Raw genomic sequence first — 57,671 nt, 5'->3', positions numbered from 1 at the left:
TGGAGAAGGCCTGCGAGCTCAAGGGTTTCACGGTCACATACACGGACGACGCCCACACCCAGGTCTATTCGATCAACGACCAATCGAATCTCCAGGGAAAGAAATGGGGGATGTATACCCTTCACGGAGGCGACTGGATCCCCTGTGACGATCCCTCCGGCATATCCCTGGGCAAGAACGAGATAATAACCTGGGCGAGAGCGAGCGACTCAGAAGATATAGTTCCGGGCACCGACCAGTCAGGATTCTCGTACTACAGTTACGCAGACAACGGTTATTCCCTCAGGACCGGCGAGAAGCTCCGGGTGGTATCCCTGGCCCCGTCGGTGACCGAGACCATCTGCGCCATCGGCGGACTGGACTACATAGTCGGTACCGACCTGTACAGCAACTATCCCGAGGGAGTGACGCAGGCGAAGAACGACGGGAAGATCAAGAATGTCGGCGGATACTCGGACCCGAACTACGAATGGATAGTGAAACTGGGTCCGGACGTGGTGTTCTGCGAGGGCGGTACCGGAGAGCACGTGGCCATGGCCGACAAACTCAGAAAATCCGGCATCGACTGCGTCGTGACATACGATGTCACGGACGTGGAGAAGCTGTACGACAACATCTGGATGGTTGCATCGGCGATGGGGCTCAGCAGGAACGCGAATTCGGTGATATCGGCATTCAGGGGCACGATGGATACGGTCGCGGGAGTGATCGGATACCAGGCATCCGTCAGAACGTTCGTCGCCCTCTCCGCGGACCCGTCCCCGTGGACCTCCGGATCCAATACCTTCGCATCCGACATAATCTCCAAGGTATCTGGAACTAACGTGTTCGATTCGCAGTCGTCGTCTTGGTTCATGGTATCCAAAGAACAGATCCACTCCAAACAGCCGCAGGTCATAATCATCGTCCATGGCGGCGAGATAACCACACAGGAACAGTACGACCAGGTGATGGGCTGGATAGACCCAGTGTGGCAGGAGACCCCAGCATACCGCAACGGCAACGTGTACCTGTTCACCGGGAAAGCCGCTGATCTCCTGTCCAGGCCGGGGCCCAGATTGTGCGAGGCCGCGGAATTGCTCGGGAAGGCCCTGCACCCCGATGCCTTCCTGCAGAGGGACCCGCTGGATTCCATCCCGAAGTATCTGGGCAACGACTACGATATCTATCTGAAGTATCAGAGGGAGATAGCATGAAGAGGGCCGCCATCATACTGATCGCGTTGCTGACGGCTCTGGCCGTGGTCCCCGTATCCTCTGCGGATTCTGCCGAGGACAGCGTGCTGGTGGATTTCGGGAACGGCTCATACCGTTGGTATCCGAACAGCGGTGGATCCACTTTCGATGCGGTCCTGGATTCGTCGGTGGATTCCGGCACAGCGGATACGATCAGGAACGTGCATACCTCGGACTGCCATTGGAGACTGTTCGTCTGGAACGGCAGCTGGGAGGATAAGGGCATAGACCTTTCCGCAGCATGCTCCGGGACCGTCGCGTTCGGATACTACCCGGAAGGGTTCGCACCCGTCTCCACCCCGGAGTACAGGGATTCCTGGACCACGCTCGGCGGTTCGTCGACCGCGTCCAACATCTCCGTGTCCCACGGTCAGAAGAACCCGAAGGTCCCAGTGGAATGGTACAACACATACACCACAGGATATGTCGACTCCGGATTGGTCGTAGCAGGGGATATGCTGTACCACACCACGGGCGGCGTCTACGAGGGAGCAGGAGAGGATGCGGATGCCTGGGTCTACGGCCTGGACAGGTTTTCAGGTTCGGCAGTATGGAAGTACCACGGGACCAAGGGTGCAGGATACGAGGTCACGACTCCGCTCATCATCGGGGATTATCTCATCGTCACATTCACCTGCGGCGACGTCATCTGCTTCGACCGCCACACCGGGGCGGTAAAGGATAAGATCACCGTGGACAACACCCCGCCGCTGGACGGGGACGGGAACGTCGTATGGAACGGCAGGACCTTCTACACAGGAGGCACCACACCGGTATATGACTCCGGACGCATCTACTTCGGAACATCGTCTGGAACCGTCAGATGCCTGGCACTTTCTTCCTCGGGGACATTCTCCGATGACTGGGAGTACGTGCCGCCATCGACAGTCGACGGCAGCCAATACACGGGCACCCGCGGATGCTTCTACTTCCATGCCCCGACAATCTATACCGTAAACGGACAGAGGATGCTGTTCATCGGGAACTACGACGGCTACGTACATGCCGTGAACGCGGATACGGGTAATCCCGTATGGGTGAAGAGGGTCATCGATATGACCGCCAACAACCGTGCCGCCCCTGGAACCCCTGGTTCTGCCGCATCGGTCTCGATGTCGCCCGACGGATCGCACCTGCTGGTAGGGTGCACCGACGGTGCGCTATTCTCGCTTGAAGGATACCTTCTGGCACTTGATCCGCTCACGGGTAACGGACTCACCCATTCGGACAGTTCTGAATGGAAACTGGACGGACTGTTCACATCCCCGGTGATTACCGCAGGCGGTTTCTACTCCTATGTGTCCCCGCTGTCCGCGGGTTCGGACACCTTCCCGAAGGCCGGCGGCGGAGACGATACCGTCACCAATTCCGTCTATTTCTTCGACTGGGACGGGGAGGTCGTCTGGAAGACGGGAGAGTATCAGATGATCAAAGGTGCACTGACGATGGATGCCGACGGCATCCTGTACGGCACTGATTACTCCGCCGGGAGCTTCTGGCCCACCGGCGGCGCTCTGACCGCATGGGATTCCAGCGACGGTTCGGAGTTATGGAGGGTCCTGCTCTCACCCTATACCCAGGACTCGTATTCCATGGTGCAGCCGACCGTCATCGACGGCAAGATCTACACCGGCAACGACTTCGGTGCGGTGTACTGCCTGAGCGACGTGAAGGGCGAAGGCACCGAAGAGGAGAGGGTGCAGGCGCTGCAGTCGGTGGGATTCGCCCACTGGTCGTGGTATCTCACCGTGGCTGTGGCCGCCGTAACGATAGCGGGATTCGCCATATTGTACTGGAGGGGCTGAATGGCTGAAAAGGGAAGACTGTTCACTTCGCTGAAGAAGGGATACAAGGGACTGAAGGAGGACCTGGGTTCGCAGGACGACTCCGAGATTGCAAGGAAGAAGAAGAGGTTCACTCTGATAGTGATATTCGGACTGGTCATGTCGGTGATCGCGTTCCTGATATCCATCTCGATATCATCCGGAGGCGTAATCCCGGTATCCGAGGCGGTCTCGGCGCTGTTCTCCTCCATAGGTAAGGCCTTCAGCGGCGACAGGAACCTGGATATGATCGAGCTGTACATCTACAACGCCAGACTCCCCAGGACTATCGCCGCCATCGCGGTGGGTGCCGGACTTGCCGTTGCGGGATGCATGTATCAGGCGATCATCCGCAACCCCCTTGTCGACCCCTACATCACGGGAGTGTCCTCGGGTGCAGGGTGTCTCGCCATGGCCGCCACCGCACTTGGGTTCAGCATACCCTTCCTTGCTGACAACACCCTGTACATCATCCCCGTGGTAGCGATCATCGGAGGTATCGTGGCATTCTTCATCACCATGACCGTCGCGGAGGGATCTGGCGGATCCTCCATCAACTACATCCTTGCAGGAACCATCGTCGGTTTCGCGTTCTCCTCCGTGCAGACCATCTTCATGAGCATGGGGAAGGACAATCTGACGGACGTGATGTGGTGGCTGTACGGAAGCTTCGCCAACATCACCTGGGAGAACGCATGGATCATATTCATCCCCGCGATGGGCATTGCCATCGTGGCCATGATCTGGGCGAGGGAGTTCAACCTGTACTCCATGGGCGAGGATCAGGCCGCCCAGCTCGGTCTCAATGTGAAGAGATTCAAGAGACTGACCATGATCACCGCATCCATCCTCACCGCACTCTGCGTTGCGTTCGTCGGCATCATCGGATTCGTCGGACTCGTGGTGCCCCACGCATGCCGTATGGCACTGGGAAGCGACCACAGGCTGATAATGCCAGCTTCCGTGGTCATAGGGGCGATGCTCATGCTGTTCGCTGATCTGGTGGCGAGGACCGTGATGTCCCCTGCAGAACTGCCCGTGGGTGCCATCACGGCGATCATCGGTACCCCGGTATTCGCTTACATGCTCATGAAGAGGGGGCGCAACTATGACGGATGAAACTCCTCTCCTGAAGATTCAGGGACTTATCAAGGACTTCGGGGATTTCAGAGCCCTGAAGGGTATCGACCTGGAGTTCGGAAAGGGCCTCCTGGTAGGGCTCATCGGCCCCAACGGATGCGGCAAATCCACCATGATGAAGTGCATCAGCCGCCTGCATCCTCAGACATCGGGTACAATCGAAGTGGACGGGAAGAACGTCTCCGAGATGAAGCCTGCGGAGGTCGCCAAGATGGTGGCCACCGTTCCCGCTGAAGCGGGACAGACCTTCGGCATAAGCGTCATGGACATGGTGATGCTCGGGAGGTATCCTTTCGTCGAGAAGATATGGTGGGAGAACCCCGAAGACGAAAGGGTCACCATCGAGGCGATGAAGACGTTCGGCATAGATCACCTCAGACGGAAACAGGTGGCACTCTGCTCCTCGGGAGAGAGACAGCGCGCACTGATCGCTAAAGCATACGTGCAGCAGCCCAAGCTCATGCTGGTCGACGAACCCACGTCGCACCTCGATATGAAATACAAACTCCAGGTCATGGAATACCTGCAGAAGATGGCCAGATCAGACATGACCGTCATAGTGGCCGAACACGACATCTCACTGATGGCAAGGTACTGCGACGTCTGTGTCATCATGAAGAAGGGCGAGATCGTGGCCGTGGGCGACCCCAAGGAGATCATCACCGAGGACCTGATACGCGACGTATACGACGTGGAGGCACGCGTCGGATTGGATGTGGATGGGGAGATATACGTACTGCCCAAGAGGTACGTCGAGGGCAGCCTTTGACTGCTCCTCGACAGCCCTCATTTCTTCCCCTTCCCCGCATAGAAGTACATATGCTTGTGTCCTTCTTTGGAGGATTCTTTCACATACCCCTTACCAATCAACAAGTTTACGTCATTGCGTATCGTCTGAGGAGAGACCCCTGACTTCGAGGCCAACTCGTAAACACTCTGTGGACCGTCCGAATTCATCAAAGATGCCAATATATCCGTCTGTCTCTGGGTTATATCTCCCGCATCAGTCAGATCCCTTACATGCCTACGCTCATCGATCTTCTCTCTGAGATAATTCGTGAATATCTCGATGGACAGCATTACCATCCTGATGTTATAGTCAATGAAGTAGGTCACGTCATTACCGTCGGTCTCGCACAGCTGATATGCTTCCTCGTAACCCCCTTTGTGCTCCTTTATCGCCTTAGATATCGAAAGGTATTCCATCACCGAATATCCCTCTCTCATCGTATACCAATAGAAAAGCGATCTGGAGACACGTCCGTTACCGTCCATGAATGGATGAATGTAAGCAACGATGAAATGAAGCAGTATCCCCTTGATTATCGGATGGATGTAATCACTCTCATCGTTGACAAATCTGCAGAGGCCGTCTATCATCGGGTCGATGAGTTCGTACGAAACAGGTTCGTGGTAGGTCTCCCCTGTGAGTATGTCTCGAACCGTGATAGAATTATCCTTGCGGAAATTCCCCTCATATCCGGGGTCTTCCAGCGTATCATGCGTGACTATGCCGTGCAGCTCCCTGATGAATTCTGGAGAAAGATCCCTGTCCAGATTGGATCTTATGAACTCCATGGCACGATAGTTGTCCAGGATCATCCTTTCCGATCTATTCTTAGGATCTATCTTATCACGTAGCATCCTCTTAGCAACTTTTGTTGTTGTAGCGGCACCCTCCATCTGACTGGATGCTATGGACTCTTCCATCATGGAACTGATGGACAGCATCATCTTCCTCTTGTCATCGAAACCGTTAATCGGCAACAGGCCTGTGGACAATGCCATATCTATCTGGTGCAGGGGCTTCTGGAATCTGTCCAATAGGTTATATGATATAGAGAGATCCCCAATGTTTACCCTCTTGCAAGTGTTCAATCTCATGATCTTCATGAGATACCAGAGACTTTCACGACCATAATGACCGCAATCACAATATTGGAGTTTATCCCAGTGAATATACTTTTCATTGTAGTTCCTTGCCAGATCCATGGAATTGGGATCGAACAGTATCTCTGGACTTGGCTTGATCTGCGACAGATCTAGAGCATTTTTTGGTCTCTTCATGTTTCTTCAAATAACGTCTAAATATTAAAAAATTATTTTTTTGAAATTTGAAGTTGTTTGAAGTTTCGTCTCTAACAACCCATATAACATGTGGATGTATACTCCAAAATATTCGGGTGCTCAAATGAATGAGAACGAATCCTGGAACGGAAGGAAACTGTACTGCTACATGTGCGGACACTTCTGGACCGTACGCAACGACAAGCCTCCGAGGACCTGTCCCAGATGCCGTTCCTCACGCTATAATACGCCGATAAAGAGGGAGCACAAATGTACCTACTGCGGGAACGTCTGGACTCTCGGATCGATCACAGACAAGTGCCCCAAATGCGGACATGCCTTCAGCATGTTCTCCGATTCCAAGGTATGCCACTGCAACCAATGCGATCATGAATGGCTTCCGCGTACCGACAAGGTCCCCGAGAGATGTCCCAAATGCGATTCCCACAACTGGAACGACAAGAAACTGAACCAAATCATGTGCAGGAGGTGCGGTTTCGTCTGGAGAAACAAGGTGGACAACCCCAAGAAATGCCCCAATTGCTTCTCCACAAAATGGAACGAGATGACGTTCAAACTCCAATGCAAGAGGTGTGGGCACAAATGGATGTCCACCAATCCTGATGGATCAAAAGGGGTAAAGGTATGCCCTGTCTGCAAATCGCCGAATTGGAATGAACCTCCGAAGACTCTGAGATGCTCCAACTGCGGGACTGTCTATATCCATCAGAAGAAGGGGAGCCAATGCCCAAACTGTTCGGAGAAGCACAAGGGTCTGGCCGTGAAGAACTACCACTGCGAATTCTGCCATGCGGAATGGACCTCACTCTCCACTAACTCCCCGATATGCCCCAATTGCGGCATACCGCTGAATCTCTTGCCGACCTTCGCCCTGGAAGGTTCGGCAACGCTCTGGATGAATGACACCGTCAAGCTGAGCTATACCGACCTGTACGATTACGGATGCATATACCTCTGGCATGGCGATTACCCCGTGGCGTCAATCGGATTGGAGACCTTCCTCAAAGGGACCAGGCTCACCGTCTCAGACATCACGATCAGGGCTCTGTCCATCGAATACGATGAGTTCTGGGGAGAGGTTGCGGACTACATATACAAACACCGCGACGAATACCGTGAGAACATACCCTATTTCATGAAACGCCTGGGGCTCTGCGAAGAGGACGCAGAGGTACTGGCACTCCACTTCATGGGATTCTGCCCCGAGGTCATAGCCATCCGTCTCCAGAGACCTATAAAGGACATAAGGGAGGTATTCGACAGGATAATGAAGGCGTATTCCGACAACGGGATAGTGGTCAACGATTCCATCTTCACAGAGGACCCCATCGCACTCTACGAATCCACGGACGGATGCCTCTGACGGTTCCGGCGTAATGAGAGCATTATCCTTTTGTCACCTACTGATTGTCAATATCTTACATAATATGACGATTTACAGGGCCATTACCTACCGATTATCAAGAAATTCCAAATAAGATAGTTAAACCCGTCGGGCCTATATGGATGTATACTCCAATTAGAGGTGGGCACTTGGACGAGAGCACTTTCCAGGAAGGCATGGCACGCCTGATACGGATCACCAACAAGAATCGACAGACCAACGGCGCCAATGCCGTCTCTCCGGAAGCTGTCGGTGGGTATCACATATGCAAGATGTGCAATCATGTTTGGAAAATTCGCAAATCTAACCCCAATCCCAAATCGTGTCCGAGCTGCCATTCCACCATATGGAACAGTGCTCTGGCAAGGAAACTGAGATGCTACAGATGCGGTCACGAATGGGTCACCAACATAGAACATCCGACGATGTGTCCACATTGCAAATCCAGAACCTACGACTCCGAGACACTGACTGTATCCTGCAAAAGATGCGGCAGCCGTTGGGAGGATGACATGAACAGGACCGAGGTTAACTGTCCGAAATGCGGAACGATCTCCCGCGATGATATCAAGATCGTACCCCGGGCCAATAACCCTGAACCCGATGATGATCGGAAACCGACAGGCAACCCTCCGCCCATAGGCTGGACGGACGTGGAGAGACTGTCCGAACAGCCCGATGATTACTCCAGACTGGTCTACCTGAACAAGATCGGATTCGGACCGACGGAAGCGGATATCCTCGTCCGCTACATGAACGAACAGAAACCTGTGGACATAGCGTTGGAACTCGGCATCCCCCTGGGTGTCGTGTTCGAGACCATAGTGCCATACATAGACGCAGCTGGAACGGAAGCACATTGACATGAAGTGGACCACGGAGAACAATAACGGCCCGGCGGTAAGGCACTCGGATGCGCACCTCTTCGCCGCCTTAAGCATCATATCCGAAAAGGAATGCATCAGCCGCAGCGATCTGTCGGAGGAACTGGGACTCGGCGAAGGGAGCACACGCAACCTCATCAAGACCATGCGTACCTGGAAACAGATAGATGTCCGCCAGACAGGAATCAGGTTATCGGCACTCGGCAGGGAAACGCTCGATACCCTCCCAATCAGATTCGTCAGCATCTCCAATCACGAATACGTGAGGGGCGAATACCAACAGGGAATCATCATCAAGGGCAGGTCCGAAGATATCCAGAACGGAATGAAACAAAGGGACATAGGCATCAAGTACGGATCCGACGGAGCTTCGGTATTCATTATGAGGAACGGCTCCATTATATTCCCGAAAGACGTAAACGTGGATGAAAGCGATCCGGAGTTCGCGAAGGAGATCCGCTCCACCGGGATATCCGAAGGAGATGTGCTCATAATCGTCGGTTCGGACAGTCTCCCGACGTCCAGGATCGCCGCGGCAGGGATCGGGCTGGAAACCATATGAGATCCCTCACCTTGGCCGTCGTAATGCTTGTTGCATTGTCATATGCATTCATATGCATCCAGGAGGACGTATCGGATGCGACATCGTCCGAGACCGTTCCGGACGGCTCCGTATATTCATACGACACCTACGGCTCCGGGCATCCGAACTACTACTGCGAGATAACGTCTGCGGATGTGAAGAGCGAAACGGTCCACATACCGACCGTTCTCGAAGGATACGATGTGCGCAACATCCTCTCCGGAGCGTTCGACGGATGCTCGGCGACAAGCGTCATAATCCCCGTAAACGTGAAAAGCATCTCAGCAGGTGCATTCACCGGCTGTACGCATCTCACGGACGTATACTTCATGGGAGACAGGCCTGCAATGGACGACGCGTTCCCGACGGGGGTGAACATCCACCGCTTTGAAGGAACTGAGGGATGGGGCTCGGAAACTACCATAACAACAGTGGTCTCCGAAGGCATAACCTACGCTCAGTTCCCCGATGGATGGATGGCCATCGGAGGAACACCGACGGACGGCACCATCACGATCAGATCAGAAATCAGCGGAGGAAAGGTCATATCGATCGGTCCGTATGCGTTCTCCGGCACCATGCAGTCCAGCGGCGAGGTGGAGAGACGTACCGATATCGTTTCAGTCCATATAGAATCGGGAATAACGGACATCCGCGAACGTGCATTCTACTACTGCGACGTCCGGGACATAGTGATGCCAGATTCGGTATCTGGCATACACGATGAGGCCTTCCGTTCGGCACAGAAGCTTTCGGATGCGTCGATCGCACAATCCGTGAAATACATCGGATTCGAATGCTATCGCGACTGCCATGCATTGACCTCGATAACCGTGCCGGACAGCGTGAAATACCTGGGAGACGGCTGTTTCTACATCTGCAGTTTCGCCGAAACACTCAGGATCGGTTCCGGCATACAATCGATCCCCGTCAGAGGGTTCGGATACTGCACCTCTCTAACCAAAGTGGTGTTCGATTGCAGCCCGTCCGAGTTCAGAGCTTCCGCATTCTACAACTGCCCCTCCCTCAAATCGGTCAGCATACCGGATTCCGTGAGGACAATAGGTCCAGAAGCATTCTGGAACTGCACATCGCTCACAAATCTGGATCTGGGAAAGGTGGTCTCGATAGACCATGGCGCGTTCAGGAACTGCACCTCCGTGAAATCGTTCGATCTCCCCTCCACGGTGGAATCTTTGGGAAAATACTGTTTCGCGGACTGCACCAAACTGTCGGACATCGACGCATACGGTCCCTGTCCGGCTCTGGATGATACTGTGTTCCTCAATGATCCGGTGACAATCCACTGTTCCAAGGATAATTACGACTCGTGGAACGATTCCGAGGCGGACGCCAATATCAAAGACGATCTTGACAAGAAAGAATTCAATATCCATCTTGTTGTGATACCGATTGTTATTATTATTGCCGGAATCGTTCTTTTTGCAATTGTTTACAAAAGACATGGTTGATTGTTTTGAGATGATGAAATCGTCACATATTGTATAACAACGGGCGACTGGCAATCTCCGGTTTTTGGTAGACAGACCATCAAAGACCGTTTATGTCTGAAACCATTGACTGAGCACTGGTGAATGCGACTTCCATTTCTTCAATGGAAGGGATCCTTCTCTCATACCTGAATGCCGTAGCGTAATCGGACAGATTGGCTGCGTTTTCAATATGTTTGTCCAATATCTCTTTGTTGCCAAACAACTCCAGTAAACTTACCAAATCGTGTTTCCTTAGTATTGGATTCCTTTTTCCAATAGTTTTGCCTTCAACATCTTCTCCGCGTATTGTTGCAAATGAAAACAGATCATACACGTTTTCTCATCATCCTTGTCTTTGACAAGATTCGCAGTTCAAAGATCCTCTTCAGCAGAGGCCCTTAACGACTCCACAGACTCATGCGAATTACCCGCCCTTCCGGGCGGGCTTTGATTAACACGTTTACTGCTTCCTTCCGACCACCTGCGGCAGCAGGATACCAAGACAGATCAGGACGATGATCGCAGTCATGACGAGCACGGCCACGGGGAGCCCCTCGCCTGCGGGCGATTCGTCCACGATGGTGTAGAGCGAGAAGTGGTCGAGGATCATGGTCATCTCCCCCTTTTCCGCGTCGTAACTCTGTTCCGCGACCTTCGTCCTATTGCCGTTCTCGTCGACATAGTATGCCACAGGCGTTTTCCCGTCAACGGCGACATGCTTCACGGTGACAATGACTTTCCCGCCGAGATCTTTGCCGACGCTCTGTCCAGCGGAGGTGGCGGTAAGATTCACCACGGTGGAACCCACCTCGATAACCTCGCGCTGGGCGGAGGTCATGGAAGACCTGTCGGCGATGGCGAAGGATAATGTTACATCGTCCTTATCGGACATTGAAGACAGGACGTCCTTCCCGAAGGTCATGGAACCCTGGGTGGAGGTCATCTTGAGAATGACGTCGTTCTCAGACATGTCGCCAAGAGATTCTTTCTCCAAAGAAGCGGAGACCTCCTGTACAGTCGATGTGACCTCGATGATCTTGGTCGTATCGACGGTGTCGCCGAACGCATCGGATATCGTGTTCTGCTGACCGATCGCCTTCTGCACTGAATCGTTGGATATCGTACAGCTGCCGTCGTCACCGTCGGCCTTGACCTTGGTTATGACCTCGGTGGTCTCGGTAGCGGATGTGTCGGCCACTGTGTGCACCTTCCCGTCGGCGGAGATCGCTCCGGCACTCATCTCGGTGGTCGTCTTGCCGTCGGCAGTGGTCTCGGTGGTCCTGATCACCACACTGGAACCGTCCGACTGCTTGACGGCGGTCTCGGTGGTGCTGACCTGGGTGACGTTGCCCGAAGCGTCGGTGACCTTGGAGTCGGATTCGGTGACGGTGGTCCTGACGCCGTCCGCGACGGTGTCGCTGACGGTCACCAAGGACTCTACGGTCTGGGTGACGTTACCAGAGGCATCCTTGGTCGTTTCAGTACTGGTGGTAACCGTACCGTTGGCGGTCTGTTCGACGGTGGACGTGGTTTCGGATGACGTCCCGTCAGAGTTCGTTGTATTGCTGGTGGTTGTGGCGACACCTTCGGAGACGGTCGTCTCGGATGTTATCGTGGATGTCGATCCATCGGAGTTGGTCACGGTAGCCGTGGTGGTCTGGGTACCGTCGTCGGAGACGACGGTCTCGGAAACTGTGACGGATGATGAACCGTCAGGGTTGGTGACGGTGGTCTTCTCGGTGACGGTAGTGGTACCGTCTCCGTTATCCTTGGTGGTTATCTCCGCCGTGGTCTGGGTACCGTCGATGACGTATGTAGAGTCTGCAATAACGGTAGTAGAACCGTCATCGTTAGTGATGACGTCGACGATGGATGTCTGGGAACCGGAGTTGTCGTACTGTTCGGGAATCTCCGGTTCTTCATCACTGGGATGTACAGCCTGGCCACTCTCCTCGGTTATGCCATATGTGAGATGGAACTCGCCCCCGCCATTGTAGAATCCGAGTGACCATTGGTTGTATGATTCCTGCCCATCGACAATCTGGTATTGAATCCAGTATTTCCACAGACCGCCATCCATCTTGACGTCACCGAGGCCGAAGATGTCGTCCACCCAGTATCTTATGGTGTTATCTTCTTTGGTCCAGAAATTGCATGGGACCTTGGCATTGGTGAGTGCAGTCTCGAGTGCTTCACCTGCATTACTGCCGGTGGCCGTAAGGGTGATCCCGTTCCTGAGATCCGATGCGCTGTAACCGGATTCTCCGTAATCCGCCTTGTCCGCATCCTCCACCATACGCAACGTAAAGACGTATACCTTAGGGCCGAGGTCCTCGGTGACGGATACAGTGAACTGCGACTGCCCGAAGTACATATCACCGGAAAGATACACATTGATTGTTGTAGAACCGATACTGAGTGCGGTGACGGTGACGGTACGTGAATCGCTGGAAACCAATATTGAAACGACATCATCATCGAGCGCTTCCCAGGTGAATATTACCCCATCGGGGATATTACCAGAAACCGTGACGGTTCCAACCTTACCGCTGGTGTTTATGACAAGATCGAGAACAACGGGATTGACATCGAATGCCACCTCCTCCTTGACCGGTGCATCCGACCTCAGATAAATCCTGTAGATGTGGTGCATGTCATTGGATTTGGATGCTATCGAAATGACGGAATTCCACTTGCCATCGTAATATGAATCAATGGCCCAATTACCTTCGGTGCCAGCGATCTCGATGATGTTCCCGGATGACGATACAGTGTTCTGTATACGGGATTTGTTCAGTGCATCGCGGAATGCATCCAATGCGGTCTTTCCGTTGCCGGCAATCGTATACGATTCGTCACCGACAGTTATCTGGAAACTGTAAGGATTGGCTTCGGGCGTTCCATAGCAATAGACCGTTCCCGAATCCAGATACCACACGAGGTTTCCTTTCAGCGTCACCCTGACTGCCTGAGAACTGTACTGGCTTCCGGTCTTTGAGGTTACGAAATACCCGGTTGGTTCGGTCTTACCCTCATAATCCTCGAAGATGTATACTGCGTTAGGGGGATTATAGGGCAGGATGTACACATAGATCTTGCCCGTAGTGCTGTAGTATCCAGAAGAGACGACGATGGAACCGTGAGTCGATACTGACGGATCCTTGTAAATCAGGTATTCTGATTCAAGAGAGGTCGCATTCACTGACGTCACACCTGAACTGCAGTTCAATACCATGGTCTCGAGTTTGTTCATATCCAGAACATGAAGATGTGTACCGTTCACGTATCCTCTTCCGTTGAATATCACCAATTTGGAAAGAGTGGATGAATTGAACTCGATATCCACGATAGGACATTGGTCGCTCAATGTTCCGTCGGAATTCACAACGACCGCAGTGATCGTGGCATTCCTGAATGTTCCGTTATCGAACAGCCCCTGGGAATATGCTGTCATGAACAGTATGGCCCTTCCGTCTTTCGTATCACAGGAGAGCCAGCCGTCATCGAGGAGCCTGCCGCTCTGCGAGGTCAGTTCTATGGTCGTCTTGGAACCTGTTGTCAGATCCACCGATGCAAGGCCCCTATAATCCGAATTGGTCAGGGCTTCGATGAAGAACATGTGGCCGTCAGCGAATACGGGTGCCGATGTGGTACCGTACATTCCGAACCAAGTACAACCCACACCGTTCGCCCACTGTCCGTTGGATACGAGGGAACCGGTAGATGCTTCCATCTTGTAGATCTTTCCTCCTGAAAGACCGTAGAAATAACCGGAATCATAGAATACGGCAGTGAACTCCTTCGGGGAATCATACTGCTTGACGAGATCCGCATCGTATACGATGTGCGTGGCATAATCGTAGACCATGCCTCCGCCCACACCTAAGTAGAGATAATAGCTGACCAGCATCCTGGATTCGGCAGTGGCCAACAGCTCCCCTGTATCCGCATCGTATTTGTAGAGAGTTGTTCCTGCACGCACATACACTGCATTATCCATGATTACAGGGGTACTCGGGAATCCGGACCAGACACTCATCGACGCGTCTATCTTGTATTGCTTGCTCCATTGAAGAACGACATCCTGCCCGTATTCGGGAGTCTTCACATCGACGACATCCGTAAGGACATTGGAAGGAGAGGTATAGCGGAGAACCGGTTCGATGTAATAGTCCCTGTCCATGGTCAGCTGGATGCTGACGCTTCCGCTGTCGACACCGTTGATTCTCCATCCGATGCATTCCCAGGATAGGTTATCACAGTAACTGACATTTACAGTCGAACCGCTATCGACAAGCTCACCGGAAGTTATAGACTGGTATTCCTTTATGAGTTGAACAGCTTCGGAATGGGAAAGGACATTAACCAGATACTTTCCATCGTTGTACGTCCACTTTGCATAAAGCTGAGTATCGGAAAGGATCTTGTCAGTAAGGCTGAAACTCCTTGTGAAAGATGAATCTGAATACCAACCGTCGAAGGTGTAACCGGATTTGGTCGGAATACTCAACTGCAAAGCTTTCAGCGTTCCGCCGTGCTGGACCTTCACGGTTCCGGTTCCCTCTCCGCCCCCGAGATCGAATGATACATTATGTAATGTGTCTGAAGACAGCAACTGGATGGAGATGTGGATCTTTCTTACACCATCGGCAAGAGGACAGACGAACGACCCCTCTGCACCCACATCTATCAGGTTGCCATCGACATATACTGCGACATCTCCGACCACAGACTCAACATTATTCAATCTGAATGATACCGTACCTGAAATGATACCGACATCGGAAACGGCAACCGAATCCAGCGAGTTGTCGACAAAGATGGAGGTATCCTGAACATAACTGAATGGTGTTGTGATGCTGTATGTCGTACCATCATACTCGAACACACCGCCGTATTTGCCATTGTCACACTCCATCGTTTCACTGGGAAGATAGAGGACGGAGTACCTGGTAAGGGAATTGTATTTTTGGATATACGTGTCATATGCAACTCCGTCGCCTGGGCAGATGCATAATTTATCCGTGGTGATGGATGTGCTGCCTTCCACGGTAGCATCCGTCGAATTGAGATACACCACATCCGCACCTCTGATCGAAAAAGTTCCAAGGGTGATGTTTCCATCTGCAATGAGCAACACCTGGCTCGAATCTTTTATCGCGAACATTCCCAGTGTAATAGTTCCGCTTGAAACGAACACAACCTTGTCTGCAAATAAGTTCGAGTTCTGAACGAGTTCAATTGAAGGTGCCTCCCAATAGAACAACTCGATCTCCTTGGAATTGGAAAATACAGAACCGTTCAATTGTGTTATTGTATTGGGGATCCTGACTTCCTTGATTGCTGAGGGTATTGCAACAATCCTGCTGCATTCTTTATCGAACAAGATACCGCCGTAACTTGCATAGTTCGCATTACCTGCGCATACAATTTCAGTCAGATCGACAGCTATATCGAATGCATCGCTTTCAATCGAACTTACCATTGACGGAAGAGAATATGACCTGACTGTGGGGAGAACAAATACCAGTCTGTCACCCCGGTAAACCGCATTCCCGTCAAACTGATATGAAGAACCTTGTCCGAATAAGATATTGCTCAAATTGGGACAGGATCCGAAAGATATTGGACTTATTTCCTGCACGCTACCCGGGATCTCGATGGCTCTCAAGCCAGTCTCATAGAATGCTCTACTGCCGATGCTCTCCAGGGAATTACCGTTGAACAATACCTCAACAAGACTTAAACAACCCTCAAAACAACTGTCCCCGATACTCTTTAGATTGGCGGGCAGAACAACCGACATCAACGAAGTCCCCGAAAAGGCACTGTTCCCCAATGACAGGAGTAAACTGCTGTCCGCAATACTGACCTCTGAAAGATTGCTACATCCCTTGAATGCATCGTTTCCGATGGCTCCAACTGAGTCGGGGATGTTGATTGCAACAAGTGATGTGCATCCTTCGAACGCACCACCGGGTATCGTTGTCAGTGTGGAATTAACAGGGAATGTGACCTGTACTAAATTTGTATGTCCTTTGAACGCATCCGCATACAGACCTGATATCGGTACCGTGAATACGGCATTCTTCAGCTTGGATGGAACGACGTATACCATCCCGTCCTCCAGGATCACCCCACTATCTGAAGAGTAATCAGTATCATTGCCCTGAATGACAAATGCTTCAATATTGTCTGAACCAGTGAATGCCTTTTGATTGATATTCATAATTCCGGACATCGTTACAGTCCTTAGGGCACTCATCGATCCGATGGATCTTTCTCCGAGTTTAAAGGGTCCGATTATTGATAACTCGGTCACTTCTGAACCACTGAATACTTTTGAATTTAGCGTAACCGAAGAATTGCCGTTACAACCGATTGATGTAACGGGTGACCCAGAAAATGCCTCTTGATAAATGACAGCCGTACTGTCATTAAAGGCTACTTCCCTCAGATTGGGGTTGTTACTAAATGCACCCTTTGATAGCTCCGTGACACCGGTTAACGTGATTGTTTCTAAATTGTTCCCTCTGAATGCATTTTGACCAATTACTCCCACTGGCCCACTGATTGTGATTGATGTCAAACCTGTACCGTCAAATGCCTCAGAATCAATGTTTAATGTTCCTTCATTTTGGATGATTACAGTACGCAAATTCTTACAGGCCATGAATGCCCTTGGAGATATCTCTGTCACATAGCTAGGCACGGTATAGGTGTCCGAAGATGCAACTGCAATGACCAGTGTATTCACGCAATAAACCTGGTTATCTGTGACCCTTAAAGTTCCATTACCATTGACGGATGATATCTGCTCCAATTCTTCGCTATTGTAAAATGGATTTCCGGAAAGTTCGGTCAATGTAGCGAATGGCAATGCGACACTCCTGAGATTGGTGCAGCCCATAAACGCAAACCCGTCTATGGTGCGCAAACAATATCCCTCTGAATTGGCTCTCTCATTCTCAGCCGTCGTTATTGACTGAAGAGATTCACAGCCGCTGAAGGCATATCTCGCGATTGATTGTAATGTGGCCGGTATCGAAATCGACTCCAAACCGGTCCTGCTGAATGAATAAACACCGATTGTCTTGAGACCTTCGCTCAACGCTATCTCTTTCAGATTGGAAACTCCGTCAAATGCCCTGTCTGCAACAGCATCCACTGTGTTTATCGCCCCATTGACCATTACCAGATTAGGCACGAATAGGTGGGCTTTCCCGGAAACAGTTGCCCCTGCCAAGTCCATATGGTTGTTTGTAGCGGTGAATCTTAGAGAATATCCGTACAGCAGCACATCATTCTCATATACGGAATACGGAACAGTCACCGAGGATCCGCTCTTTGTAGACATCCCCTGGATTGCTGTTTTATCTCCGAAAAAGGTAGCTACCCCTTCGAAGGCCTGTCCTTCTTCTTCGTATAGCACATCATCTGGCGATTGTTCAGTACCGTTTTTGAATTCCACATGGAAGTTCACTGTAGGATGATCATCGTCTCCCGATAATTTGAAATGCAGAAATACCAAAGGTTCTCCGCCAATGATGTCTGTATAGTCCGAGAATGCGATGACACCGCAATTGTCCGCCGGAATAACTCTGTACAACGCCGCAGAATCGACGAGTTTCGGGTTCCACTCTGCAGATTCCAATTCCAGATCGGTCTGAGAATAGTTTATCTCGAAATAGACGGACTTTACGTTTTCATAATCTCTTACAGTGATGGAATAATCCAGATAATTATCGCCCGAAGCATCCGCTTCATTCGTAAAAATAGCGAGAAGAGACAATGACGCTATTACGACAATCAACAATGCGACAATAGTTAATGCTCTCTTCATCGTCCCCCCTCTGATAATAAAAGGGACCCCCAATCGAGGATTGGGGGATATGGTTTCAGGCACCTCCGAGAGGGTATTGTGTGGGGTTGACAACATAATTCTTCAGATAGATCGCATCGTCCGAATTGATCACACCGTCGTTGTTATAGTCCACATTCTGCCCCTCGGGGATCGGATGAGTCGAGGCACGGAAGGTGTATAGTAGCAAATACACTGCATCATCCTCATCCACATCTCCATCCGAATCAAGATCGCCTAACAGGTTTCCTATAGTCAGAGTAGACGTTTCGGAATATGTGTCTCTTGGGGTGTTGGAGTTTCCGCTGGCCGTACCATTGATCTCAACAGTACAACCAATCGTGCAAGCCCCTACGGCAGCATCATCCTTGGCCTCCAACTGGAAAGTCAGGAGGTCCCCAGAGATATTCTGTGCAGACGCGAATGCCACAACATATTCTCCTTTGGTCAGATCGCCTTTGAGGGCTGCCGAATCCAAAAGATTCGAATATGCAGGAGATTTGAGATTGAATTTCGCTTCATCGTATGTTATCGTGATATACAATGAACTCACATTCTTCAATCCGACAGCGGAAACGGTTACTGTGGTGGATGCCCCCTTTGCGACGGTATCGCTGACAGGCGTAATGGCCACCGCAGGTATGTCTTCGAATATAGCGGAAACAGTGACATCCGACGCAGGCATGGTGAATGTGTACACATTGGGATTCTGAGCGTCGACTGTTGTTTGTACGACCCCATTATCCTCTTTCACCACAGATACTGCTTCGACCTGCTTTCCCTGACCCGGGGTCAGGGTTATGGTCACAACATCACCCTCCGAGGCATTCTCAGCATTAACAGAGACACCGGTCTGATTCTGAGCAATCGATACGCTGTATAATGCAGGCTGAGACGATCCGTAAAAATAGATTGTGGTGGCAGACCCTGGAGTTACGTTAGTTGCTAATTCGCTTGCTGTAACATTGCTGTCCCAATACGCTGAATCCAACAGGACCGTTGTTACATTTGTGAAATTCAAGAAACTGGCCTTAACCGATCCAGGCAAAAGTTTCACATTTATCGGTACTGAAGTCCCGTTCATCTTTGGGAAGTTTGTATTACCAGTTGCTTTGAACGAGACATTAATGCCTGTCACTGATGAATCAAGTGTACCTATGTTCCAGAAATTGTTGGTAGTATTGCCAACAATACCCATTTCCCTGATGTAGACGTCAGAAAGTTTGGGACATCCATTAATAAAATTCGATCCACCATGTGTCAATACAGAATCCACAACAAGCGTTTCCAAGGCACTCATACTTCTAATTACATTTGAATTGCCATCAGTTGATAAGCCAGCTCCGTTTGTCGATATGATTAGTGTTTTTGTTTCAGAGAATGAATTGCTTGAAAGGGCGCCTTCCAGCTTACCCAGCGAGTACTCCTCATTCTCAGAAACTACAACCTTTGGGGGGATGATGAGTACCTCTAAGGCACTTTCTCCTACTTTGGCAATCTTACCACCGTTACTATCGAAGCTTTTATCGTAAACCTTCGTGCTTAATACCCCATCTTGGGTTATCCCGTATGTAATGTCATATGAGCAATTTACATTATTTCCCTCTAACGAATATCTTACAGTGAGTAAAGAACCGTTTTTGGACACATCATCCTGCGTTACGGTATAATCCCCGTATGTGAATGAATATGAAGCAGGCGTAGCAACAGCCGTCTCATTTCCCAATAGAATAACCGTTGAAGAAATGACAACCAAAACTGCTGCGCAAACAGCAAGTATTTTCCGCATGAACACCTCCTGGAGAAGGTATTACGACCATCATACTGTCATATAACAGTATGAACCCATTGTTGCAATTAACACAACGCCAGGTATCATATTACTTCTCCTTGAATTCGAAATGAAAGTTTCGCATTCAATCCCGTTAATGAATCGAAATCGTCTGCGAATACTACATCTTGAATGACTATCGTTCAACCTTACTCAAATTGAAGGGATTACCATTCGGATAACTCAGCATCTCCCATATGATTTGCTAAATTCGTCCCGAATGTTAATCCCTATTGAGTTAAGGTGTGGGGGAGATCCCCACTTTCAGATTCACATACCTCCTATTGCGAAGTACATCGCGTAGGAATAGGTCGTAAGGGGAGCATCATCGATCGTACTGTAGAGCCCAAGTGCGAAATCGGACGTGCTGCCAATAACGTTACCACTTGAGTCCACTGAGAACGTTGCATACTCCTGCCACCATGCCCAGGTATCATCCGTGTAATCCGACGGAGTCAACTTTCCGCCAACCTGTACTGAGTATAGATTGAGGAATGAGGATATCCAACTGTAAACAGTATCATAAGAACCATTGTTGTAGCAGGGCACCACTTCCTGACCAACAACGAGATTGGGGAAAGCATTCTTAAGAGCCAGATACAAATCGGATCCGTATCCAGTCACGTATACTCCTCTATTGATCAGGGCAGGGGTGATATTTCCGTATCCTGAGACGGACATGCCCTCATCGCTGAGTGCTGACTGAACATCGGGCGCCTGACTCACCTTGACATAGAAGGTCGCCTTGAAGTACTCGTTTCCGACGATATCAGAAACAGGTACAATAGTGGAAGTAACAGTGGGGTTGAACGCATTGATCTTAGTCTGAGCCTCTGAAGGGGTTCCGTAAATCACTGCGATGTTCGCAGTCCTGTGGTTGACGTCGTAGTCTCCGAAGGGCTTGTACCATCCGAGCGTGTCGGTGGCGCTGACCCAAGAACCTGACGCGTTGAGGATGTAAACATTCCAGACATCATCGCCGGATGCGGCAATGTTGTTAATGGAAGTGATCTCACCGTACTGGTAGTTAATGGAAATATACTGTCCGGACTGGGTGTAGAGGTTCATGTCGATGACATGAGTAGTAGCAGTTCCAAGCGCTCTGTCGAGTGCTATCGCACCGTTGTAAGCATCGACGGTCTTGGGAAGCTCCCATCCGCCGCCGTAGCTGATATTCACAGTCATCTTTCCGTTCGTCACGGGATCGTTGATTACGTCCGCATCACTCTGTGATGTGTAGACGATGACTCCCGCAACGGCGATAAGAGCTGCGACCATGATTGCGTATACTTTCGCTTTCATCTTATCACGTTCTTATACCGTTCTTCTTCTCGTTCTTCCGTAACCGCCGTCTTTCGGACGCAGCTACTTGCCCTCCCCTTCGAGGAATCGGGCCGCTAGGGTTCGCCCCGAGCGCTCTGCTCAGAGACGGGGGGGGGGGACCTCCGAACCCGGGGGCTGCTCTCCCCTATCCCCCACGGAATACTATTCCGGGATAGACCTCCGTCGGGAAGTCCATCAGGAGAGTTGATACCATATGCTTTCAACCAATATTTATTAAAACTCGCGATAGGTCAGCGACCCTCCCATCCAATACCAAAAATGACGTTTTGCGGAGGATTGAGGGGGGTGGAGGATTTATCCATCCAATGTCGAAATGACATGGGGACGTTGTCTTTACCGGAGGAAACGTCCCGGGTATCGAGCGGTCTAGGACTCCGAAGCAAAGCTCAAACGAACAGGGAGATGCCGGCAACGAGGATCGGTAATACCGCCCTAAGTTGGAGCGGAAATCCCTGTGAGTCTCAATCGACCTTCATCGAATAGCACAAAACATTCAACGAACCATGTCCGATTAACGACGATGTCGGCCGTCGATACAATAATACTAACCACTATCCGTCAACGGCTCGGAAGGAACTGGGAACTGTAAACTAAACGATTCTTTTAGACATCATTCATTCAGATAGTTTCATAGCCAATAATCATAATTACGAAGGGATAACATGGATGCGAACGTATTCAAACAGATCAATTTCGGTGCTATTGCGGCCGAGACTGAAAAGGAATATTATCCCAAACTGTTACTAAACGGATACATCGATAACCAAGGTTATATCAACAAGATTGTCAAAGGGCCCCATTTCCTCGTTTACGGACAGAAAGGTTCCGGAAAATCCGCTATCGGAGCCAGACTCTTGCTTAAATCCAAAGAAATGGGACATAGTTCAAAACTTTACACACTCGAGAGACTCAATTACAATTCCTTCGGTAAAATCTCCACCAGCAAAGAAGCCCCCGAAGTCAGCAATACCCGTAATTGGGAGATAGTCCTGCATATCGCCATCCTGAATTTCATCTCATCGGATGAGAAGGTAATGAAGTCCAACAAGAAGATAAAAGAACTTATCGACGGACTGATACAGATAGGCGCCATCCCATCCAAAGATATTTTTGAAATCGTGAGCAAGGTGGAGAAGAAGCAGATCGGTGCAAATATAAAGCTGGCCAGCGGAGAAACTTCCACAGAAACCTCATTCCAATACTCTTACGAAAACATGTACAACAATCTAAGAGAAGCGGTCAATTCCATCGAATTACCGAATGACCATTTCATAATCATCGACGGTCTGGATAGTGTTATCACCCACCGTGATAACCAACGCAAAGTATTGTCAGGGTTGCTTCATGCCGCCAATCTCATCAATGATGAATTGCACAGCTACAGGATTCCCCTGAAGATAATAGTGCTGTGTAGGACGGATGTGCTGGATAAACTGAATGATCCCAACAAACAGAAGATTGTGAGTGACCGTGGCATAGAACTTAACTGGTACCAGCACGGCATACCGCTGGCTGAAAATGATCTCATACAGATGATTAACCTCAGGGCAAAAATTGACCTGGAACAGGAAATCGACGTTTTCAAGGAATTCTTCCCCGCAAAAATCGAAAACAAGGATGTCCGTAAATTCCTCCTTGACTACACCAGACACATCCCCAGAGATATGATCGATCTGATGACAAAGATCAGAGATTGCTGCACTGGACCTATCAGTAAAAATACCATAATTGCGGGCATCAACAGATACTCTGCCGATTACTTTTACGGTGAAATCAGAGATGAATTAGTTGGCATCCTGGACGATAAGGTGGTTGACGATTTGTTCTCTATTCTCCAATCCATGAAAACATACAGATTCACATTTAAAGACATGAAGGCGACCATGGATGAGATGGGCATCAAAATGGATCTGGAACAGGCATTGAGCCAGTTATATGATATCGGGGGTATCGGGACGGTCACTAAGAAAGAGAGTAATGATGAATACTCTTTCAAATTCAGGGACAGGTATTCCAAATATTGCTCTACTGATGAGATTGTTATTCACCTTGCATTGCAGAATGCTTTGAAAGCGAGGGGCAAACTGGAGCGTGTTGGCAAAGCCCTCCCCTAATCCTGCAATGGTAAGGTGGTCCGGTATCAGACAAATACGCATTCAAACTTATGAACATGATACAAAAATTGGTAAAAACAGGCCCTCGAAGAAATATGGTGTTTGTTCCTAATCTCCCTGGTCACAATCCTACGTGGCAATAGAGGAAGAAGTTGCCAAACAAAATGCACTCATTCATCAGATTATTATATCTTTTTGGCATATCGGAAACCATGGATGATTCGAACATTATCTCTAACGCTGTCGCCTCCTTGGAGATGGAGAATCTTCATCCTTCCGCATTCGACAGGGAAATTGCGGTCAAATTGATCAAGGGCGAGATCGGGATAAATACTGCCATAGATACGCTGATTAACAGGTACAAGGTCGAATCATGAGTGACGACCCCTACTATGACTTCAATGATCCCACATACTGTTACGAAGGAACTGACGTTCTCCGTAACAGACTGAACATACGTGATGCGGAGAGGCTCTCGGAAGCAGAGACCAGTTTCACGTTCATGAGGATGATGGAACTCGACAAGAACCCTGTAAATGGGAAATTCGATATCGATCATCTCAAAGAAATCCACAGAAGACTGTTCTCGGACATTTATGACTGGGCCGGAGAGTTCCGCACGGTGGAAATCTCGAAGGGCATCCCGTTCTGCATGTGCGCCAACATCCAGGGGTGTCTCGAGAAGCTTCTGTCAGAACTAAGGGCCGAAAATTACCTCCGGGATATCGATGACAGGGAAACCATGGTCAAAAGACTTGCATACTACCTGGCGGAACTCAACGTAATCCATCCGTTCAGAGAGGGCAACGGCCGCGCACAGCGCAAATTCATAGAACAGATTGCCAGAGAAGCAGGATTCGAACTCAATCTCGATGGTATCAATTCCGAAGAAATGGCATATGCCGGAAAAAAATCCATGATATGCGATTACGAACCCATGGAAGCCATAATCAGGAAATCCCTGAGCTACACCATGATGGACGTCATGGACTACGCTTACGGAAAAAAGACCTCGGGCGCAGTGTCCTGGGAAGGGCATGCTAGGGCCATCATGGGCGAACAAATCGAAAGACAATCCAAAAGCGTGTTCAATATCCCACTGGAAAATATTCGGGAACAAAGGGGCTTCAAAACACCGGATTTCATCAATGTAGATTGCGGGGTATGCGTAGAGGTCTTCTCAGGCACATCTAGAGGGCGTGTGACCGATGTTATATCAGGGATCCCCATGGTCACCGTACGCAAAAACACGGCCCTCAACCATCTTATTACAGCCTTGCGTCATGCCAAGGGGAAGTTCAACGATGAATCAGAAAAGTATTTGCGTTCAGCGTATCATGTAAATGGAAGATTGTACAAAATAGCCATGTGCTCCATGGACTTCACAGATTACATACAGGTCTCCCGCGAGGCTATTGTAGGCAAAATGAAGACCGTTAACATATCCGATTATGGTGTCGATGCATTTGTGGTGTATTTCCTCCCTGCCGGCCTATCAGATCATATTTACGGCGGAGACGTATTCGTGTTCTATGAGAACGATATAGATACTACTGTTTTCAAAAACGGGACGGAATTCATTCGGAATCATTGATGTGCCAGGGCGATAGTTTGACTGATGATCAGCCTCTGTATCTCCTTTTGTACCGAAGATATTTGTCAAACGTGCGGTAGTATCTAAACTGAAATTATTAAACATCCAAGAGCTGCAGTCGCTGCCCCTATCATTTTTTTACACAACAAGATGATTGGAATAATTTAATTTCATAACTATTTTTGTAAAATTTTTACAAAATTATGTATGTAATCGATAGTTTTATTTATGCACACCCTTATTTTTGCTTAACAATGAAATGGTGATCGAATGCTTGTTGATTTTTCTGTTGAAAACTTCGGTCCGTTCCGCGACCGCGTGACGCTCAGCTTACAGGCAACCAGCCGCAAGGAACATTTAGACAATGTCATAAAGTGCGAACCGATCAACATCAACCTGCTGTCCTCCGCATTGGTGTTCGGTCCTAACGCCTCGGGAAAATCCCACCTGTTCAAAGCGATCAGAGTACTGCAGCAAATGGTGAAGGATGCTTTCACCGACGATACGATCTACCCCTGGTATGAACCGTTCAAACTGGATCAAAAAAGCATTCATTCCCCCGTCTTCATACAGGTGCGCTTTTACGAAGATGAAGTCCTGTATGATTATTCGATATCATTCTTATCTGACAGGATCGTTTCGGAAAAACTCGTATACTATCCTATGAAACGTGCCAAGACCGTGTTCGAAAGGAAAAACACGACAGAGGATTTCAAAGGAAAGAACAAAAAACTGCTTGCTCTGCTCAATGCCACCACCCCGTTCCTTGTACTCGGCGCGAAATACAATGATGAACTCTGCTCCAAGGTACGCAGGATGATCAACAACATCATAGCACTCGAGTCGCAGAACATAGGTTCCCTTCAGATCCGTTCCTGCAGATTCGTCGAAGATGATGATGCCAAAACGGGCATGATGATCAACGGTCTTCAGAAGGCAGACTTCGGCATCATCGATTATGAGCTCGTAGATTATGCCGTGGATAAAGAAGATGCCAAAAAACACCTGCCTTTGGAAGCATATGAAAAACTGTTCTCGGACAGCGGGAACTCGATAAAGAGTTTCAGAATCGCAGTCAAACACAGGTATGGCAGTGCCTCCGAAGATGCCCCTCTAGAGGCCGTATTCGATATGGATACAGAAGAGTCCGTGGGAACCAGATACATGTTCGGCATCATGGGGCCGCTCGTGGACAGTTTGGTGAACGGCAAGACGCTTCTCATCGATGAATTCGGCTCTCATCTGCACCCCCTTCTCACACGCTGGCTGGTCAAACAGTTCTCGAAAAGGAACAATCCCAACAACGCACAGCTGATAGTGATAACCCACGATGTGGGACTTATCGACACCAGGGACCTTATCAGAAGGGATCAGATATTCTTTACCGATAAAGACAGGAAAGACGGGTCCACCACACTGTATTGTCTTTCGGATTTCAAAGGAACACGCAAGGACGATCAGGTACTGAAAGCTTATCTGATTGGACGTTACGATGCCATCCCGCTAGTCTCGTCGAGGGGGGTCATGGATGTCAAGGACAACTAAATACCGTTCCTCGAAGACCCGCGAAGAAACACCATTGCTCTTCGTAATGGGTGACGGGGAATCCGAATGCAAGTACTTTGACGACCTCAACGGCATGGTGAAAAGGATCAGGATCAGACCGAGAGAGTTGGGCGTGACCGGGTGGCAGAAGATAATCGAAAAATGCGACGGCCATGGCGGGTATTCAAAAGAAGAAGCGCATAAAGGAGTTCGAGCAGGCCGGAATCATGATGAAGACCATCCGCACGATGCAGAACGGGAAGCCCAAGGAGAGCATGTCCTTCAGGTACATCCGTTTCGAGGAGATGGTGGATCAGACCTGGGAGGAGAGCGATTTCTACGATGACCTTGATCATGAGTTCTTCTCTCCTGTGTTCGGTTTCACAGCGGATCCGAGTAAACAATCAAGAAAGGAGCTCAAATTCAGAGGTGCGTTCTTCTGGACCGTACCTGACGAGGATTTCGAGGTCATCAAGAGCGTATGGGAAGACACCAGGCAGGAGGTCGAAAATGATGATTTCGATCATTTCATCGGGATGAAGGATAATCCCATATCTCACATTAGGCCTCATGCCAGGAACAGTCTCGATGTGACTGATTATTACGGGAGAAAAGTCAAGAAGGTATCTTTCTGGCTGAAGGAGACCTATATCGAGGGGATCATAGATAAACATCTCAAATGAGGTCATCAAGGTAGAGGACAACATCCTCTACCGCCTCTTTTCCACCTTTCTTGATGCGGCACTCCCAAATCATGAACACTTTCCAGCCTGCATCCTCCAGCTCTTTCGTCTTTCTCTGATCACGTTCCACATTCCTTTCAAATTTCTGTTGCCAGAATTCTGAATGTGTTTTGGGAGTCGATAGATTGCAGTATGGGCACCAATGCCAGAAACATCCGTTAATGAATATCGCGACCTTCTTTCCCGGGTATGCAATATCAGGTCTTCCCGGAGCCTTCTTCCAATTGAGACGATAACCTGGATGCCCTGCCTCGCGTAGCATTTGTCTGACTGCGAGTTCTGGTTTTGTATTCTTTCCCTTATTCGCCTTCATGACCTTAGTGGTCATTTCACTCGAAGGGGTCTGGATTACGTTTATCCTTAGTGACCATTGATCTCAATTCTTCTTAGTTTTGGCGAAGGCCTCTCTTTCAGCTTTGTCACGAAGGTACTCTTCACGGGCCATCCTTTCAAGTTCTGCAGGATCGTACTGCTCATCCGGGTCGATGTTCTCGAAATATTGATTCTCATAAGTGAGCAGATTGTCGCGTATCTCCTCCTGCTCGAAATCGAATCCATGGTAGGCCTTGGTGACTTTCTTCAGAACAACCTCCCCATCACCTACGATCCAACATACCTCGTCATGACCCTTTATCAGATTCATGAGCTCGGCCAGCTGCGATGGTATCGTGACCCTTCCGTAATCATCATATTTGACATTCTTTCCAATTTGGACCATCCTATCTCCAATAATGTCAAAGATGCCAAAAATATTTAATATATATTTGGCAGTCTTGCCAATAATGAATCAAATTGGCAAAATAGACAATTTTACCGGAGCAGGAGGTTCGCTCCGGCAATCCGGGTCCCTCGGGAATGCGGATCCATCAAAGATACCTCAGATCGAACGCCTGGTGAATATTAGCATACTCGCTACCTTCCTCCGCAACTTCCCTTTGGGGAATCTTACCGAGGAGGAGAAGCACCAGTTCCTGGAATTCCAGGGTTTCTTTATTGGTGTCGAGGCCAAGTGCTTCGATGCTGCAGGGTTCTATTGACAGGAGTGGCAAAGATGGCAAATGGTAATTTCTCAGGTCTGACGTGCATCAAGGAGCACCTCGATGTGACGTACAGGAAGAACAAGAAGGAGACCAAGGACAAGTATGCTGCAGTCCTCTACAACATCAATACCCTGGTCAGAGAGAACGGTTACAGCGACAATCCTCGCGAGTATGATGAGGAGACGATCCAGTTCATCGTCGACTATTGGAACTCCCAGCAACTCGCAGTATCCACGAAGGATTGGATTTTGAAATTGTTAACAAGATGGAATCTAATCCTAAAATCACCCGCACAGAATTAGCTTCTGATCTCGGTGTGGATGAAAGCACCATCTCGAACCACATATCTTCGTTGATAGCAGATGGCTACATCGCTCGTGAAGGGAGTAAGAAGACTGGGGTTTGGGTTATTCTTCGTAAATAACGCCAAAGTTTATTGTCCGATTTATTGTCCGATTTATTGTCCGATTGCATTGCCCTTGTGGCTTACTGTGATCCTTTCGTTTCGCCACAAAAAGCTCGAAACCCTAGCAAAAACGAGGAAGTTGAGATATATCTATATCCGCACGCGAGGTGTGTTTTGGTGGTGGAATTTTTCATTCCACCGTTTTAACACGTTTGTAACGGTCTATGTTCTTCTCTGATTTGTCGACAGACCAGGACAACCCATACTCCTCCACTTTCCTTCTGAGAGTGGTAACGGGGATGCCGAACACTCTTGAGATCGATTCACGATCAGCCCCTTGACTTTATCCTCGAAGCTGCGAACAGAAGAGTTTCCTCGATCCCACGGATTTTTCCTTCTCTGTATCTTTCATATCGCGATAGAAGCTCCGATGGCATCGACCATCTCGAAGCTGGAGACGTCACTGGTAGCAGAGATAAAGACCTTGAAGTCGAATCCGTCACCTACCGAGAACTCCGCCGAGGCCTTGTGGTCGTAACAATACTCTCCTTCCTTCAGCTTCTCCGGCGGAGACTTGTTTAAAATTTTCCACAAAAATTTGACGTGTACCACTTTACGCGCACACGAAGCAAGCATTTCCAACCATGAAAATAGAGCTAATTACGGACCGCATTTCGGACAGCATGTTCCTGAGAGGAACGGAAAGAAACCGCTGATCAGAAACCCCGTCAAAGGAGGTGTTCCGGTATGAATTCCTCCGAAGCAACTGTACTACTGATAGCCTTCGGCACGGCATAAACCTTTCAAAATAAGTGGAGACAAAAATTTACTGCGTCATTTACTATATCAAGTATTGTCCGTTTTATTGTCCAATGATTCGAGCACCATCCATATTTAAAGCGATATACTGCCGCCTATGACAATCGTACTTTCAGACGAATTACGATTCGATGGCCTCTTCAAAAATCAACATCGGGCAGTATACGAAGAGACTCTCTATGAGATATTCTGGTTGAAACGGAATGCCTTCATTTTCCATCAGCATCATTTGGATTGTTATCCGATCGCCTCATTTGCAGGTTTCATTCTAATCACCAACAACTGAACCCATCCTCTCCTTGAACGGGATCAACTGCTAACGCATCACCCTTACAATCATTTCCTGCCAAGGAAACCAGTCATGTATATGGGGATGTTCAGGATACCGTCGACCATTCCGATGTTCTTGGTCGATATCATCATCGGGACATCGATGTCTCTGCCATGCTTCTCGATGAACTTGTCCATGGATCTGTGTGGTTTGATCTTGGAGGATTTCACCTCTATCGGGATTATCTTCTTGCCGGACGGGATGATGAAATCTATCTCATAGTAATGTTTGCCGTCCTCTTTCGGGAATGTGTGATAGAACGCTTTGTATCCTGCGGCGACTAGTGCTTGTGCAACTGCGTTCTCGAACACATATCCCAGATTTGCAGGCAGTTTTCCCGATACCAGGTGCTCGTAGATGATGTTGTCCGATGTCCCTTTGTCCATGAAGCACAAAGTGACGAACAATCCTGTGTCCTCCAGATACATTTTGAAGAAGTCTGGATCCAAGGTCATGCTCATGCCGACACGTGGGTCGTTAACATGATAACTTACTACGACGGTCTTCGAATCCTCCAGTTCGGCGAACAACTCTTTTTCCCTGTTAGAGCCCACATCTTCGTCGATATATGTGGTCCTGTAACGCATCGTTTCCCTGGACAGTTCAGAGGGTATATTGGCGAAGTACCTCCCCATCATGCCACTGCTGTCGATCTTCCTGAAATCATCCATATACAGCTTTATTATGTTCCTCTTGACCTTGTCTATCTCCTGATAACTCTTCCTGTTTACGAAGGCCTCCACCGCCTGCGGCATTCCGCCGACCGCAATGTATTCCATATAACGCTTCATCATCACGGAATGAGTAAAACCATCGAGACCTTTCCTGTTCCTGAATACGTCCTCCAGCAGCTCAAATGTATTGTCCCCATTCGCCCAGAGGAATTCTTCGAAGTCCATCGGGTGCAGAGTAAACGACTCCTCTTCGCTCGGGATGACTATGTTCTCCACGTTCCTCTTGATGGATATCAGCGAACCGGTCTCAATGTAATCGTATCTACCGTCCTGGACCAGGGCCTTGATGGATTCCCTTGCACGGGGAAATCTCTGGACCTCGTCGAAGATCACCAATGTATCTCTTTCCTTGAACGTCCTCTTGGTATGGAGCTGTAATCCCCTTACGAGCGCATCGATGTCTTCCAGATCATCGAACAGAGCTTTCACTCTCTGCGATGCCTTGGAAAAATCGATCATTACACACACAGAATACTCACTATCACCGAAGCTCTTCGCCAAGGTGGATTTGCCGACCCTTCTCGAACCCTCGATTAGCATTGCAGTAGAACCTTTGGACCTCTCCTTCCATTCCCTAAGAGTATCGTATGCTTTGCGCCTGAAGATATTAACTACGTCGGCCATATTATCCAGATGGTCTTGTGTGATTTAGGTCTTTCTATTTTCCCGTTTTTCAAAATGGTCTAAATTGGCATTTTCCCGTTTTCAAAAATAGCTTAAAACGAGATTTTCCCGTTTTTTAAAATGGTCTAGAACCCTCTTGCAGATTAAGGGTGGAAGACGAAATACCAAATTCTTAGTTGGGAAGTGAATCCTGCAACGATTTTGACCTTTGAGAGGTACAACAAGACCGCTGAAAAAATAAAGAAGTGCGAGCCAAATCTCAGTTTGCTACAGGAAAATGGCCGCATGGCTGTAAACAGAATGAGAGTAGTTAACGGTAGTACTGAACATGAACACATAAGGACGTGTCTGGACGGGATTCCTGCATCCGCATGGTCCGAACTTGAAAACGTATTCCTGGTCAGTATGCTGGATTCTACCGTGACAAGCTCATCTGGTATCTGTCTTCACTGATAATCTGTTCCGCAATCATCTGGTTCCTGCTGAGGAGATTCGATTCCAACTTCTCCAAGTATGCGGCACCGATCATAACGGTCGTGATGCTGATAGTCATATTCGTCGAGTCGAATACCATCAGCACGCCCAACCACTTCGTCTACGGGGTAGTGAAGAAGGGATTGCTCAGGGACTCGAATAACTCCGAATGGAGACTCAGGCAACTGACTTCCGAACAGGAGAAAGTGTTCATCGAACTTGGATTGATAGAACGTCCTGTAGTCGAGAAGAAACGCAAAGGAAGGCCTCAAGGCAACAAAAACAGGCCTAAAGTGCAATGAATTCGGAAATCGTTATTGTATATAATTTGATATTCATGAACTAAGGGATTGTCATTTTTCTATGAAAAAGAAACTAAGGGATTGTATAAATAAGCCGTCTCCAAGTACGTAGAGGCGCACGACATAGCAGACGTTGAAACGGTCAAGAAGGTCATTCTGGATCTATATAGAGACGACATGTCCAAGATCGTTGATTCTGCGGGAATGAAAGCCAAAACGACATTCGAGGAGATGCCGTCGATGCTGTCCGCCCATAGGAAGAACTTCCGTCCTAGGATGATAAAGAAGAACAGCCGTCAGACTTATTTTGCATCCGGTGTCGAGTGGCTCGTTTCGGCAAGGATCTGTGAGAGATGCAAAGCAACGACGGACCCGTATATAACGAGCAATTTGAACAACGATGAACCGTTCAGATGTCTAATCTGATAAGGGAAGCAAAATCCAAAAACCTGATTAAAACAATTGATGAGAACACCTCAACGCGTATGTTCAGATATGTTCCGTTTTGGGCTTGATTTGGAGTGCTTAATGGGTGCTTAATCCCTAATTTTCGGGTTTGTATGGCTACACCATGGCAGGATGATCTTCCATGACCGTCTTAGAGGGTGAAATGAGGCGGGAATATCCGGGACTCACTATGATCATGAGGGTTCAAGTGTTCTCATCATACCGGAAACGGTCAATCCGAAGACATTTCTACCTTTGCAACGAGCTACCCACTGTTTTTCAGAAAGAGACAAAAATGTTGGGAATAAAAAAAACAATCTATTTTTGAAGGATCGACAGTCTTTCTTCAATTCTTGTCTAACAGCCAATCGACCAGGTTGACGATCTTGATACCATCATCGCTACCCAATCCAAACTTGTCCAATGTGAGTATGGTCTTCGGACAGTTGTCCTTAATCGCCTTGAACGGGCGTGACTCTCTTTTGTAAGTGTCGTCAGACAGCATGGTCTCGCAAATCTGATAGTATTCCACACCATCCGGACCTATCGCGGTGAAGTCAACCTCCCAGTCACGGTAGCTCCCTATCCTCACTTCGTATCCTCTGCGGAGGAGCTCCATGAACACGACGTTCTCCAGCGGTTTGCTGATGTCCCTGGCCAGACCGAGGCCGATGATCACATTCCTCATTCCCAGATCGGATGCATAGAACTTGCCGTTGGTCTTCAGGATCTTCTTCCCGACGATATCGTATTTCTCCGCATAGTAGAACAGGAAGGCCTTTGACATCTCTTCGACATATTTCGATACCGTGGGGTTGCTTATCCCCGTTTCAGTGGCGATGTTGTCGATGTTCGTGATATTGCCTATGTTGGAGTAGAGGAATTTCGCTATGGCAGTTATCTTGGAAACGTCATCCGTCTTGAGTCTGTATAGTACATCCTTCACAAGTACGGTATTGAATATCCCCTCAAGCAACCCCTCGATGAATGTCCTATCTGAATCGGGATTCACGACGGGCAGCCCCCCGTACCTAAGATAATCCCTGAAACGACTGTCCTTGTCATCGCTAGGATGCAGCTCCAGGTATTCGCTGAAGGACAGAGGCAGAACCTTCACCTCAGTGTATCTTCCGGAGATATGAGTGGACAGTTCCGAAGACAGCATCTTCGAATTGGAACCAGTTATGTACACGTCACAGTTGGGCATGATCTGAAGTGCAGATACGGACATTTCCCAGTCATTCACATTCTGTATCTCATCCAGGAATACGTAGCACTGCCCTTCTTTGGGGATGTTGTCAAGGATCCATTTGTTGAGGATGGTCCTGTCATTAATGTATTGATATTCCGCCATCTCGAAATTGATCAAGAATATCCTGTCATCAGAGACCCCAGCAGCTTTCAGCTTTTCGATGAACTGGTTCATGAGAGTCGATTTACCGGAACGCCTCATTCCAGTGATGACTTTGACAACAGTGTTCTCATCCTTTCCCGCTTCCAGAAGGGAGAGATAGTCTTTTCTCAGGACCTGCATAGATGAACAATGTTGTTGTGATATTTATTAATTGCACTTTAAAAATTTTCATTTTATTAAAAAAATTTAATTACGTTTAATTTTTCATACAAATTATATTGCCATATGGGCGAGAGCATGCGCGTAGCGCCATCATAAGACCCAAAAATGGTGCGAATCTCGTAAATCCTCTACGAAACCCCTTAGCAATATTGTGAGAAGCCGTGACAGAGGGTACATCTTTCACAGGAGATATCAGAAGGCCGCCCGATTAAAACAAGAGCTCGTGCATACAGATGTTGCAAAACCAATCCGAATCGCACGAGCGATAACAACAACTGAAATCAAGGATATAATCCTGTTCGATATCGGATCCGTGCTCTTCGGACTATTTTTGCAGAGAAAGGAGAGCACGAGATGAAAATAGCTATCGGAATGGATCTACACAAATCCAAAGCAGTATGTTTCGCCAGTTATGCTGGCGATGGTGAACCGAATGAGAAGAACGTCGTATTCCTTGAGAGATTCAATGAGGGATTCCATTCTCAGGCGTCCACACCTGAGGCAATGGCAACATTGGCCACGGCCCTCCGTGGCCATGAGGCGTGGTTCCTGATCGAGAATTCCACGAAGACGTTCGAAACATATTGGGTGTTGACGAACATGGGATGTAACGTCGTCGTTGCTCAGGCACAGGACCTGTACATCTAACTTTGACAGGATAACTCGATTTTGTGGTTTGATGCAAAATCCATATTAAGTACATCGGAACGGTAACCACAGTGCCATTGATGCCATAATCTTTGCTGGAGATCACTATCGCCCTGGCAGGAGAGTATCTATCTATGTACTCCTTGAGACTAGTCGCACGATACTTCTCCTTACTCTTAACCTCGACGGGAATTATGCCCGAATCGGTCGTGAGGAGAAAATCTACCTCTGCCTGATTGCCCGAACCCCAGTATCCCTCTCCCGCATGGCCGTAAGCTGTGAGTTCACACATGATATAATTCTCCATCATTCCGCCCTTGAAGAGTGGATCCAATCTATCTTCCATGATATGAGCCGCAGAGACACCTGCCTTATACCTCAGAATACCGACGTCCATCATATAAATCTTGAACAAATTATTCGACAGGAATGATGATAAGGGAATACCTATCCTCTCCGCCTTCGACACCTTGTACACCATTCCAGCATCGGAGAGCCATTGGAGGGAATCCTCCAGGTCCTTGGATCTCGCCCCCTTGACCGCATGTCCGAAAAAGAATCTTTTGTTCTCCGTCGCCAGCTGCGACGGAATAGAATCCCATATCAGGTTCACCTTCTTGATATCCTTATCTGGTACGTGCTTCAGAAAATCCAATTTGTACGATTCAGATATCTCCTTCAGTATCCTGTCCACCTCAGCCATGCTACGCGTTCCCACCCATTTGGATACCGCTTCTGGCATACCTCCGACAGCCAGATATTCCAGGTTGAGGGTCTTCAGCATCCCGCTGGAGATGTCATCCGGCTCACCAGGCCCCATGATGTGTTCATAGAGCCTTCTGTTGGATGCCTTTACGAATTCCCTGAAGCTCATCGGATAGAGGTTCTTGAATGATACTTTCCCTACAGGGAAGGATCCTTTTCCTTGCAATCCGAGGAGCGAGCCTGCACAAATGATATGATACTCGGGTGCTAACTCCGCGAATGACTTCAAGGATGTTATCGCACGTTCACATTCTTGGATCTCGTCAAATATGAGAAGAGTGTCTGTTTCAACATCCATATCCAAATGGATAGATATGGCTGTAATGAGCCTCTTCGGGTCTAAATCCCCATCGAAAAGCCTGCACAAACTCTCATTCCCTTCGAATTTAAGATAAGCCACTGCGGAATAGTTCTCCTCTCCAAATTTTTTCATCAGATAGGTCTTCCCGCATTGTCTCACCCCACGGATGATCAGGGGTTTGCGATCATCAGAATCCTTCCATTCCAAAAGTTCAGTATAAAGATCCCTATCCATGGGAAGTAGATTAATTACATAGGTAAAATAGTTTTTTATCTGCAAAATATACACGTAATATTTGTATAAATTTCGCATTTTGGATACCATAATTATAATCTAAACTCCAACATCTTCTCTTAGATTAACTTTAAAACGACCTGAATAACGTCGATCACTTCTAATCGGGTGGAAGTGCTGAAGGCATCAACGTCATATTGAATACTAATGCGTATTTACGCACTAGTGTTCAAATCAATTCCTTGTCCATCATGAAATCGATCACATTGATGTGTAAGACACCATTCCCATCGAACCATCTGTTGCCAACATCGTTCCTGACCACGATCTTCCTGAACGAGTCTCCAGTGTGTTTGAACTGATCCACCTCGGAATGCAACTTCACATCATCTGGAATTGCGAATGCAGATTGGATGTAGACCTTTTCTTCATATCTGTTCGCTATGAAGTCGATCTCCTTCGGTATACGGATCGATCTCCCCTCAGAATCCTTAGCGTTCAATGTGACTACACCGACATCAACCGAATAACCGCGTATGCGCAATTCATTGTATATCGCATTCTCCATCAGATGAGTCAGCTCCTGCTGTCTAAAATTAAGGCGAGCGTTACGAAGGCCTAAGTCCTCACAGTAATATTTCTGCGGATATGAGAAGTACCTCTTCCCTTTGACATCATAACGCTGTGATTCGGAAAAAAGGAATGCATCCTTCAGATAATCGATGTATGTCCTCACTGTCCCTTCGCTGACATTCTTGAAATGAGATGCGATCTGCCTAGGATTGGATAATGAACCGATGTTAGAACTGATGAAATCAATTATTCCTTCAAGCACTTCAGGATGTTCGATGTTGTGCCTTTCTCTGATATCTCTTATGTAGGTCTCAGTGAACAGTCTTTTGAGATAATCCGCTTTTTCCCTATCTGAATTCAAGGACAGGATGCGAGGCATACCACCAAATGTGAGGAAATCACGATATGCGATTTGCTTATCCCCGCCTTTGGCTGAAAAATACTCGAAGAATGATAGCGGATGTATGCGAACCTCATCGCCACGATCACGGAATTGGGTGAGGACATCGGAGCTAAGCATTTTGGAATTACTTCCAGTAACATACAGGTCCAGATATCCAGTATTGAGGAGGCTATTGAGAGTTTCGTAAAAAGTTATGTCCTCTCCGCCTTCGATGTGCGGATTCTTGATCTTAGACACCATCTGTATCTCGTCGATGAATACGTATCTTCTCCTTCCATCTAAGGTGCGTGATCTCACATATTCATACAATGATATTGGATCCCTTAGAGAAACAGCATCTATCTCATCGAGCCTTATCTCTATTATATCTCCAGGATCGATCCCTTCTGACAAAAGACGATCCTTGAATAGATTAAACAGGAGGTATGATTTTCCGCATCTTCTGATGCCAGTGATGATCTTTACCATCCCATTCCATCTGCGTGAATCCAATTCATTCAGGTATTGATCCCTTGCTATCTCCATATCGATATGATGGAAGAATTGAAAAGATATAATTGTATTGAATACTAATGCGTATTTACGCACTAGTGTTCAATATACCTATAGAAGATCGAATGCCGCGTGATCAAACAGTTGAATACATTCGATGATCCGTTTAGAATCATTAAATTTGAAATGAAACGTAAATCCGGCCCCAAATGGGGCCAAGATGTCATCGAATGTGTTTGAACGGATTCAATGTCTATTCTCGTCTTCAGAGACTGTATACTTCTTATCCATGGTGAATGAGATCACCAAAGCAACAATGTAGATCAGTCCTCCGAACAGGAATGCGGCACATACTGAAGTCCCGAAGATCTCAACGATCGTCTCGGCAAGAGTGGCCTGTCCCGGAATGTCGAATCCGGGGACATACCTCAAAGCGATGAGTCCTGTACCATTGAAATTGAATATATCGTTCACAAAGGAATAGGTGCTGTCAGCGAATTTGGAATTCATCTGACTTGCGATGATCAGTGAATAACACGCAGTTCCAACGGTCGACCCCACGTTCCTCATAAGACTAACGGCCGATGTCGTCATCCCCATGTTCTCGATCGATGTGTGATTCTGGACCGAGATCATCACGGTGGAGTTTACACAACCGAGTCCTAATCCGAATATGAACAGATATACGAACAAGAGCATCTTGTTCGGATCTGAACCCATGGTGTACATCAACAGGAGGGCAGCCATAATGAGTGTCGAACCTGCTACGATCCATCCTCTGTATCCGGTCTTATTGACCAACATCCCGCTCCCCATGGATGTGATCATCATTCCAACGACCATTGGCAGAAGATAGAATCCGCATTCCATCGTTCCGATGTCGAACATCTGCTGCATGTACATCGCGATGAATGTCAGTGTACCGATCATGGCAAGTCCCATGATGAACATGTAGGTCGATGCTTTCACGAACGTCGGACTATGGACCAACTTAGGTGCAAGAACGGGGTCCTCGACCCTCCTCTCAATCGAAACGAACAATATCGATAGGATGATTCCAATGATGATCATTCCGATGGATCTTGCGCTGATGAATTCCATCTCTCCGCTGATCCACTGGAAGTACAACAGAACATCAAGGATTATCAGTGTGAGGACGGTGATTCCAGCATAATCGATCTTCTTTGAAGTATCTGCTTTACGCTCAGGGAATTTCTTGACTGTGAATAGGATGCACACCAAGATTATCGGGATGTTGATGAAGAACACCCAATGCCAATTGATGTACTCGCACAAGGCACCTCCCACAAGAGGTCCGATACCGCTTCCGACCCCGAACACGGCACCAAGAGCACCTTGGACCTTTCCGCGATCCTCGGGTGAATAGAAATCCGCTACAGAGGCCATCGCAACAGGCATGAGGATTCCTCCTCCGAGTCCCTGCACCCCACGGCATATGATGAACATCAGCATCGAATTCGATAGTCCCGCGAATATTGAACCTGCAGCGAAAAGAATGAGTCCGATCAAGAACAATGGTTTCCTTCCATAACGATCGGACATCTTACCTGCGATGGGGACCATTGCCGATTCACATAGCAGATATGTCGTGATCATCCACGAATAGAGTTCTTCGCCACCAAGGTCTTTGCTGATAACATTCGCACACGTTCCGACGATGGTTCCGTCCATGCATGCCACAAGCATACCTAGGGCTAGTCCGACCATCGCTAACTTCCTGACCTGGGGGCTTATGTTCTCATAGGTCAGTCTATCCGTCATATGAATGAGCGGTTACAATATTCTTGGTATATGCTACTTATCTGGTAACTGATGTATTATTGTGAATGCTTGCATCCTTCTGTCAAAACAAACTATCAGAATTCATCATATTTCCTGTTGGAACTCTTGCTCTTATCGATCGGATACCTCTTGCGATTCTTATCTATCTTCTGAGAGAGTGCTTCATAGAGATCGATCCCATTCATCTGAGCGAATCTCAGTACGAAATAGAACACGTCAGCAAGTTCGTCCTTGATGTCCTCTGATCTTGAAGGATCTGACATCATCTCCATACACTGCTCATTGGTCCTGAATCTGAATAGTTCAAGCAATTCGACCGATTCTGTGGCCATGCCTATCGCAAGATCCTTCGGATTATGGAATTGATCCCAATCCCTCTCCTCACAGAACTCTTTCACGAGCTCCATAGCATCATTGATCGTGCGTGCATCATTCGTCATTTCTTTGCTCATCATCATCCCCGATACATCATTTCCCTTTTGTGAATGAGAAATCACCGCATTCCTCAATAAAACGTTGTTCTGCATCCCTGCGCACATCCTCGAAAGGATCGTTGTATCTGAACCTCATCCCTTTCGTGCGACCCTCTTTCGTCAAGAGACCTAATTCTGTCAATCTTGACAATTTACTCCTGATGGATTGATCCTCGAGACCGTTCGTCCATGACGATGCGTCCTGTACCGTGAATGAACCTCTGCATGAACGTGAGTTCCTGATGAATGACAATTCATTCCCGTCCAAGTCCTTGGAGATGTCCATGTCGCGATAGGCATCGATAGCTTCCTTGTATGATTCATGGATCGCTGTCGTCACATCCCTGATGATCGATTGACGATCCCTCTCCCCTTGGACCTTACCGCTGGTGACATCGTACCCTTCGATGATCTTGTCATATATCTTGCATGAGCCTATGTTCTCTAATCCTGTATTGTACAGGAGCGCGCGGAACAATGACCATGCTGTCATGCGATCCAAACCTTCGAGTTCTTCCGATTCTGACAGGAACACTGATGCCGTCACGAATTGATCATAAGGTGATGTGTTGACCCAATCCAAGAGATCCTCTATCCCATCTGGTATATCTGGTACATCTCCTCCTGTTATGTATGAATCCAGCTCACACACCTCCTCCGGATCCCACGGAAGGACGAATAGGCCTGCGACATGATATGCATCCCTAAGACCAGGCGGTTCATCGTATCCGCCCTTCTCATACGCTTGTATCTCTGTATCTATGACCTCATCGACCCATGTCACCATCTCGCCTGACGTCAATATGATCTCTCCGATCTCATTGTCCATCCTGCGTATCTCGCACATCATCTCCATCAGATCGCGATCCAATCTCAGATCCTCATAATCCGGCAACATCCGATCGCCCCACAGTGATCCTTATCGGCACTCTTCTTACCAGATAACCGATCCCATCCGATGAGATATTATGCGTACCCCTCAAACGATCATCAGAACCCAACATCATCTCTTTGAAGAGAGGATCCAACATCAGGATCTCCTCCTCTACATCCCATTCTCTCTCGCAAGATGTGTGGAGATTGATATCGAATTCCTCCATCGCCGTAAGATATTCTGACCCCATGTCACGTACTAGAGGATAAATTATATTTAATGATTTCTAGATTAAGATATGTTTATATCGTAATGTAGATCCATAGCCCCCTTAAAAAGGGGGCGAAATGGATCATTCGAAGAAGATCTGCATGCGTTCCTTGTCCCTCTTGGATTCGATGAAGTCCTCGCGTTCGTCCTTGTAAGAACCGTATTCCTTGGGTACCTTCAAAAGACGGAGGACGATCGCCACGATCAACGCACCAGTGAACATCATGCCTATGTTCAATGTCACGGACTGCCCGTTCAACGTCAACATGAGAGTCATCAGATCCGAGAGATCGCCGTAGTTCATGATTATGATGTATCTTATGACACCATACACCGCGACGATTATCGAGAAGAACAGACGGCCATAGTTACCTTTCCTGTAGAATCCTTTGAAGAAACACAATGGTACAAGGAGGATACCGGTGATCCATGCCCTGTTGAACACGCCTATGAGTCCGCCCATATCGGATCTCGTAAGGAAATCCTCCACTGACGTGAGATCGACTTCTACCCCGAACAACGCTACGAACGATCTTATTGATGTGGGTTCGGTGAGCATATCCGCCAACATCTTCGGTATGATGACCGATATCAGCAATGCGAATAGGGCCGCTATGATGCCTCTTATGACACTACCATAGACGCACACGGCCTTGAACTCCTGTGCTTTGCTCACATCATTCATGCGACCACTCCCTCCAGATGTTCGAGGAGTTTGATTATCTCCTTCGCCTGATCGCTCTCGACGGTAAACGTACTTCCATCATAATCGAACGTTATCTTCCCATCCCTGTCAAGCATATCCTTGAGGGCTGATGAGAGATTGTTGAAATTTTTAAGGTCGAAGGATATGGTCGCGTTATCTCCGACGATCTTCGACGATATCTTCACTCCGTTGATCTCGGAACCGTCAATGCCCTTTATGGCATCCCTCACAGTCGATGATACATCTCCCATGGATACTGTCACCGTCTCGACACCTGCACCGATGCTGATCGTTGCATCCGTACCGGTCATGTTACCGAGATCGCCTGTCATGCTGTATGACATCAAGAAAAGATACTCTATGTTGAAGCACATCACGACATTGCACCCCATGGCCTGCATCACAAGGAATGATGCCATCGGTATTGAGATCGTCATTTTGATCGTACCTTTGTTCACATCGACCCTCGAATCGGTCATCGATGTGAACTCGCCTTTCTCGAAGTACAATTTAAGCTCGGGGATCGTGTATTTGGCTGCTAGTTCAGAAGTGCGGATGGTCATAGTGATGATCTTATCATCGTCCGTGGACTCATCCACCATGTACACCCTCACGATGTTTCCGTCGACATCCTTCACTGTTATGGGCGTCTCTCCGCTTGCTAGTGCACGATCGGCGATGTCCGAAGCATCGCTCGAATCGACCATCTCTTCGGATTTGGTGCCGTACTCGACGAACCTCCCTCCTCCATCATACGAATTCGATAGGTTGGTCACCAATGAATCCTTGGGAGTGTTCCCATCGACCTCGAAGATCGCTTCCTCGCCTAACTCTATGTCCGCCGTGAGATGTATTCCGTTATCGATCTTGACGAACACCGATAGTACAGGCGCCATCATGGCCAATACTATCACGAGCGTTATCAGACTCACGATGATATTCGCCTTTGTCCTGCTTTTCATGAATGGTGCATCCAGAACTCAAAATATAAGATTGATGACACGCGACATACGTGATCCGTATCGATCCGATGTGTTGGAAGACATATGGGGAGTTCTCGATAAATGTGAGCGAATGATGAATTTGTTAGGCAAATTTTGCTATGAAAATGATCATTTGCTGGCATATTGATTTGCAGGGTAAATTGCAGGGTAAATTGCAGGGTAAATCCAGATTAGATGAGCGTTTCAAAGTTCAGAATCCACAATATGTGATTTAACCATAAGTAGTGATAAATGTCGATTTGATCACCGTTAGTATTTTTAACCTGCAAATTCTGCTATGAAAAAATTACTTACCGGCATTAATTGCAGGTTAATTTGAGAATTATTTTTCAATCAATATCCACTTTCCAGATTTAGCACTACCCTTTCTATCGATAATACCATCTTCACGGAGATTTTTCAGACGTGAACGAACTGTCCTTTCGGAGATGCCCAATAGTTTTGCAATAGAATTCGCTGATAATTTTGGATCTTCACAAATCAATCTCAACAAAGAAACAGTTATTGAATCTGAATACTTTTCATTCATGTGAGATAATTCAGCCTCTAAGATATTAGGAAACATGACAACGGACAGCCCACCTTGGTCTTCAAGGAATATTGGAATCTTGTTACCATTGCTCTCACAAGATTCAATAATCTTTGCAATTCCTTGACCCCATGCCTCTACAAATCCCGCAACATGGAACATTCTGGCTAAAGCCTCATTACGCCTTACTGAATGATGTTTTTTGAACAACTTGTCTACAGTCATGCTACCAGGCAGACCCCCCAGACAAAATACCTCCAATTCATCTGGACGAATCGATATCGTCACTGGTTGAGATTTCTTATAATCCATGTGCATGAGTGCATTAAGGATTACTTCCCTCAACGCATCTTTTGGATAATCATAGTGGTTATATCTTGATACGCTAGGCCCATCATACATGTACATAGGCGGCACATATGAAGCCAGTAACTTATCCATCGCCCTGTCGGGAATCATAATTAATGGCCCCTCGACGTAGGTCTCACGGATAAGCGATCCTTTCCCATCGAAAAGACCTATCTTCAGATAGGCTCCACGCGAATATGCCTGAGGATTGTCCGAAAAAAGGATTGCAGCAGTAAGATTTGGGACACCTGATGTCATAAGATTGAATCTATTGAGCACCCCGCTGACATCATTTTCATCAACAGATATCGGGATTCTGCCTGACTCCTTTCCCTTAGATATGAAAAATGAAATTGCTTCTTTGGAAAGATCGCCTATGTCGATTTCACAAGGAGCATCCAACCATTGTAAGCCTTTTTCATTCAAAAGAACCTCTCTTAAATCTTCCCCTTCGAGAGCTTGTACCGTATTACCCACACGAACATAGAACTTGCCATCAAGATCGACCATCCTATTTCCTGGCGGGACATCTACAATAATGCAGTCCTTTCCTTCGATATTATCTATATTGACAAAGACTTGGAAATGCATCTTATTCATTACTGTATCAGAAATTGATTTGGCAATGCCTTTTGGATCTTTAACGCCCACGTACTCTCCATCATCTGTTCTTCCAACAAGTAATCTACCTCCGCCAGTATTATGAAATGCTGCAATGGGTCTGAGATACTCAATCTTCCAGACTTCTTTCCATTCAAAACGATCATTTTCAAAATCTACAACTGCCATGGCAACGAATAAAAAAAGGCGCCAATTTAGCAATGATTTGTACATGTACTGTATTACTACAGGACATAGGATCTGAAGATATAGATTTGCCTTTTTTGATTACTCACTTTGTTATAGAGGTTTCATTCAACGATACAGATCTTCAAAATACATCACATAACGAACATGCTGTGATTGTACTGACGCATCCCCTCATCGACATCTACAAAAAAAGATGGTTCCTAGCCGATATATCTTACAAATGAACGTTACTAATAAAAACGATGATTGAATGATAGGTCCGAAACGATGAGGCTAGAGATGTTCTATTGTCCGAAATCCTGCAACGGAAAATACCGTGAGGATATGGCTGAGATCGTAAAGACCGTCGAAGAGGCTGGCCTAGATTTCAACTACTACGAATTGACTGACGAGAGTTTAGAGGCCATAACCGCACTCTCCACCGATGCTGATATAATCGTCGTGGCAGGAGGGGACGGTACGGTCAATCGTGTGTTCAACGCAACATATCGCCTTGATAAACCGTACATTATACTGCCATTCGGTTCCGGGAATGATTTCGCAAAGACGTTCGATTGTCCGAAGACGGGAAAAGAACTCCTGAGAACGATCGAAGGCATGAAGACGAGTACGACCGATCTTTGGGAATTGAATGAGAAGTACGTGTTCGTACAGAGTATTTTCGTAGGATTGTCCATAAAGACGATAGAGATCAAGGAAGAGCTCGGTTGCAACGGATATCTCAAACCGATCATCGAAGCGCTCAAAGTGTATGTTCCCGAATATATGCGCGTCTGCACTGAGAATGCCATCGTCGAAGGGAATTATCTCATCGCTGCGCTCCAGAACGTAAGGACCACGTGCAACGGACTGAAGATGACATGTGAGTCCAAAGTGGACGATGGTTGTCTCGAGATACTGTTGTGCCCCTATCTCGGGAAGTTCCGTCTTTTCATGAATCTTCTCGCAACGAAGTTATCATGGGTGTGCAAACAACCCAATGCCACCACTCTGAAGACGAAGGATATGTACATAAGTGGCAACTCCGACATAACCTACACCGTAGATGGAGAGATAAGGAGATCGAAGGACCTCAAGATCAGGTTATCTGACAAGAAAGCCACGATAATCCACCTCTGAGACACATATTTTTGTATCGAAAGGTCCATAACGATGACATATGACCACAAGCACTAATGAGTGGAACAGACTTGGTCTTGCCGTATTCATCCTGATCGTAGGATTCGCCCTCTTGGCATGGTCCATCGATATGAGTGTCGTCACCATATTGGGTGTCGCACTGATGATCTTCGGTGTGTATCTTCTGTTGTCATCCTTGTTCAAGAACAAGAAGGTGGATCAGATGGGCACATCCGAATCGGGTTCAGCGATATGGTTAGGTTCAATTACCGTCGCTGTCGGACTTGCTATCTTCTTGTATGACATATCCGAGGATTGGAAGATAAGCGTAGCCGCATTGCTCTTCGCTATCGCGATATACCTCATATTCACTGTCGGTATGAAGAAGATGTGAAACCTTTACCCGGCTGGTATCAGCCGGGCCCACTCAATGCTTATTAACATGTTGGATATGCGAGACCTATGGGTCCCATATCACTGATCCTGATAGCCGTTGGATTGGCTATGGATGCCTTCGCCGTCTCCATATGCAAAGGGCTGGCGATGAAGAGACCATCGTTCAGATCCATGATCATCATCGGGCTATGGTTCGGAGGATTCCAGGCTATCATGCCCGCGATAGGATATCTCCTCGGTTCGTCATTCCATGGATATATCGAGGATATCGACCATTGGATCGCGTTTGCACTCCTTGCGGCGATCGGTATCAACATGATCAGGGAATCATTCGATGAGAACGATAGTGTTAACGACGATATCGGTTTCAAAGTGATGTTGTTATTGGCCATAGCTACGAGCATAGATGCATTGGCCGTTGGGATATCGCTTGCGATGGATGGATCGGACATATTGATATCCGTAACTGTAATAGGCGTCATCACGATGATCATCTCCATGATCGGTGTAAGGATCGGTGGCATCTTCGGGAACAGATATAGCAACAAAGCGGAGTTCGCTGGAGGGTGTATCCTGATCGTCATCGGATTGAAGGTATTGCTCGAACATCTCTGCATCCTGTGAAACCCCGTATATATGGGAACGTTCTATGGATGGATGATACTCATGCCGATGAGCAAGAAACAACTCGAGAAGAACAAGCAGAAACAGAAGGCAGAGGCGGCAGAACTTGAGAAGGCTGCAGCCAACGGCGACAGCGAAGCTAAGAGGAAACTCGAGAAACTCCAGAAAAAGATGGCCAAGAAATAAGGCCTTTGAAACCGAAGGTCACTTGGGGGAGATCCCCCTGGTGATCATCATTAATTCATCTCTTCTTACCCTGATTCGCAACAGATGTCATCTTAGCGTTGACGGCATCCTGATCGCCGAGATATCCTTTGGAGATTAGTTTGAGATTGTCATCGAACTCGTACACCAACGGTACTCCAGTAGGTATGTTCACTCCGACGATATCATCGTCGGATATTCCTTCGATGTATTTCACCAACGCACGGAGAGAATTCCCGTGCGCAGCTATCAATATCCTCTTACCATCCTTCATCTTCGGGACTATCTCCGAGAGATAGAACGGTACGACACGACCCACGGTATCCGCAAGGCATTCCGTCAAAGGTAAAAGATCCTTATCCACATCCCTGAACATAGGGCTGAAGGCAGGATTGCGCTCATCCTTCTCATCCAATGCAGGAGGTCTGATGCTGTATGATCTCCTCCATTGCCTGACCTGTTCCTCGCCGTACTTCTCCGCAGTCTCGGATTTATTGAATCCCTGCAACGCACCATAGTGTCTCTCGTTGAGCTTCCATGTCTTGAATACAGGTAGCCACTCCCTATCCATATTCTCCAACACGAGATTCAACGTGTGTATGGCCCTCTTCAGGTATGATGTGTAACAGATATCGAAATCGAACCCTTCCGCCTTCAGTATCCTTCCGGCCTCAGCGGCCTCCTTCCTACCGGTATCGGACAGGTCCACATCGGTCCAACCTGTGAAAAGGTTCTCTTTATTCCATACGCTCTCTCCGTGCCTGATAAGTACCAACTTCATGCGAACACCGGTATGGGAGGATATGCAACAGATTGATAAAACGATTGCATCAAACGCCTATGAGCATACGCTTGCGTTTGTACTTGCGGAACTCGTATGCCGCCATCGCCATCATGGTCATCCCGCCTAACACCTCGGTGGCGAACAGTTGCCAATAGAAGTCATCCATAGTATGGGCGAATAACATCAGAACGACGAGGAACCCGTTCCTGATGAAGGCCATGACCATGGACATCTGCGCCATACGGAGTGATTGCAGTATCGACGACCCTATATCGACCATGCCCATGAAGGGGAAGAACAATGCATATATCCTCAATCCGTGGGCGAATTCCTCTCTGTATTGTACCATCGAATCGGAGAATGCGAACGGTAACACGAGATAATCTGCAAAAATGAATACGAAAACAGCCATGATGGTCATGACCGCCACGGTTATGCGGAAGGAATATCTGTATCCGGCCTCAGCCTTCACGTTATCGTTCTGCCCTAATGCCGCAGAACATACGGGTATCAATGCGGAACCTGCGGCTTGGGAGATCACCATCGCTATGGACACGTATCTCCACGGTACGTTGTAGAATGCGATACCCATCATCCCTGCCACAGGAACGATGAGGAAACGCTGTATCAAGGACATGATGCTTATCAACGTTGATTCCGTGACACGCGGTATACCGACGAAGAGGACATCCTTCATCTGCTCTATGTTCACGCGGAAACCCTTGAACGATATGTCGATGTACATCATCTTCCTGCGATACCAATACAATCCTATCGCAGTGGAGATAGCTGTGGAGATTGCTGTTGCACAGCCTGCTCCCAGAAGGCCCATATCAAAGCCGTATATCAATATAGGATCCAATATAATATTCAATATAGCGGCCGAAAGCAGGATCACCATGGATTTCTTCGCAGCTCCCTCGGCTCTGACGACACCTGCGATGGCACCGTTGACGATCAATATGACGCTGCTCCAGACCATCGGTATGATGTAATCGGTACATTCCTTCCTGATGTCACCGATACCAATCCATGTTATCATCGGATCCATCGCCAACAGGAGGATCGGTGTCACCACTACTCCGAATAATATGGCGAGGACCATCGTCTGTGTCGCTACACTGTCCGCTGATGCTTTGTCATCCCTGCCTAGATATCTTGCTATGGATGTGGATGCACCCACACCTATGCCTATGCCGAATCCTGAGATTATCCAATAGATCGGGAATATGGATGATACGGCGGAACTCGCATTCGAGCCTAATCCGCTGCACCATGACATGTCGGCGAATATGTTCAATTGGACCACGAGATATGAAACGATGAGAGGGACCATCATCGACTTGATGGCCTTCTTAGGGTCCCCCAACATCACCTCCAGATCCTTCGTGACATCCAATTCGATCGCCTTCAGTATCTTCCTGACCTTCTCGGCCTCTGGAATCTATCGCGTGGGTTTGAGTCGCGTGACCTGCCATCCCTCAATCCGCGTGAATCGTCCCTCTGGGAGCCGTATGATCTGCGGGAATCCCTGTTACCATCATCGTTACGTCTACGTTCACCGTATGAACGGTCGGATTGTCTCCTAGGTCCGTCCCTGCGGTCACCGTATCTCGGACGCACCCTCCTCTGTGGATCATCACTACGGGATTTATGGTAATCTCTTTTACGATCCCCATCATCCCTAGGAGAACGCCTTGTGTGCTCCCTTCTGTCGCCACGAGTGTCTTCACGGCGTCCACCCCTGTGTCCGCCATGTGTCCCTCTGTCATCCTTGCGAACCTTATCATGACCATCTCCCTTCGGTGATGGTTCATCCTCCAGTGTGTGTTTGAGCTCCAATCCCTCGATCTCGGATATCTTCCAGAGTTTGATGGATTTCCCGTTCACGTCACATTTGGACAATCCGTCCTCGGTCTTCGAGAGATATCTCTTCTCTATCTGTAAAGTGCTTGTCCTATCGCTAATGTATATGTCGCCGATGGATTTCTTGGGAACCGTCGTGTGATCCTTGATCATCTGCGCCAAGGATGATCTCGTGATACCGTCCTCTTTACCGATATTTATCTCAGCAACGACGAACACCTTCTCCTTGACAGGGACATCATTCTTCCTGGAGTTCTTCTTGGCCATGACAGGACGAGGAAGTTCTGTGATGTTCGAGAATACTTTATCCATCTCACCTTTCGTCGGTGCAGGTATCTCCTCCATCGGGATGAGTGTGAGGTTCTCGATCTCCTTCATGAGTTTCCTGTCCTCCCTCATCACGAATGATAGTGCGGTTCCGCGTTTGCCTGCCCTTCCCGTCCTTCCGATGCGGTGGACGTAAGTCTCCGCCTCAGGAGGCATATCGAAGTTTATCACACGCTCCACATCATCTATATCCAATCCCCTAGCAGCGATGTCCGATGCTACAAGGACCTCGATGGCTCCCTCCTTGAATTTGCGAAGGGTCTCCTCCCTTCTGTTCTGTGAGTACTCGCCATGTATCCCGGCGAGTTTGAATGACATCTTGAGCTTTCTGACGACCTTGTCCACCCTGTATTTGGTGAAGCAGAACACCATCGTCTTCTTCGGATCCTTCGCAAGGATGTAACGCAATGTGTCGACCTTGTCCTCTTTGTCGACCATCATGTATTGTTGATCGATCAGATCCAATACGACCTCATCTTTGGAGACGCATATCTCTTTGGGATCATTGAGGCAATCCAACGCGAGTTTTCTGATATCCTTGGACATCGTCGCAGAGAACAGCATCGTCTGCCTACCTTCCTCCGGGATCCTTCCCAATATGAATTCAAGATCCTTTCTGAATCCCATGTCGAGCATCCTATCGGATTCATCCAATATCACTATGGATACATCTTCTAAAAGACGCTCATCGCTCTTGAGATGGTCGCATAACCTTCCTGGAGTGGCAACGATCACATCGACGCCCCTGTCCATGTCCTGCGTCTGCCTGACCATGCTCACCCCTCCGTAGATGGGGATGATCCTGTGCCCTGTGTACTTGGATAGTCTCTTGAGTTCCTCGGACACCTGCAATGCCAACTCCCTGGTGGGTGTGAGGATCAATGCCTGGGGCCAACCGCCTTTGGTGGCCTCTATCCTATCGAGTATGATGGAACCATACGTACCTGTCTTCCCGGTACCTGTCTGTGCCTGTGCAAGGATGTCCCTCCCACCGATGCCGACAGGGACCGCTTCAATCTGAATGGGTGTCGGTTCCGTCCAACCCATCTCATCTATCGCCTTGACGATGTCGTCCTTCAGGCCCAGTTTAGAGAAATCTGATGTCATAAAATAACAGTTCTCTGATTTTGAGCCCATATTTAAACCTATTATAAAGGCCAATGGGATGTTTATCGTGATTTCAAAAAAAAAGCCTGTGAAAGTGGCCCGTATGGGAAGACGCTTTGTTCACAGCCGTTGTCTTGATTGTAAGGCGATGATGAAGTTTTGTCACCACATACTAACAGCCGTTTTATCGCTGCATATTTGCTGAAACGTGAAACATTTGGAGATGATACGGATGTCATGGACCTAATGCGGTTATCGGCACCACGAATATCCCATCGGATCTGCGATATGCAGCATTGGACATACCGCAAATGATGCACATGAATTCAGGCATCCTATCGATGCCTTTACTCTTCCAGATATCCCTTATCTTGATGAGATTCTCGACTGCGGATTCTATCTCCCTTGTACCCAATTTTATCTCGAACAGTGCATACCTGCCATCAGGCAATTCCGCTACTGCGTCCACTTCTCTATTGTTATGATCCCTATAGTGGAACAACTTCCCTCCGATACTTTCGATGTAGATGCTGAGATCTCTCTCACACATAGCTTCGAAGTACAATCCATACAACTTGAGATCGGAATACAGCATGTCTACATTCAATCCCAATGCAGCTATCGCCAAGGATGGATCTGTAAGGTGCCTTTTAGGCATCTTGCCCACTCTCAGTCCGGATTTCGGATTCAAACTGAAAGCAAACTGATTCTCGATGAGGAATAATCTGTTGAAGACATCGACATATTCTCTCATCGTTTTGTCTGTGATCGATAAACTCTTATTGAATTCGGTACTCCCATCGTTCTCGGAATCTAGGATGTCTGCAGTTATCTTGCTAGCATGGGCCAATGTACTCTCGTGCCTTGAAAGTGATCTGAATGCCATCAAGAGTTTGTTCCTATCGCGCGTGATGTCATCCAATCTTGCTGCATCATCGATCATACGGTCGACATATCCGCGAACGGCAAGAGCAGATGCTTCTATGGGCTTGTCGATCAATTGCGGCCAACCCCCGCGTACAGTCAATTCGATCAGTTTCTTGAGGGAGATCTCTCCTGTCATCGTTGTATCGAACTCATCATCGAACATCCCCTTCAGAGAGATCTTTCCTGAAGAATCGCCGGATTCATACAATGACATCGTACGTAATTTGAGAACACCGATCCTCCCTGCTCCACTATGTCTGATGCCTTTGATATTCGGTGTCGATGAACCTGTGAGTATGAATTGCCCACTACCGTCAGAATCGTCGACCATGCTTTTCGTAGCATCCCATATCTCAGGAATGTCTTGCCATTCATCGATCAGATGTGGCCTCTCGCCTTCGAAAATGATGTTGATATCGACTTCGGCCAATCTTCTATTCATGAAGTTATTCTTGGGATCGGTAATCATGAATGCGCTCTTGGAATTATTCAAAGAGAACCATGTTTTTCCGCAACCTCTGGGGCCTTCTACACAAACAGCACCGAATGCTTCGAGATATGTCTTGAACTCATCATCCATTATGCGCTTGAGATAGTTTTCCCTTGAAAACTTCATGTTATGGAGTCTGAAAACGATGATAAAAAGATTTCCATTATCGTGATTTCAAGGAAGTCATTACCGTGATTTCGACATATTTGTTGATGTGCGCATGCAACAATTTCATAATAGCCAGAGACTAATGTTGAAGATAGAATATTGTTCAACGAAGTCAAATAACATGACTTGTATTTTCAGCGAGGATTTGTAGAGGAAAATCTCGAAATATTTTGACCCATGGTTGTAACTTCAAATGAACGGAACATCCGCAAAATTACAGCATCATGCCCTGAATCTTTTCAACCTCAACGCATTCGCTACGACACATAGCGATGACATCGACATCGCTGCGGCTGAGAACATGGGCATCTGATGCATCAATGACATTCCGAATACATATGGGAGGCCTGCAGCTATCGGGATGCAGACCACATTATAACAGAAAGCCCAGAACAGATTCTCCTTGATATTCTTCAATGTTGCACGTCCGATCCTAATGGTCGTGACCACATTGCCTATATCGTCGTTCATCAACACCGCATCGGCAGAATCCATAGCTATGTCCGTACCTGATGCCACAGCTATCCCGAGATCGGATTGTATCAATGCAGGTGCATCATTGATGCCATCGCCTGCCATCGCTACATCCTTTCCTGTTGCCTGCAATCTCTTGACAGCCATCACCTTGTCGTCCGGCAATGCGCCGAATGTTACATTGGTTATACCTACCTTCGAAGCTACTGCCATGGCTGCAGGTTCTGCGTCGCCTGTGACCATCCCAACGGATATGTCTAATTCCTTCAACTTGGAGATGGCATCGATAGATGCTTCCCTTATGTTGTCAGATATCCCGATGATGCCGATCATCCTTCCATCGATCGCGACATAGATGACAGTACATCCATCGGACTCCATCATCCTTGCCTCATCCGAATATTGCATAACGATGCCTTCGGACTCCATCATCCTTGAATTCCCGACTATGATTGTTTGCCCTTCAGATATACATCTCACGCCCGAACCTATCGACGATATGAATTCAGAATTATCCTGAATCGATATCCCCAATGATCTCGCCTTATCGATGACCGCATGTGCGATCGGATGTTCTGAACCGTATTCGGCTATCGCTGCGAAGCGTATCGCATCATCACTCGGATAGTAAGCTGACACAACAGGCCTTCCCTCCGTTATGGTCCCCGTCTTATCAAAGATCACAGTGTCTATCCTTCCAGCACGTTCCAATGCTGCAGCATCCTTGAATAATATCCCACATTCTGCGGCCTTCCCCGTACCGACGGTTATCGCCATAGGTGTAGCCAACCCCATCGCACATGGACAGGATATGACCAATACGGATATCGCGACCGTCATAGCGAATGCTATATCCTTCCCCGCCAGAAGCCACATCACAGCAGAGACGATAGCTATCGAGATCACAGCAGGAACGAAGACACGTGCTACCCTATCCGCCAACCTAGCTATCGGTGCCTTTGTACTCTGTGTCTCCTCTATCGTCATTATGATCTTGGACAATACAGTATCGTCACCCAATGCGGAGACCTCAGCCTTGATCGAACCGTTTGTGTTGGTCGTGCCTCCGAATATCTGATCCCCTGTCGTTTTATCGACAGGCATACTCTCTCCGGTGAGCATCGATTCATCCAAAGATCCATTACCGCTGATGATCGTGGAATCCGTGGGTACTCTCTCGCCCGGACGGATGATCAGGACATCCCCTATCGCAAGTTCACTGACGGGTTTTGTCACCTCCTTATCATCGACGATGACGTTCGCTGTGGAAGGTGCGAGTCCCCTCAATCCGTTGACGGCATCATTCGTCCTCTCCTTGGACCTTGATTCGAGGTACTTACCTACGGACACCAATGATATGATCATGGCAGCCGACTCATAGTACAGATGCCCTGTCCCGCCATCGATCACCATCATCGTAAGATAGAGGCTGTACAGGAATGCGGTACCAGAACCCAATGCGACCAATGTATCCATGGTCGGACTGCGGGCTAGCAAAGCAGGTATGCCGCGGATGAAGAATCTCCTTCCTGCGATGATCACAGGTATCGTAAGAATGAGCTGTGCGATAGCAGATATCTTATCATCGATCTCGAGACCGAACATCGACCCCATCGACAGGACGACCACAGGGATTGAGAATACTACACATATCACTAGTGATATCAATATCGATCTCGAACTGTCATCGGTTTGTGCATCCTTCTTGACCACAGTGTATCCTGCTGATGTGATCGTATCCTCTATCGTCTCCCTATCGACGATCTCCGGATCGTACATCAAGGATACTTTGCCTGCGGTGAAGTTCGCATAGGGTTCCGATACACCATCCAATTTCGATAGTGCCTTCTCTATCCTTGCTGAACATGCGGCACACGACATGCCGTCAACTCTTAAGACGAGCTTCTCGATCATTTGAACAGACCGTGTTTCACTTTGGCCTTGAATCCTGCATCAAGTACTGCCATGCAGAGATCCTCGTCGTTGACGTCCTTCGTCAATTCGACCTTGGCCTTCCCTTTATCGAGATCCACGCTGACGGATGCAACACCGTCCACAGCGGACAATGCATCCTCTACCTTCTTCTGACATTTTTGGCAATGCATGCCATCGACGATCAATGTCTTGTTGCTCATGAGAATCTTTAAGGTATCCTAAATTAATAATCTTTATCCGTATCGTAAAACAGGTGATAAGGATGGATGGTGGACGTTCACATGTCCACCGAATGGATTCATTCCCTAAGACAGAGTTGCTTCCATATCTGCTCTGAGGCATCCAGTACCTCAGGCATATCAAGAGTGAGTATCCTTCCATCCTCGACGACCATATCTCCCTGACAGAACACGGTCTTGACATTGAGACTCGATGCAGAATATGCGATGTTCGCAACGATGTTATCCGGAAGGAGTGGCCTCATGTTGGGGGCCTTGCCATCCAATATGACAATATCAGCGTATTTTCCCTTCTCGATGGAACCTAACTTATCGGACATGCCGATGGCTTTCGCGCCGTTTATCGTGCAATAATCCAACAACTGCTGTGCGGGTGCTACTGTCGCATCCCATCTTGATGATTTGTGGAGCAGTCCAAGTATCTTCATCTCCGAGAACATATCCAAGGAGTTGTTCGTGTTGTTGCTGTCTGTACCGACAGTTACGTTCACACCATATTGGAGGAACTCCGGCAACGGAGCGACGCCTCCTGTAGCGAGTTTCATATTCGATACGGCGCAAAGGGATGCGGACATACCTGCCGCGCCCATCAACCTGACCTCGTTCATGGTCAGCCATGCGGAATGAGCTGCGATCATGTTGGGAGATAATGCTCCGATGCTATCCAACCATTCGACAGGCCTCAGACCTGTCTTCTTCTTGTGGTCGTTGACCTCTCCCCTCGTCTCCGAGAGATGGAAGTTCAGAGGGATGTCCTTCTCATCCGCGAACTCCTTCGCACCGACACATGTCTCCTCTCCGCAGACATATACTCCTTGAAGTCCGACACCAGGGATGATCTTCCTCTTATCCTTGTGTGTCTCATAGAAGTGTTTGCAGTTATCAAGCGGATTGCCTTTCTGCGTAGTGAATTGCTCATCAAGACAGCACCAACAGAGGACACCTCTGATCCCTGCATCCTGTGTAGCTTTGGCGATCACATCCTCGGAATAGTAGAGATCGACGAATGTAGTCGTTCCTCCGCGCATCATCTCCGCGCATCCGAGCCTTGTTCCCATATCGAGATCGTGTTCGGTCCTGTCAGAATCGATTTTGAACACCTTATTCAAGAAATCCGGGAATGCGAGATCATCACATACGCCTTTCAATGGCGCCATAGCCACGTGTGTATGCGTATTGATCATACCCGGCATGACAACGTCGCCCGAAGCATCGATGTCCCTGTCCACAGAACCGCCATATCTGCCTCCGACAGATGTGATAATGTCATTCTCGATCACCACATCGCCCTTCAGGATGTTCCTGTTAGGATCCTGTGTGACGATCCATGCATCGCGTATCGCCGTAATCATGATCCTGTCAGTAGGGTACCGTTATTTAATCTCTAACGACACATAGATGTCCAAAGGATATTGTTACTCCTCCAATACACCATACCAATCCACAATAAGGATATATTCGGGAGAATATGAGCAACCAGATGGCAAGACTTATCATGCTCGGCACAGGCGGAGGGCGCCATACGACGATGTTCCAGGCCAGGAGCACGGGCGGTTTCCTGCTTGATGCCGGGAAGAGCAGGATACACATGGATCCGGGGCCAGGTGCACTGACGAATATGTGCAACATAGGCTATGATCTTAGAAGCACGGATGCGATATTGGTATCACATTGCCATCCCGATCATTATTCCGATGCCGAGGTGGCTGTCGAAGGCATGACATACGGCGGGTGGCAGAAACGCGGCATGCTCTGCGGAAGTATCTCTGTGATGGAAGGTTTCCAAGGCCTAGGGCCTTGCATATCACCATACCATCTCACCTTACCATCGGAGAATCACACATTAGTTCCTGGAGATAGATTGGAATTCTCTGATGTGTCGATAGACATCACGAGATCGGATCACAGCGATCCGACAACAGTGGGATTCAAATGCATCACTGATGATGGCATCCTCTCATATGTTACCGATACGTCATACAGTGACGAGATCGCTGAACAATATATCGGATCGAAGATACTCCTCCTTCCTGTGACGACGCCTGACGGCAACCGCATCAGAGGACATCTGTGCACGGACGATGCCATCAGATTCATCGATTACGTGAGGCCCGATCTCGCAGTGTTCATACACCTAGGCATCGTCATGTTGAAGGTCGATCCCGATAAACAAGCGGATAAAGCGGAACGGGCTACAGGGGTAAAGACCATATCGGGGAAAGACCTGATGACGTTGGATATCGATACTCTGAATATAGGGCAACTCACCCCATCGAGGCCTGAATGGAGCGATGCGTGGGAATTGTGAAGGTGGATCTCATGAAGAATTTCTGTTATCATTGCGGGAAAGAACTTGATGATGA

At 48.1% G+C, this 57,671-nt stretch carries 51 protein-coding genes (2 of these 51 running past the window's edge); 25 read left to right on the top strand and 26 right to left on the bottom strand.

What is annotated here, in order from left to right; all coding sequences use genetic code 11:
* The 4 genes in view from ACI2NF_RS04055 to ACI2NF_RS04040 are tightly spaced (each overlapping or abutting the next) and all read left to right on the top strand, a layout consistent with a single transcriptional unit that may run on beyond the window.
* Positions 1–1,196, top strand: the 3' portion of a protein-coding gene (locus ACI2NF_RS04055) for an ABC transporter substrate-binding protein (RefSeq protein ID WP_400211117.1). 190 nt of this gene lie to the left of the window's left edge; the window shows 1,196 of its 1,386 coding nt (coding positions 191–1,386); its start codon lies beyond the left edge, outside the window; its stop codon occupies positions 1,194–1,196.
* Positions 1,193–3,040, top strand: a complete 1,848-nt coding sequence (locus tag ACI2NF_RS04050) for an outer membrane protein assembly factor BamB family protein (RefSeq protein WP_400211116.1) — start codon at positions 1,193–1,195, stop codon at positions 3,038–3,040. Before ACI2NF_RS04055 ends, ACI2NF_RS04050 begins: the two co-directional genes overlap by 4 nt.
* On the top strand, positions 3,041–4,177 hold the full coding sequence (locus ACI2NF_RS04045) for a FecCD family ABC transporter permease (RefSeq protein ID WP_400211115.1): 1,137 nt from the start codon (positions 3,041–3,043) through the stop codon (positions 4,175–4,177).
* Positions 4,167–4,967, top strand: a complete 801-nt coding sequence (locus ACI2NF_RS04040) for an ABC transporter ATP-binding protein (RefSeq protein WP_066076371.1) — start codon at positions 4,167–4,169, stop codon at positions 4,965–4,967. The genes ACI2NF_RS04045 and ACI2NF_RS04040 overlap by 11 nt, the downstream gene beginning before the upstream one ends.
* Before the next feature lie 17 nt (positions 4,968–4,984).
* On the opposite strand, the gene ACI2NF_RS04035 is transcribed toward ACI2NF_RS04040, so the two are convergent.
* Entirely contained in the window at positions 4,985–6,265 is a 1,281-nt protein-coding gene (locus tag ACI2NF_RS04035; RefSeq protein WP_400211114.1) for a Fic family protein, read from the bottom strand.
* Positions 6,266–6,389: 124 nt separating this feature from the next.
* On the opposite strand from ACI2NF_RS04035, the gene ACI2NF_RS04030 reads away from it, so the two are divergent.
* The 4 genes from ACI2NF_RS04030 (at position 6,390) to ACI2NF_RS04015 (ending at position 10,609) form a co-directional block, all read left to right on the top strand.
* On the top strand, positions 6,390–7,649 hold the full coding sequence (locus ACI2NF_RS04030) for a hypothetical protein (protein ID WP_400211113.1): 1,260 nt from the start codon (positions 6,390–6,392) through the stop codon (positions 7,647–7,649).
* A gap of 170 nt (positions 7,650–7,819) precedes the next feature.
* A complete protein-coding gene (locus ACI2NF_RS04025; protein ID WP_400211112.1) occupies positions 7,820–8,533 on the top strand; it encodes a hypothetical protein in 714 nt (237 codons plus the stop codon).
* 1 nt (position 8,534) lies between these two features.
* A complete protein-coding gene (locus ACI2NF_RS04020; protein ID WP_400211111.1) occupies positions 8,535–9,116 on the top strand; it encodes a DUF4443 domain-containing protein in 582 nt (193 codons plus the stop codon).
* Positions 9,113–10,609, top strand: coding sequence for a leucine-rich repeat domain-containing protein (locus tag ACI2NF_RS04015; protein WP_400211110.1), 1,497 nt, complete (start codon positions 9,113–9,115; stop codon positions 10,607–10,609). Before ACI2NF_RS04020 ends, ACI2NF_RS04015 begins: the two co-directional genes overlap by 4 nt.
* 273 nt (positions 10,610–10,882) lie before the next feature.
* Here the strand turns inward: ACI2NF_RS04015 and ACI2NF_RS04010 are convergent, their stop codons facing one another.
* From ACI2NF_RS04010 to ACI2NF_RS03995, 4 genes are all read right to left on the bottom strand, one after another.
* Positions 10,883–10,960, bottom strand: coding sequence for a HEPN domain-containing protein (locus ACI2NF_RS04010; protein ID WP_400211153.1), 78 nt, complete (start codon positions 10,958–10,960; stop codon positions 10,883–10,885).
* 130 nt (positions 10,961–11,090) lie between these two features.
* Positions 11,091–18,473, bottom strand: coding sequence for a leucine-rich repeat protein (locus ACI2NF_RS04005; RefSeq protein ID WP_400211109.1), 7,383 nt, complete (start codon positions 18,471–18,473; stop codon positions 11,091–11,093).
* 55 nt (positions 18,474–18,528) lie between these two features.
* A complete protein-coding gene (locus ACI2NF_RS04000) occupies positions 18,529–20,280 on the bottom strand; it encodes an InlB B-repeat-containing protein (RefSeq protein WP_400211108.1) in 1,752 nt (583 codons plus the stop codon).
* Positions 20,281–20,592: 312 nt separating this feature from the next.
* On the bottom strand, positions 20,593–21,624 hold the full coding sequence (locus ACI2NF_RS03995) for a hypothetical protein (protein WP_400211107.1): 1,032 nt from the start codon (positions 21,622–21,624) through the stop codon (positions 20,593–20,595).
* A 704-nt stretch (positions 21,625–22,328) separates the two neighbouring features.
* On the opposite strand from ACI2NF_RS03995, the gene ACI2NF_RS03990 reads away from it, so the two are divergent.
* From ACI2NF_RS03990 to ACI2NF_RS03970, 5 genes are all read left to right on the top strand, one after another.
* Positions 22,329–23,780: a P-loop ATPase, Sll1717 family gene (locus ACI2NF_RS03990; RefSeq protein ID WP_400211106.1), complete on the top strand. Its 1,452-nt coding sequence runs from the start codon at positions 22,329–22,331 to the stop codon at positions 23,778–23,780.
* Positions 23,781–23,992: 212 nt separating this feature from the next.
* The gene (locus ACI2NF_RS03985; protein WP_400211105.1) at positions 23,993–24,157 is read left to right on the top strand and encodes an antitoxin VbhA family protein; all 165 of its coding nucleotides are present in this window, start codon (positions 23,993–23,995) and stop codon (positions 24,155–24,157) included.
* Positions 24,154–25,374 carry a Fic/DOC family protein gene (locus ACI2NF_RS03980; RefSeq protein WP_400211104.1) on the top strand — a complete coding sequence of 407 codons (1,221 nt, stop codon included), beginning with the start codon at positions 24,154–24,156 and terminating at the stop codon, positions 25,372–25,374. The genes ACI2NF_RS03985 and ACI2NF_RS03980 overlap by 4 nt, the downstream gene beginning before the upstream one ends.
* Before the next feature lie 270 nt (positions 25,375–25,644).
* Complete coding sequence (locus ACI2NF_RS03975) at positions 25,645–26,919, top strand: ATP/GTP-binding protein (RefSeq protein WP_400211103.1); 1,275 nt, start codon at positions 25,645–25,647, stop codon at positions 26,917–26,919.
* Positions 26,920–27,092: 173 nt separating this feature from the next.
* Positions 27,093–27,602, top strand: coding sequence for a MutH/Sau3AI family endonuclease (locus tag ACI2NF_RS03970; RefSeq protein WP_400211102.1), 510 nt, complete (start codon positions 27,093–27,095; stop codon positions 27,600–27,602).
* On the opposite strand, the gene ACI2NF_RS03965 is transcribed toward ACI2NF_RS03970, so the two are convergent.
* Positions 27,595–27,990: a very short patch repair endonuclease gene (locus tag ACI2NF_RS03965; protein ID WP_400211101.1), complete on the bottom strand. Its 396-nt coding sequence runs from the start codon at positions 27,988–27,990 to the stop codon at positions 27,595–27,597. The genes ACI2NF_RS03970 and ACI2NF_RS03965 overlap by 8 nt on opposite strands.
* A 48-nt stretch (positions 27,991–28,038) precedes the next feature.
* On the bottom strand, positions 28,039–28,380 hold the full coding sequence (locus tag ACI2NF_RS03960) for a hypothetical protein (protein ID WP_400211100.1): 342 nt from the start codon (positions 28,378–28,380) through the stop codon (positions 28,039–28,041).
* 64 nt (positions 28,381–28,444) lie between these two features.
* Here ACI2NF_RS03960 and ACI2NF_RS03955 point away from each other — a divergent pair, with 64 nt between their 5' ends.
* Genes ACI2NF_RS03955 through ACI2NF_RS03945 form a run of 3 tightly spaced genes read left to right on the top strand, consistent with a single transcriptional unit; the run spans position 28,445 to position 29,126 of the window.
* The gene (locus ACI2NF_RS03955) at positions 28,445–28,699 is read left to right on the top strand and encodes a hypothetical protein (RefSeq protein ID WP_400211099.1); all 255 of its coding nucleotides are present in this window, start codon (positions 28,445–28,447) and stop codon (positions 28,697–28,699) included.
* Between the two features lie 14 nt (positions 28,700–28,713).
* Entirely contained in the window at positions 28,714–29,004 is a 291-nt protein-coding gene (locus ACI2NF_RS03950) for a hypothetical protein (RefSeq protein WP_400206622.1), read from the top strand.
* The gene (locus ACI2NF_RS03945; protein ID WP_400211098.1) at positions 28,968–29,126 is read left to right on the top strand and encodes a winged helix-turn-helix transcriptional regulator; all 159 of its coding nucleotides are present in this window, start codon (positions 28,968–28,970) and stop codon (positions 29,124–29,126) included. The genes ACI2NF_RS03950 and ACI2NF_RS03945 overlap by 37 nt, the downstream gene beginning before the upstream one ends.
* Before the next feature lie 390 nt (positions 29,127–29,516).
* Here the strand turns inward: ACI2NF_RS03945 and ACI2NF_RS03940 are convergent, their stop codons facing one another.
* Both ACI2NF_RS03940 and ACI2NF_RS03935 read right to left on the bottom strand, forming a co-directional pair.
* Positions 29,517–29,702, bottom strand: coding sequence for a hypothetical protein (locus ACI2NF_RS03940; protein ID WP_400149138.1), 186 nt, complete (start codon positions 29,700–29,702; stop codon positions 29,517–29,519).
* Positions 29,703–30,263: 561 nt separating this feature from the next.
* Complete coding sequence (locus ACI2NF_RS03935) at positions 30,264–31,616, bottom strand: ATP-binding protein (RefSeq protein WP_400209739.1); 1,353 nt, start codon at positions 31,614–31,616, stop codon at positions 30,264–30,266.
* 285 nt (positions 31,617–31,901) lie between these two features.
* Between ACI2NF_RS03935 and ACI2NF_RS03930 the strand changes: the two genes are divergently transcribed.
* From ACI2NF_RS03930 to ACI2NF_RS03920, 3 genes are all read left to right on the top strand, one after another.
* The gene (locus ACI2NF_RS03930) at positions 31,902–32,069 is read left to right on the top strand and encodes a hypothetical protein (protein WP_400149134.1); all 168 of its coding nucleotides are present in this window, start codon (positions 31,902–31,904) and stop codon (positions 32,067–32,069) included.
* Between the two features lie 86 nt (positions 32,070–32,155).
* A complete protein-coding gene (locus tag ACI2NF_RS03925) occupies positions 32,156–32,392 on the top strand; it encodes a hypothetical protein (protein ID WP_400211097.1) in 237 nt (78 codons plus the stop codon).
* 177 nt (positions 32,393–32,569) lie between these two features.
* Positions 32,570–32,818 carry a hypothetical protein gene (locus ACI2NF_RS03920; RefSeq protein ID WP_400150814.1) on the top strand — a complete coding sequence of 83 codons (249 nt, stop codon included), beginning with the start codon at positions 32,570–32,572 and terminating at the stop codon, positions 32,816–32,818.
* A gap of 367 nt (positions 32,819–33,185) precedes the next feature.
* Here the strand turns inward: ACI2NF_RS03920 and ACI2NF_RS03915 are convergent, their stop codons facing one another.
* The 10 genes from ACI2NF_RS03915 to ACI2NF_RS03870 form a co-directional block, all read right to left on the bottom strand.
* Positions 33,186–34,373 (bottom strand): ATP-binding protein, encoded by a 1,188-nt coding sequence (locus ACI2NF_RS03915; protein ID WP_400146869.1) that lies wholly within the window; start codon positions 34,371–34,373, stop codon positions 33,186–33,188.
* 505 nt (positions 34,374–34,878) lie between these two features.
* Positions 34,879–36,363 carry an ATP-binding protein gene (locus ACI2NF_RS03910; RefSeq protein WP_400152668.1) on the bottom strand — a complete coding sequence of 495 codons (1,485 nt, stop codon included), beginning with the start codon at positions 36,361–36,363 and terminating at the stop codon, positions 34,879–34,881.
* A gap of 229 nt (positions 36,364–36,592) precedes the next feature.
* Entirely contained in the window at positions 36,593–37,864 is a 1,272-nt protein-coding gene (locus tag ACI2NF_RS03905; RefSeq protein ID WP_400148239.1) for an ATP-binding protein, read from the bottom strand.
* A gap of 213 nt (positions 37,865–38,077) precedes the next feature.
* Positions 38,078–39,613, bottom strand: a complete 1,536-nt coding sequence (locus tag ACI2NF_RS03900) for an MDR family MFS transporter (protein ID WP_400153128.1) — start codon at positions 39,611–39,613, stop codon at positions 38,078–38,080.
* A 95-nt stretch (positions 39,614–39,708) separates the two neighbouring features.
* Positions 39,709–40,074 (bottom strand): nucleotide pyrophosphohydrolase, encoded by a 366-nt coding sequence (locus ACI2NF_RS03895; RefSeq protein ID WP_400211096.1) that lies wholly within the window; start codon positions 40,072–40,074, stop codon positions 39,709–39,711.
* 28 nt (positions 40,075–40,102) lie between these two features.
* Positions 40,103–41,005 carry a hypothetical protein gene (locus tag ACI2NF_RS03890; RefSeq protein WP_400211095.1) on the bottom strand — a complete coding sequence of 301 codons (903 nt, stop codon included), beginning with the start codon at positions 41,003–41,005 and terminating at the stop codon, positions 40,103–40,105.
* Positions 40,989–41,231, bottom strand: coding sequence for a hypothetical protein (locus ACI2NF_RS03885; RefSeq protein WP_400211094.1), 243 nt, complete (start codon positions 41,229–41,231; stop codon positions 40,989–40,991). The genes ACI2NF_RS03890 and ACI2NF_RS03885 overlap by 17 nt, the downstream gene beginning before the upstream one ends.
* A 102-nt stretch (positions 41,232–41,333) precedes the next feature.
* A complete protein-coding gene (locus tag ACI2NF_RS03880; protein WP_400195762.1) occupies positions 41,334–41,936 on the bottom strand; it encodes a hypothetical protein in 603 nt (200 codons plus the stop codon).
* Positions 41,933–42,919: a hypothetical protein gene (locus ACI2NF_RS03875; RefSeq protein ID WP_400211093.1), complete on the bottom strand. Its 987-nt coding sequence runs from the start codon at positions 42,917–42,919 to the stop codon at positions 41,933–41,935. The genes ACI2NF_RS03880 and ACI2NF_RS03875 overlap by 4 nt, the downstream gene beginning before the upstream one ends.
* A 364-nt stretch (positions 42,920–43,283) precedes the next feature.
* Positions 43,284–44,627: an ATP-binding protein gene (locus ACI2NF_RS03870; protein WP_400148251.1), complete on the bottom strand. Its 1,344-nt coding sequence runs from the start codon at positions 44,625–44,627 to the stop codon at positions 43,284–43,286.
* A gap of 288 nt (positions 44,628–44,915) precedes the next feature.
* Here ACI2NF_RS03870 and ACI2NF_RS03865 point away from each other — a divergent pair, with 288 nt between their 5' ends.
* The 4 genes from ACI2NF_RS03865 to ACI2NF_RS03850 all read left to right on the top strand — a co-directional run bounded on the left by ACI2NF_RS03865 (position 44,916) and on the right by ACI2NF_RS03850 (position 46,973).
* Positions 44,916–45,767 carry a diacylglycerol/lipid kinase family protein gene (locus tag ACI2NF_RS03865; RefSeq protein WP_400211092.1) on the top strand — a complete coding sequence of 284 codons (852 nt, stop codon included), beginning with the start codon at positions 44,916–44,918 and terminating at the stop codon, positions 45,765–45,767.
* Between the two features lie 40 nt (positions 45,768–45,807).
* A complete protein-coding gene (locus tag ACI2NF_RS03860) occupies positions 45,808–46,161 on the top strand; it encodes a hypothetical protein (protein ID WP_400148255.1) in 354 nt (117 codons plus the stop codon).
* A gap of 68 nt (positions 46,162–46,229) precedes the next feature.
* Complete coding sequence (locus tag ACI2NF_RS03855; protein WP_400211091.1) at positions 46,230–46,787, top strand: manganese efflux pump MntP family protein; 558 nt, start codon at positions 46,230–46,232, stop codon at positions 46,785–46,787.
* A 42-nt stretch (positions 46,788–46,829) separates the two neighbouring features.
* Positions 46,830–46,973, top strand: a complete 144-nt coding sequence (locus ACI2NF_RS03850; RefSeq protein WP_400211090.1) for a hypothetical protein — start codon at positions 46,830–46,832, stop codon at positions 46,971–46,973.
* 55 nt (positions 46,974–47,028) lie between these two features.
* Here ACI2NF_RS03850 and gpmA read toward each other — a convergent pair whose 3' ends face one another.
* From gpmA to ACI2NF_RS03815, 7 genes are all read right to left on the bottom strand, one after another.
* Entirely contained in the window at positions 47,029–47,772 is a 744-nt protein-coding gene (gpmA, locus tag ACI2NF_RS03845) for a 2,3-diphosphoglycerate-dependent phosphoglycerate mutase (RefSeq protein WP_400211089.1), read from the bottom strand.
* Between the two features lie 49 nt (positions 47,773–47,821).
* Entirely contained in the window at positions 47,822–49,174 is a 1,353-nt protein-coding gene (locus tag ACI2NF_RS03840; RefSeq protein WP_400196671.1) for an MATE family efflux transporter, read from the bottom strand.
* 11 nt (positions 49,175–49,185) lie between these two features.
* The gene (locus tag ACI2NF_RS03835) at positions 49,186–51,075 is read right to left on the bottom strand and encodes a DEAD/DEAH box helicase (RefSeq protein ID WP_400211088.1); all 1,890 of its coding nucleotides are present in this window, start codon (positions 51,073–51,075) and stop codon (positions 49,186–49,188) included.
* A gap of 235 nt (positions 51,076–51,310) precedes the next feature.
* Positions 51,311–52,618 (bottom strand): ATP-binding protein, encoded by a 1,308-nt coding sequence (locus ACI2NF_RS03830; protein WP_400211087.1) that lies wholly within the window; start codon positions 52,616–52,618, stop codon positions 51,311–51,313.
* A gap of 264 nt (positions 52,619–52,882) precedes the next feature.
* Positions 52,883–55,048 (bottom strand): heavy metal translocating P-type ATPase, encoded by a 2,166-nt coding sequence (locus tag ACI2NF_RS03825; protein ID WP_400148268.1) that lies wholly within the window; start codon positions 55,046–55,048, stop codon positions 52,883–52,885.
* Positions 55,045–55,269, bottom strand: coding sequence for a heavy-metal-associated domain-containing protein (locus tag ACI2NF_RS03820; RefSeq protein WP_400148270.1), 225 nt, complete (start codon positions 55,267–55,269; stop codon positions 55,045–55,047). Before ACI2NF_RS03820 ends, ACI2NF_RS03825 begins: the two co-directional genes overlap by 4 nt.
* A gap of 98 nt (positions 55,270–55,367) precedes the next feature.
* On the bottom strand, positions 55,368–56,660 hold the full coding sequence (locus tag ACI2NF_RS03815; protein WP_400148272.1) for an amidohydrolase family protein: 1,293 nt from the start codon (positions 56,658–56,660) through the stop codon (positions 55,368–55,370).
* Between the two features lie 128 nt (positions 56,661–56,788).
* Between ACI2NF_RS03815 and ACI2NF_RS03810 the strand changes: the two genes are divergently transcribed.
* Both ACI2NF_RS03810 and ACI2NF_RS03805 read left to right on the top strand, forming a co-directional pair.
* Positions 56,789–57,616 carry an MBL fold metallo-hydrolase gene (locus tag ACI2NF_RS03810; RefSeq protein ID WP_400148273.1) on the top strand — a complete coding sequence of 276 codons (828 nt, stop codon included), beginning with the start codon at positions 56,789–56,791 and terminating at the stop codon, positions 57,614–57,616.
* Between the two features lie 11 nt (positions 57,617–57,627).
* On the top strand, positions 57,628–57,671 hold the beginning of the coding sequence (locus tag ACI2NF_RS03805) for a transglutaminase-like domain-containing protein (RefSeq protein ID WP_400148275.1). The gene runs 937 nt beyond the window's last position; only the first 44 of its 981 coding nucleotides appear in the window; the start codon lies at positions 57,628–57,630; the stop codon falls past the right edge of the window.

The organism is Candidatus Methanarcanum hacksteinii (assembly GCF_964305265.1).
GTDB lineage: Archaea > Thermoplasmatota > Thermoplasmata > Methanomassiliicoccales > Methanomethylophilaceae > Methanarcanum > Methanarcanum hacksteinii.
This window is presented reverse-complemented; position numbering and strand designations above follow the sequence as displayed.

What these genes read in the sequence shown, in the direction of transcription:
- ACI2NF_RS03850 (WP_400211090.1), top strand. Translation starts at nt 46,830, where the DNA reads ATGCCGATGAGCAAGAAACAACTCGAGAAGAACAAGCAGAAACAGAAG.
- ACI2NF_RS03820 (WP_400148270.1), bottom strand. Translation starts at nt 55,269, where the DNA reads ATGAGCAACAAGACATTGATCGTCGATGGCATGCATTGCCAAAAATGT.
- ACI2NF_RS03965 (WP_400211101.1), bottom strand. Translation starts at nt 27,990, where the DNA reads ATGACCACTAAGGTCATGAAGGCGAATAAGGGAAAGAATACAAAACCA.
- ACI2NF_RS03830 (WP_400211087.1), bottom strand. Translation starts at nt 52,618, where the DNA reads ATGAAGTTTTCAAGGGAAAACTATCTCAAGCGCATAATGGATGATGAG.
- ACI2NF_RS03870 (WP_400148251.1), bottom strand. Translation starts at nt 44,627, where the DNA reads ATGGCAGTTGTAGATTTTGAAAATGATCGTTTTGAATGGAAAGAAGTC.
- ACI2NF_RS03970 (WP_400211102.1), top strand. Translation starts at nt 27,093, where the DNA reads ATGGCGGGTATTCAAAAGAAGAAGCGCATAAAGGAGTTCGAGCAGGCC.
- ACI2NF_RS03890 (WP_400211095.1), bottom strand. Translation starts at nt 41,005, where the DNA reads ATGTTGCCGGATTATGAGGATCTGAGATTGGATCGCGATCTGATGGAG.
- ACI2NF_RS03995 (WP_400211107.1), bottom strand. Translation starts at nt 21,624, where the DNA reads ATGAAAGCGAAAGTATACGCAATCATGGTCGCAGCTCTTATCGCCGTT.
- ACI2NF_RS03980 (WP_400211104.1), top strand. Translation starts at nt 24,154, where the DNA reads ATGAGTGACGACCCCTACTATGACTTCAATGATCCCACATACTGTTAC.
- ACI2NF_RS04000 (WP_400211108.1), bottom strand. Translation starts at nt 20,280, where the DNA reads ATGCGGAAAATACTTGCTGTTTGCGCAGCAGTTTTGGTTGTCATTTCT.
- ACI2NF_RS04010 (WP_400211153.1), bottom strand. Translation starts at nt 10,960, where the DNA reads ATGATCTGTTTTCATTTGCAACAATACGCGGAGAAGATGTTGAAGGCA.
- ACI2NF_RS03990 (WP_400211106.1), top strand. Translation starts at nt 22,329, where the DNA reads ATGGATGCGAACGTATTCAAACAGATCAATTTCGGTGCTATTGCGGCC.
- ACI2NF_RS04045 (WP_400211115.1), top strand. Translation starts at nt 3,041, where the DNA reads ATGGCTGAAAAGGGAAGACTGTTCACTTCGCTGAAGAAGGGATACAAG.
- ACI2NF_RS03900 (WP_400153128.1), bottom strand. Translation starts at nt 39,613, where the DNA reads ATGACGGATAGACTGACCTATGAGAACATAAGCCCCCAGGTCAGGAAG.
- ACI2NF_RS04015 (WP_400211110.1), top strand. Translation starts at nt 9,113, where the DNA reads ATGAGATCCCTCACCTTGGCCGTCGTAATGCTTGTTGCATTGTCATAT.
- gpmA (WP_400211089.1), bottom strand. Translation starts at nt 47,772, where the DNA reads ATGAAGTTGGTACTTATCAGGCACGGAGAGAGCGTATGGAATAAAGAG.
- ACI2NF_RS04040 (WP_066076371.1), top strand. Translation starts at nt 4,167, where the DNA reads ATGACGGATGAAACTCCTCTCCTGAAGATTCAGGGACTTATCAAGGAC.
- ACI2NF_RS03905 (WP_400148239.1), bottom strand. Translation starts at nt 37,864, where the DNA reads ATGGAGATAGCAAGGGATCAATACCTGAATGAATTGGATTCACGCAGA.
- ACI2NF_RS03810 (WP_400148273.1), top strand. Translation starts at nt 56,789, where the DNA reads ATGGCAAGACTTATCATGCTCGGCACAGGCGGAGGGCGCCATACGACG.
- ACI2NF_RS04020 (WP_400211111.1), top strand. Translation starts at nt 8,535, where the DNA reads ATGAAGTGGACCACGGAGAACAATAACGGCCCGGCGGTAAGGCACTCG.
- ACI2NF_RS04050 (WP_400211116.1), top strand. Translation starts at nt 1,193, where the DNA reads ATGAAGAGGGCCGCCATCATACTGATCGCGTTGCTGACGGCTCTGGCC.
- ACI2NF_RS03920 (WP_400150814.1), top strand. Translation starts at nt 32,570, where the DNA reads ATGTCCAAGATCGTTGATTCTGCGGGAATGAAAGCCAAAACGACATTC.
- ACI2NF_RS03860 (WP_400148255.1), top strand. Translation starts at nt 45,808, where the DNA reads ATGACCACAAGCACTAATGAGTGGAACAGACTTGGTCTTGCCGTATTC.
- ACI2NF_RS03915 (WP_400146869.1), bottom strand. Translation starts at nt 34,373, where the DNA reads ATGCAGGTCCTGAGAAAAGACTATCTCTCCCTTCTGGAAGCGGGAAAG.
- ACI2NF_RS03910 (WP_400152668.1), bottom strand. Translation starts at nt 36,363, where the DNA reads ATGGATAGGGATCTTTATACTGAACTTTTGGAATGGAAGGATTCTGAT.
- ACI2NF_RS03930 (WP_400149134.1), top strand. Translation starts at nt 31,902, where the DNA reads ATGGCTGTAAACAGAATGAGAGTAGTTAACGGTAGTACTGAACATGAA.
- ACI2NF_RS03975 (WP_400211103.1), top strand. Translation starts at nt 25,645, where the DNA reads ATGCTTGTTGATTTTTCTGTTGAAAACTTCGGTCCGTTCCGCGACCGC.
- ACI2NF_RS03985 (WP_400211105.1), top strand. Translation starts at nt 23,993, where the DNA reads ATGGATGATTCGAACATTATCTCTAACGCTGTCGCCTCCTTGGAGATG.
- ACI2NF_RS03875 (WP_400211093.1), bottom strand. Translation starts at nt 42,919, where the DNA reads ATGAAAAGCAGGACAAAGGCGAATATCATCGTGAGTCTGATAACGCTC.
- ACI2NF_RS03880 (WP_400195762.1), bottom strand. Translation starts at nt 41,936, where the DNA reads ATGAATGATGTGAGCAAAGCACAGGAGTTCAAGGCCGTGTGCGTCTAT.
- ACI2NF_RS03925 (WP_400211097.1), top strand. Translation starts at nt 32,156, where the DNA reads ATGCTGATAGTCATATTCGTCGAGTCGAATACCATCAGCACGCCCAAC.
- ACI2NF_RS03835 (WP_400211088.1), bottom strand. Translation starts at nt 51,075, where the DNA reads ATGACATCAGATTTCTCTAAACTGGGCCTGAAGGACGACATCGTCAAG.
- ACI2NF_RS04030 (WP_400211113.1), top strand. Translation starts at nt 6,390, where the DNA reads ATGAATGAGAACGAATCCTGGAACGGAAGGAAACTGTACTGCTACATG.
- ACI2NF_RS03855 (WP_400211091.1), top strand. Translation starts at nt 46,230, where the DNA reads ATGGGTCCCATATCACTGATCCTGATAGCCGTTGGATTGGCTATGGAT.
- ACI2NF_RS03885 (WP_400211094.1), bottom strand. Translation starts at nt 41,231, where the DNA reads ATGGGGTCAGAATATCTTACGGCGATGGAGGAATTCGATATCAATCTC.
- ACI2NF_RS03955 (WP_400211099.1), top strand. Translation starts at nt 28,445, where the DNA reads ATGAATCAAATTGGCAAAATAGACAATTTTACCGGAGCAGGAGGTTCG.
- ACI2NF_RS03865 (WP_400211092.1), top strand. Translation starts at nt 44,916, where the DNA reads ATGAGGCTAGAGATGTTCTATTGTCCGAAATCCTGCAACGGAAAATAC.
- ACI2NF_RS04035 (WP_400211114.1), bottom strand. Translation starts at nt 6,265, where the DNA reads ATGAAGAGACCAAAAAATGCTCTAGATCTGTCGCAGATCAAGCCAAGT.
- ACI2NF_RS03895 (WP_400211096.1), bottom strand. Translation starts at nt 40,074, where the DNA reads ATGACGAATGATGCACGCACGATCAATGATGCTATGGAGCTCGTGAAA.
- ACI2NF_RS03945 (WP_400211098.1), top strand. Translation starts at nt 28,968, where the DNA reads ATGGAATCTAATCCTAAAATCACCCGCACAGAATTAGCTTCTGATCTC.
- ACI2NF_RS03825 (WP_400148268.1), bottom strand. Translation starts at nt 55,048, where the DNA reads ATGATCGAGAAGCTCGTCTTAAGAGTTGACGGCATGTCGTGTGCCGCA.
- ACI2NF_RS04005 (WP_400211109.1), bottom strand. Translation starts at nt 18,473, where the DNA reads ATGAAGAGAGCATTAACTATTGTCGCATTGTTGATTGTCGTAATAGCG.
- ACI2NF_RS03935 (WP_400209739.1), bottom strand. Translation starts at nt 31,616, where the DNA reads ATGGCCGACGTAGTTAATATCTTCAGGCGCAAAGCATACGATACTCTT.
- ACI2NF_RS03960 (WP_400211100.1), bottom strand. Translation starts at nt 28,380, where the DNA reads ATGGTCCAAATTGGAAAGAATGTCAAATATGATGATTACGGAAGGGTC.
- ACI2NF_RS03815 (WP_400148272.1), bottom strand. Translation starts at nt 56,660, where the DNA reads ATGATTACGGCGATACGCGATGCATGGATCGTCACACAGGATCCTAAC.
- ACI2NF_RS03950 (WP_400206622.1), top strand. Translation starts at nt 28,714, where the DNA reads ATGGCAAATGGTAATTTCTCAGGTCTGACGTGCATCAAGGAGCACCTC.